Origin of the sequence: Nostocoides japonicum T1-X7 (genome assembly GCF_001046855.1) — a bacterium.
GTDB classification, from domain to species: Bacteria; Actinomycetota; Actinomycetes; order Actinomycetales; family Dermatophilaceae; genus Nostocoides; species Nostocoides japonicum.
Window position 1 is genome coordinate 1,012,286 of the sequence record NZ_HF570958.1, and the last position, 42,836, is coordinate 1,055,121.

Here is a 42,836-nt window from a genome sequence, read left to right on the forward strand (position 1 = left end):
GCGCGGCGCCTGCGGACACCTACCTGCGGGGGGACCTGATCGTCGCCGCGGCACATCGCGCCGGTGCCGACGCCGTGCATCCCGGCTACGGATTCCTCTCCGAGAGCGCGGAGTTCGCTCGCACAGTGCGCGACGCCGGACTCGTGTGGATCGGCCCGGACCCCGAGGCCATCGCCGTCATGGGCAGCAAGGTCGCCTCGAAGGCGCGGATGGCGGACGCGGGTGTGCCGGTCCTCGAGCGGCTCGACCCGGGGACCGTCGAGGAGAGCGACCTCCCCATCCTCGTCAAGGCGTCCTCGGGAGGCGGCGGGCGGGGTATGCGGATCGTCCGTCGCCTCGCCGAGCTCCCCGGGGCCGTCGAGTCCGCCTCCCGGGAGGCGGCGAGCGCCTTCGGGGACCCGACGGTGTTCTGCGAGCGCTACCTCGAGTCGGGCCACCACGTCGAGGTGCAGATCCTTGCCGACGCCCACGGCACGGTCTGGGCCCTCGGCGAGCGCGAGTGCTCGCTCCAGCGCCGTCATCAGAAGGTCATCGAGGAGGCGCCGTCACCTCTCGTCGAGCGGATCGGCGGCGATCTGCGCGAGCGGATCCTCGGCGCCGGGCGGGAGGCCGCCCGGGCCGTCGGGTACCGCGGCGCGGGGACCGTCGAGTTCCTCGCCTCCGCGACCGGTGACTTCTGGTTCCTCGAGATGAACACCCGCCTGCAGGTCGAGCACCCCGTCACCGAGTGCGTCACCGGCCTCGACCTCGTCGGCCTCCAGCTCGACGTGGCCGAGGGCAGACCGCTCGCCGGCCCCGAACCGGCGATGACGGGGTATGCCGTCGAGGCCCGCCTCTACGCCGAGGACCCCGCGGCCGACTGGCGGCCCCAGACCGGCACGGTCGTCACGCTGGAGGTCCCCGACGTCGTCGCCCGCTTCGACCGACCGTCGCGGCCGGGGATCCGCCTGGACTCCGGTGTCGAGGCGGGCAGCGTCGTCGGAACCCACTACGACGCGATGCTCGCGAAGGTCGTCTCCAGCGCCCCGACGCGCGAGGCGGCGCTCGGCGGGCTCGCCGCTGCGCTGCGCCGGACGCGGGTCCACGGCGTGACGACGAACCGCGACCTGCTCGTCGCGAGCCTCCTCCATCCCGAGGTGCTCGCCGGCGCGGCCGACACCGGCTTCTACGACGCCCACCCGCCCGGCGAGCTCACCGCCGGCGCCCGGGTCGACCCCGGCCTCGCCGCGCTCGTCGCCGCGCTCGCGGACAGCGCCCACGATCGGCCGGGTCCGCTCGCCGCGGTCGCCAGCGGCTTCCGCAACGTTCCCGTCGGCTATCGGAGCAGGAGGTATGCCGTGGAGGACGAGGAGATCGACGTCCGCTACCGCTTCGGGCGTGATGGGCTCGAGGTCGAGACGCCGCCCACCGGAGTGACCCGGGTCGACGTCGTCGAGCGGTCCGCCGACCGGGTCGTCCTCGAGCTCGACAGGGTGCAGCGCAGCTGGGACGTCGTCCGGTTCACCGTCGGCGACGAGGTGCGGGTCGCCCTCGACGGCGCGTCCGGCTCGCTCGAGCTGCGACGGGTGCCCCGCTTCGTCGACCCCTCGACGAGGGTTGCGGCCGGTGCCCTCGTGGCGCCGATGCCCGGGTCGGTCGCGCGCCTGGCCGTCGAGCTCGGCGACGTCGTGTCCGCCGGTCAGCCGCTGCTCTGGCTCGAGGCGATGAAGATGGAGCATGCGATCCTCTCACCCGCGGGAGGCACCGTGACCGAGCTCTCCGTCGCCGTCGGTCAACAGGTGGCCCAGGGCGAGGGTCTCGCGGTCGTCGCGGCGACAGAAGGGAACGGCGATGGCTGACCGACCGGACACGTCGAGGAGCGGCCCGCGCGTGGCGGTCGAGACCGCCGACGGGGTCGCGCGGATCGCGCTGGACTCACCGCACAACCGGAACGCGCTGTCCGAACGGCTCGTCCGTGAGCTGCACGAGGCGATCGCCGCCGCGGAGGCGGACGAGAGCGTGCGCGTCATCGTGCTCACCCACACGGGCTCCACCTTCTGTGCCGGTGCGGATCTCGGTGAGGCCTCGTCCGGATCGGGCAGCGACGGGGCCCGGGCTCGAGCTGACCAGCTCGTCGACCTCCTCGACCGCATCGTGGGCTGCGCCCTCCCCGTCGTCGGGCGCATCGACGGTCACGTCCGGGCCGGCGGCATGGGCCTGGTCACCGCGTGCGACATCGCCCTCGCCGGCCCCCGCTCGACCTTCGCGCTCACCGAGTCGCGCCTCGGTCTCGCCGCGTCCGTCGTCTCCTTGACGGTGCTGCCCCGGCTGTCCGATCGGGACGCCTATCGACTCCTGCTCACCGGGGAGACCGTCGACGCGACGGAGGCGGCGCGGATCGGTCTGGTCACCGAGGCCGCTGCCGACGTCGACGATGCGCTCGCCGCGCTCCTCGCCGCGCTCCGGCGGTGCTCGCCCCAGGGGTTGCGGGAGACGAAAGCGCTGCTGACACACGGCATGCGAGCGGGAATCGCGGCGAACCGGGACCGGGTCGCCGCGCAGTCGGCACGCCTCTTCGAGTCCGAGGAGGCGCGCGAGGGGATGACCGCCTTCCTCGAGCGCCGACCGCCCCGGTGGGCGGCCGAGGGCTCACCGTGACCGTCGGGACCGAGCCCAAGCAGGACCGCAGCCGGGCCACCCGTCGGCGGCTGCTCGACACGACGGTCCGGTGCCTCGCGACCCATGGGTGGGAGTCGGCGACGGTCGGCCTCATCGCCGCCGAGACGGGCATCAGCCGCGGCGCCGTGCAGCACCACTTCCCGACGCGCGAGGCGCTCATCGTCGCCGCCCTGCGGCACATGTTCGACGAGCGGATGGCGCTCCTCGACGCGATCGCGGAACCCGACCCCGGCCACGCGGGGGCGGAGCGCGTCCACGCCATCGTGTCCCAGATCGTCGATCTCATGGGCGGCGAGCTGTTCAAGGCCGCCCTCCAGGTGTGGACCGCCGCCGCGGCCGACGCCGACCTGCGGACCACCGTCGTCCCTCTCGAGCGCCACTTCGGCCGGGCCGCCCACGCGCGGGTCGTGCGGCTCCTCGGCGTCGACGACTCGGACCCACAGCTGCGCGGGCTCGTCCAGGCGACCCTCGACCTCGCACGCGGGCTCGCCCTCGCCGACGTCCTCACCGACGACTCCCGCCGCCGGGCCTGGGTCGTGCGGGCCTGGTCCGACCGCCTCGCCGACGCGCTCGAACCCAGCTGAGGCCACGGGGTCCGCCGCGTGCTCCCGATGCCGGGTGCGCGACAATTCCAGATAGGACGGACGTCGGCTCGCCCAAGGAGCCGACGGCCCCGGAGGTGCCCACTGCGGCACGGCCGATGGAACGCACGAGGTGAGGACGACACGCCATGGACGCCACGTCGCTGGAGAGGTTCGGTCGCCGCCTCCGCGTCGCGATGATCGGCGGTGGACTGGGCTCCTACATCGGGGAGACGCATCGCATCGCGCTGCGGTGCGACGGACTCTGGGAGCTCGTGGCCGGTGCGTTCTCCCGTGACTACTCCGTGTGCCAGGCGACGGGCCGTCGGCTGCTCCTCGACCCCGAACGCGTCTATCGCGACCACCGGGCGCTCGTCGAGGGCGAGTCCCGCCGGGCGGACCGGGTCGACGCGGTCATCGTGGCGACGCGGCCGGCCACGCATGCCGAGATCATCGTCGCGGTGCTCGACGCCGGCTTCCACGTGATCAGCGAGAAGCCCCTGACGAGCACCCTCGAGGAGTCGGTCGCGGTGGCGGCGGCCCTCGCGCGCTCCGGCAAGCGACTCATGCTGACCCACTGCTACAGCGGCTATCCCATGATCCGCATGGCCCGGGAGATGGTCGAGCGAGGAGATCTCGGCCGGATCACCGCCGTCGACACCGAGTTCGCCAGCGGTGCCTACGCCGGCGGCACCCCGGAGGGCGCCTGGCGGGTCGGCTCCGCCGAGGCGGGCGACGCGGGGATGCTCGTCGACCTCGGGACCCACGCCCTCCAGCTGGCCACCTACGTGACGGGTGCGCGCGTCAGCGAGGTGTCGGCCCGGCTCGACCGCCTCGCGCCCGAGCACGAGGTCTACGACAACGCGTTCCTCGATCTCGGCTTCGAGGGCGGCGCGGTCGGCCGATGCTGGAGCACCTATCAGGCGGCCGGCGCTGTGCACGGGCTCCGCATCGCCGTCTACGGCGACCGCGGCTCGATCGCCTGGGACCACGAGCGGGCCGAGGTGCTGTGGTGGCGTCCGGTCGACGGCCCCGAGACGCTTCTGACGAAGGCCGGCCCGATGGCGACCGCCGGCGCGCTGGCGGCGAGCCGATTCACCGCCGGACACCCCGACGGCTACGGGCTGGCCTTCGCCAACCTCTACCGGGACTTCGCCGAGGCCCTCATGGAGGAGGCGATCGGCGAGGACCCGGCACCGTTCCTCGCGCGGCTTCCCGGTGTGGAGGACGGCATCCACACGCTCGAGGTGATCGACGGCGCCCTGCGGTCGCACGCCGCGGGCCACGCGCCGGTCCCGCTGCCCGCCGGCCCGGGCTCCCGGCATTCGGTGGGAGCCTGACCATGCAACGGATCGCCCTCGTCGGAGCCGGCTTCATCGGCACCGTCCACGCCGCGAACCTCGCGGCGCATCCCGGCGTGCAGTTCGACCTCGTCTACGACGTCGACGAGCACCGCGCCGGCGACGTCGCTCGACGACACGGCGCGGTGGCCGTCACGGACGTCGAGCAGATCTACGACCCGGATCGGGTCGACGCGGTGCTCGTCGCCTCCTCGACCGACACCCACGCCGAGCACCTGCGCCGTGCCGCCGACGCCGGGGTCGCCGTCCTCTGCGAGAAGCCGATCGACCGGGAGCTCGACCGGGCCGCGGACACCGTCGCATACGTCCGGGCTCGCCAGGTGCCCGCCATGATGGCCTTCAACCGGCGCTTCGACCGCGACTACGCCGAGCTCAAGGCCACCGTCGACAGCGGTGCGGTCGGGGAGGTGGCGCTCATCCAGCTCACCTCGCGCGGGCCCGAGCTGCCGCCCCTGGACTACCTGCGGGTCTCCGGAGGGCAGATGCGCGACCAGGCCGTGCACTTCTTCGACCTCGCCCGGTGGATCTCCGGAGCCGACGTCGTCGCGGTCTTCGCCACCGGGTCCGCCCTCGCCGAGCCACGCATCGCCGAGTTCGGCGACACCGACATCGCCGCCGTCACGCTGCGCCTGGCGACCGGGGCGCTGGTCCAGATCGACACCTCGAGGCGCACCGGATACGGCTACGACGAACGGATCGAGGTTCTCGGAAGCAACGGCATGGTCGAGGCCCACCGTCACCGCGCCGGTGCGGTCATCCGCTACACGATCGGCCGGGCCATCGAGAAGGGCATGCACCCGGGGTGGTTCGAGCGCATCAAGCCCACCTATGCCGCCACCCTCGACCACTTCGTCGACGCCCTCGACACGGGCGAGCCGCCGAGCCCCTCCCTGGACGACGGCCTCCGAGCCCAGGCCATCGCCGAGGCCGCGGCCCGCTCGCTCACCAGCGGCCGCAGCGAACCGGTCCAGTACCCGGGTGCCTAGGGTTCAGAGAGTGAAGATCCCGTAGCCGAACCCGTCGGCCGCGACGTGTCCGTCGGACACCGTCACTCCCGAGACCTCGACCGGAGCCGGCTCGGCATCGCGCAGCGCCGCGACGTCGACGTGGGCCGGCTCCCGGCGCGGGTTGACGACGACGAGGTGGGTGCCGCCCCGGACGTAGGCGAACGGGTAGTCGCGCGTGAGCACCTCCGTGCTCGCGAGCGGGCCGAGCGCCGGGGTGCTGCGTCGCAGGTGGATGAGCCGACGGACCAGGGTGAGCACCGAGTTCGGGTCGTCGCGCTGGGCCGCGACGGTGGGCCGGTCGGGCGCGGGGTCCTGCGGCAGGTAGAGGCGGTCCGGCGGCGCCGTCGAGAAGCCGGCGTTGGCGCCGGAGTCCCACTGCATGGGAGTGCGGCAGCCGGCGCGGTTGTAGCCCGGGTTGCACACGCTCCCCTCGTGGTCGGGCAGGCCCGGCAGGTACCGCATACCGATCTCGTCCCCGTAGTAGATCGACGGGACGCTCGCCCACGTGAGGAGGAAGGCGTATGCCGCGCCGAGCTGCTCGGCGGTGCGGTCGCCGCAGCACAGGCGGGAGAAGTCGTGGTCGGCCGTCGCGAGGACGACGAGCCGGTCGCCGCCGCTCGCCCCGCGATGCTCGTCCCAGATCCGTAGGAACCGTCCGAGGGATCCGGGGCCGTCCCGCCCGTCGGCCTCGAAGAAGCAGTGCTCGTGGTCGGGCAGCCAGAAGAGGCTCCCGGCACCGCCGTTGTTGAACAGCGCGCTGTGCGCCGGATGGATGACGAGGAAGAAGTCGCCGTCGAACCCGGACCGGACGCCGATGTCGGCCGGGGCGGGGTAGTCGCTCTCCGGGAGGAGGACGGCATCGGGGTATGCGACGTCGAGCCACTCGTGGAGCTCGCGCCACAGGCGGGCGGTCTGGCTCTTGTCGGGGTCGTCCTTGACGAGCGAATACGCCATGTCGACGCGGAATCCCGCGATACCGCGGTCGAGCCAGAACGCCATGATGTCCTTGAGCGCCTGCCGGTTCGCCTGCGGCCCCGGGCCGTCGACGCGCTGGCGCCACGGCTCGTCCGCCCGGAGCCTGGCATACCCGAAGTTGAGGGCGGGCTGCTCGTCGAAGAAGTTCTTCAGGTAGTAGCCGGGCCGCCGCCCCGGGGACGGCACGAAGCCCGGGCCGGGCCGGTCGGACCAGATGTACCGGTCGTCGGTCGGGTCGTCGGCCGCCCGCCGGAACCACGCGTGCTCGACCGACGTGTGGCCGGCGACGAGGTCGAGGATGACGCGGATCCCGCGCTCGCGGGCGGCCTCGACGAAGGTGACCATGTCCTCGTTCGTGCCGTAGCGCGGAGCGATCCGCAGGTAGTCCGAGACGTCGTAGCCGGCGTCGCGGAACGGCGAGGCGAAGCACGGGTTGAACCACACCGTGTTGACGCCGAGCCACTGGAGGTGGTCCAGGTGCGCCATGGCCCCCGGCAGGTCGCCGATGCCGTCGCCGTCGGAGTCGGCGAACGACTGCGGGTAGATCTCGTAGACGACGGCGTCCGCCAGCCACGGTGCGGGCATGGGTGCTCCTTCGCGGTGCATCGGGTCTCGGCGAACGCCAGTCTGTCAGGGGCGGCTGCGGTGCCGGGTAGGCCCGTCGTCGGCGATCCGGCCGTCAGTGGTCCCGGACGGCCGTCGCGACCTCTCGGCGTGAGCGGACCCCGAGCTTCGCCAAGGCCCGGGAGACGTGCCCCTCGGCGGTGCGCACCGAGATGACGAGGGTCTCGGCGATCTCCCGGTCGGTGAGGCCCTTCGCGACGAGGGCCGCGACCTCGTGCTCACGGGGGGTGAGCCGCGCCTGCCGTGGCGAGCCCGAGCGGTGCGGCGCGGCGTCGAGGGCCTCCTCGATCGCCCGCGCGGGCGAGAGCCGGCGTCCCTGCCACCAGGCGCTCGTCCGGCAGGCCGTGAGGGACGCGGCGAGCTCCTCGAGGTCGGTCAGCTGCGGGTGGCCCCGCAGGTAGGTCGTCGTGAGGGCGACGGCGGTGTATGCCGTGCCGACCGCCGCGCCGGCGAGGACCTCCGCGAGCTCCCGCTCGCCCCGGCGCGCGGCGAGGAGCGCGGCGACCTGGAGGGCGTCCGGGTTCTCCGGCCGGTGGGGGAAGCTCCGCGAGATGCGCAGGGCGCTCTCCAGGAGCGTCGTGGCCGCGTCGTCGTCACCCCGGCCCAGGGCGTCGAGGGCGCGGAGATGGTGGGCGAAGGCGAGGTAGTACTCCTCGTCGTGGCGCCGGCTCAGGTGCTCGATGTCGGCGAGCGTCGAGAGCACGCGGTCGTCGTCGCCGGTGCCGAGCCCGGCATAGACGATGAGCTGGCGCAGCTGGAAGTCGAGGGGGCGCGGTCGGTCCTCGATCGTCGGGAGGTCCGCGAGGAGGGTGTCGAGCGCCTGCTCGTGCTCGCCCTGGATGATGAGGCCGAAGGCGCGGACGAAGGTCTGGGCGCCGGGCCGCACGACCGCGGGCGGCAGCGTGGACTCCAGCCGGGCGGCCTCCTGGGTGCTCGCCCCCGCCCCGACGAGGTCGCCCTTGGCGAGCCGCAGCGTCGCGTCGTTGCGCAGGGCGCGGGCCCTCAGCTCGCTCGTCGTGTCGACGTGCCGGAGGATGCGACCCAGCCAGTAGAGGCCCTCGTCGACGTGGCCCGCCGTCCACCACAGCTGGCTCGTCGGCATGAGCGCGAGGTCGTAGAGCAGCTCGGTGAGCTCGGCCCGCTCCAGGCAGGTGTCGATCGCCTGACGGAGGTTCGGCAGGTCCGACTCGGCACGCGACAGCAGGAGCGACTGGCCCGGGCCGACCCAGCTCTCCTCCACGCCCCGCGCCACCCCGGCATACCAGCGGGCGTGGGCCGCGGCGACGGCGTCCCGTGGAGGGCCGTCGTCCTGGTCTCGGCCGAGGGAGCGCAACGGGTCGGGAAGCGAGTACCGCATCCGTCCGTGGACGGGCTCGCCGACGAGGACGGACTTGTCGGTCAGCGCCTGGACGAGGTCGAGCACGGGCGCCGAACCGGTGTCGAGCCCGGCGTCGTCGCATACCGCCTCGAGGGCATCGAGGTCGAAGGAGCCGGCGAACCGGGACACCATCGCCCACAGGCGCCGCTCCGCCGGCGAGCAGAGCCCGAAGCTCCACCGGGCGGAGTCCCGCATGCTGCGCAGCCGCGGCGGGAGGTGAGCCGTCGGCGCGGAGAGGAGGGCGAGCGGATCGGCGAGGCGGTCGGCGATCTGCTCCAGGGTGAGCGCGCGCAGGCGAGCGGCGGCGAGCTCGATCGCCTGGGGTATGCCGCCGACCCGGGTGCAGATGTCGCGGACGACCGGCAGCGTCGTCTCGTCGGCCCGGAACGTGGGGTCGGCGGTCCGCGCCCGGTCGAGGAACAGGACGACCGCGTCGCCGTCGACCGTCCCGGTGCCGGCCGGGCTCGTGACGGCGAGCGAGTGGAGGTCGACGACCGCCTCGCCGGGAAGGCCGAGGAGGTGCCGGCTCGTCGTGAGCACGGCGACCCGAGGGCAGCGCCGTGCCAGCTCCTCGACGACCCGGACCACACCGTCCGCCACGTGCTCGCACGTGTCGAGGACGAGGACGAGCGACTGGCCGCCGAGGTGCTCGCAGACCAGCTGGAGGGGGTCCTTGGTCGTCGGGTTCACCCCGAGCGTCGAGGCCAGGAGGGCGGGGACCAGCTCGCTCTGGGACACCTCGCCGAGCTGGACGACCGCCGTTCGCGAGCGGGTGCCCGGCTCGAGCCGTCCGACGGACTCCATGGCGAGGCGGGTCTTGCCGATGCCGCCCGGCCCGTGGACGGTGACGAGCGCGCCGGGGCGCAGCAGCCGGCGCACGGCGGACAGCTCCACCTCGCGGCCGACGAAGCGCGTGGCCGGCCGCCGCCACGGCTGCTCCGGGAGAGGCACTGACGACGAACCCACTCTCATCGACGCCCTTCGACATCCCGACGGACCCAGCCTGCGCGTGGCACGACGACCCTACCCCGGCGCGGGGGAGGGGTCCGTTCGCTCCTCGACGTGGGTCGTCCGCGGTACGGGCGGGATACGTACGTACCGGGATGCGACTACGCGACTCCGGTACCGCCCCTGGTGTCCACCGACGATCACTGGTGGGGTGGGTGACTCACCGGGCGGCTCGTCCGGCCCCAGCCACGTCGTCGGGAGGGATCGCGGATGGCCGGCTCCAACGGCCGGACGGCATCGTGCGGCCGCTCGGACGGACCTGCGGGGCGGACCCCCGGTGCCGGCACGGAACGGCGCCGGGACGTCTCCACGCGAAGGGCGTATGCCGTCGCCGTGGCGGCCGTCCTCCTCGTCGTCGCCGTGTGCGTCGGCGTCTCCACCGCGTCGGGCGACCCGTTGCCCGATCCCATCGGGCCCTGCCTCGGCAGCGACTGCCCCGACACGTGGGGACCTCCCGGTCCGGGGAGCGTCATCGGGCACGACGCGGCCGTCAACGTCTTCGTCGGCCACGACTTCTCGGTCACCGGAGGCGCGGCCGAGCTCGAGGGGCGGCTCGTCGTCCTCGGCGACGCGGACGTCGATCGCTCCATCGCCGGCGGGTACAACATCGGGGTCGTCGGGGCAGGCTCCCTCGTCGCGCCACCCGTCGGCGAGGACCACGCGATCATCGGCGGCTCGCTGACCGTCGGGTCGGGCACGCACGTCGAGATCGGCGGGGGAGATCCCGCGGAGTGGGGCAACCTCGCCTACGGCACGACCCTCTCCGGCACCGTCAACCTCTCCGGACCCGGCACGACGCGGCAGGACCCCGCCGCGGTCGAGCCGTACACCGGCATACCCGATGCCCTCGGCGAGATCTCCCGGTGCGCGGCGAGCAACCCGACGACCGGCACGGTGTCCGCGGAGTTCGGCACGACCGTCTTCCAGGGCGACGGCTCGAGCGCCGTGCAGGTCTTCACCGTCGACGGCTCGCTGCCCGGCGACGGGGGTGTGGACTTCCGCGGCATCCCGGACGGCGCGACCGTCATCGTCAACATCGTCGGCGCGACCGCGGACCTCGGCGTCAACTACCTCAACCTCGCCGCCGAGGACGGGCTGCGGCTGCTCTGGAACGTCCCCGATGCGACGGCGACGTCGATCTACGGGTATGCCGCGCTGCCGGGCTCCATCCTCGTCGCCAACCCGGCCGGCACGACCCGGATTGCCCTGCCGAGCACGAACGGGCGGGTGCTCATCGCGGGCAACCTCGAGCACGGCTACTCCGAGGGGTCCGGTGGCGGGGAGATGCACAACTACCCCTTCCTCGGTGACATCCCGTGCGCGACGACGAGCACCACGACGACGAGCACCACGACCACGGTGACGCCGACGACGACGACGTCGCCGACTCCGACGACGGTGACCCCGACTACGACGACGACGTCGCCGACTCCGACGACGGTGACGCCGACCACGACGACGACGTCGCCGACGCCGACGACGGTGACGCCGACCACGACGACAGTGGCTCCCACGACGAGTTCGTCGACGACATCGTCGACGTCGACGACAGGTGCCGTGATCGTGCCGACGGGTGGCTCGTCCTCCGGGGGCGGCGCCACGGAGGCGACCGGCGGGTCGTCAGGCGGGTCCTCCGGAGGACTGGCGTTCACCGGTGCGCGGATCGGCGGCCCCGCGCTCCTCGTCCTGCTCCTCGTCGGTGGCGGCCTGGTGCTCGTCCGCCTCGGCCGCGGCGGCCTGCACTCCTGAGCCCCCGGGGGTGCAGGCCGCCGCTCAGCGAGCCGGCGCCGGGGTGGGGGACGAGACCGCCTCCCGGCCTCGCCGCAGCCGCTTGTCGACCTCGATGACGACGGGCACGACGCACGCGAGGGCGAGACAGGTGAGCCACTGAGCGCCGCTCAGGCCCGCCGTTCCCAGCGCCTGCTGGAGGAAGCCGAGCTCGACGGCGGCCACGGTCAGCAATGTCGGCACCGCGAGGACGCGGAGCGCGCCGAGCACGGGTGCGTCGATCCCGCTCGCCGGATCCCGGCGCAGGACGAGGCCGGACAGCACGGTCCGCAAGGACATGACGACGAAGGCCATCGTCGTCGCCGTGCTCGGGCCGCCCTCGAGACCCGGGGCCACGAGGAGTGCGCAGAGGGTGACCGCGCGAGGACGAACCTCGGCCACGGTGAGGCCGGTCGTGGGGTCGGTGTCCAACGCGCCCGCGACGGACTCGACCGATCGGGTATGCCAGGCGGCATCCACACTCATCGTCGTCCCTTCGGGTCGAGGCCGTATCCGGCGGCTGGGGCAGCGCAGGCTGGTCAGCCGACGGAGGGGCTCGTCCCCGAGGGACGCCACGGCATACGGATCGGGATGAGGACGAACAGCGACACGAGGAGGTAGCCGAACACCGCGACGATGGGGAGGAAGAGGCCGAGGACGATCATCACGAGATAGCCGGCCATGCTCGGGGTGAGCCGCTCGGTGAGCAGGTCGAGGTCCTCGTCGCCGGCGTCGTCGGCGGTCAGGTGCGCGGATCTCGCATACCGCCAGAGTCCCGACAGCAGGACCGAGGTGAGGAGCAGGACGACGCCGTAGACCGTCACGGCCACCCGCTCGGCGTTGCCCTGCTTGATGAACTCGGCGAGGACCCGCGTCGGGAAGGGCAGGAGGGACACGATGAGGAGCAGCAGCATGTTGAGCCGGAGGAGGGTGCTGTTCGTGCGGGCCAGCCGCTCGGTGATCGCGTGGTGGCCGAACCAGACGGCGGCGACGGTCGAGAAGCTGACGATGTACGCGAGGTAGGAGGGCCACTCGTCGAGGAACCCTTCGAGAAGGTTCCGACCGGCGCTCAGGGGGAGGCTGAGGTCGAGGACGAGGAGGGTGATCGCGATCGCGAAAACTCCGTCGCTGAAGGCCTCCAACCGGCCCGTCCCGTAGTCGCGTGGCGCGGGTCCACTCGATGGCTCGGTCACCGTCCCACCTCCGTCCGAAGATCCTGGCCGACACGATCGTGGACCGTCTGGGGCCGTGATCGTCGACGCCCGTGCCGCCGAGGACGTCACGGCGCCGAAGTCACGTACTCCTCGCGTGTACCTGCGTATCCGTCGGTCCTCGCGGCCGGCCTTCCACGGCGCCTCGCCGGACTACCGTCGGGGCGTGACCGGACGACTGGACCTGACGGCACGTCAGGCGGATCCGGCGGCACTGTGGCGCGTCGACCTGTTCCTGTTCACCGGGGTGGCGACCGTGCTCGTCATCCGCACCTTCCTCAGTCTGACCGGCTACCCGCAGGTCGGCGGCGCGACCCTCCACATCGCGCACGTCCTCTGGGGCGGGCTGCTCATGGCGCTCTCGATCCTCGCCATCGCAGTCTTCCCCGGGGACCAGTGGCGCTGGCGGGCGGCCTTCGTCGGCGGCATCGGGTTCGGGTTCTTCATCGACGAGGTCGGCAAGTTCGTCACCAAGGACGTCGACTACTTCTTCAAGCCGGCTGTCGCCATCATGTATGCGACGTTCGTCGCCCTCTACGTCGGCGTGCGCATCGTCCTGACCCTGCGCCCGATGACCGACCGGCGACGCCTCGCCCTCGCGGCGTCGGCTCTCGTCGACGAGGCGACGGGGGTCCTGCAGCTCACGGCGAGGGACCGGGCCCTGGCCGTCCTCGACGGCATCGCCGTGTCCAGCCCGGAGCGACCGGCCGCCGACCTCGTGCGCGACCTCCTCGACTCGGACGTGCCGGCCGGCAGAGGTGTCGAGGCCCGCCTGCTCACAGCCGTCGATCGGATCCGGCGCCGGATCCTCGCCACCCTCTCGACCGGGGCAGCGATCCGGATCGTCCTCGCCCTGTCGGCGGTGCAGGCGGTCTGGCTGCTCGGCGAGGTCGTCGTCTCGGTCGCCCGGCATCCGCAGACGAGCCGCGCACACGCCACCCTCGACACCGGGCTGCCGGCGACCGTCACGGCGATCCTCCTCGTGACCGGCGTCGTCCTGCTGCTCACCGGGCATCGCGAGAGCGGGCTCACCGCGCTGGAGTGGAACCACATCGTCAACCTGCTCTTCGTCCAGGTCGCCGTCTTCAACCGCGAGCAGTTCCTCGGCCTCCTGGGGTTCGCCGGGTCGGCCGTCGCGCTCATCGTCATCCGGGTGGCCCGCGACGAGGTCCGCCTGTCCGAGGGAGCGCCCGGGGCCTGAGCGCTCGTCAGGCCCCGGCGGCCGGTGTCGGGTAGAGCAGGTCGAGTGCGTGGCTCCGGGCGAGTTCCACGGCGGCGGCCACCGCGCCCTTGGCGACGACGTCCGCTCCCAGCTGGGACACGACGATCCGGGGACTCTCGAAGTCGAGGCTCGTGGCCAGCAGCTCGCGCGCGGTGTCGACGACCAGGCCCATCCCCGACGAGACTCCACCGCAGATGACGACGATCTCAGGGTCGTACATGCTGTGGAGGACGCGGACGACCCGAGCCAGGACCGTGCCGACCTGCGTGGCGATGCGCATCGCGTCCGGGTCGCCCTGGGCGGCGAGCTCGAGGACGGTGCCGCCCTCGAGGGCCTCGGGCCGGAGGGCGGCGAGGGCCCCGCGAGGATCGAGATCGCCGTCGCGGATCGCCTCGCGTGCCCACTCCTTGGCCCGGTGACCAAGGCCGACCGCACCCCCGACCCCGTCGACGTGGTCGAGGGCGCGCATCTCGCCGACACCGCCGTGTGCGCCCCAGAGGAGCCGGCCGTCGACGACGACGCCGGATCCGAGACGGCCTCCCGCGAGGAGGGCGACGTAGTTCTCGCAACCGGCCGCGGCGCCCGCGACCCCCTCGGCGATGGCGGCGAGTGAGGCGTCGTTCTCCACGCGCACCAACGGGGCCCGGTCCGCGAGGGCATCGACGAGGTCGGGGTTCATCCGTTGCCAGAACCCGTCGCGCTGGATGGGAGAGACGCCGAACCGGTCGACGGGTGCGGGAACCCCGACGCAGATGGCGAGTGCGTCGCCGGCGTCGCGACCGGCTCGCCGGATGAGGTCGTCGATGGCCACGCCGACGGCTGCGCGTCGCTCCTCGGCGGTGTCGTGCTCGATGCCCAGCTCGGTGTGCACCCGCGCCAGGACGGTGCCGCGCAGGTCGGCCGCCATGCCGTCGAGGTGGACGTGGCCGGCGTCGATCCCGATGACGATGCCCGCGTCGGCGTGGAAGGCGAAGCGGCGGGCCGGCCGGCCCTTGCGGTAGTCGCCGACCGCCCGTGCGTTGGGCAGCTCGGTGAGCAGCCCGAGGCGCGCGAGGGTGTCGAGTGCCTCGATGGTCGTCGACCTCGTGAGACGCACGGCGGACATCGCGTCAGTCGCCGTGAACTCGCCGGCCCCCCACGCATACGTCAACACCGTGTCGAGGCTCGCCGGGCGGGGCGCCGACGCGCGCTGGGCCGTCTGCATGGGTATTGACCTTCCTCTCCGGCTCTGGCACCATCGTCGCACCTGATTGATTTGATGACTAAATAAATGTGTCGAAGATAAGAGCTGAAGCCATCCCGTCGCGTGGTGGCATGCCGTCGAAGGAGACAGCACATGCAGCATCCCGCCCGGGGCAGTGTCACGAGGCGATCGCTCCTTGTGGGGATCGGGGCGGCCGGGGTGGGGGTCACCCTCGCGGGCTGCTCGGCGGGGTCGCGTGGGGGCTCCTCGTCCGCGACGACGATCTCCTTCTACCTCTCCAAGCCCGAGGTCATCCCGTACTTCCAGAAGCTCATCGCGAAGTACCACAGGGAGCAGGACAAGGTCCGTGTCGTCATGGACTCCTCCTCCAACGTCCCGGCGGACTTCGTCCGCAACCAACCGCCGGACCTCGGATGCTGGAACTACAACTTCTCCGTGGCGGAGTTCGTCAACCACGGCGCCCTCATGGATCTCGGCAGGACGCCTCAGGCGCAGTCCATCAACCCCGACCTGTGGCCCCTCATGAAGCAGACGGCCGACTACCCGGGGCGGACCTCGGCGATCCCCTACTCGGTGATGGCTGCGTCGGTCATCTACAACCGCGACATCTTCGCCAAGCACGAGATCACCGTGCCGACGACGTGGACCGGGCTGACGGCCGCCTGCGAGAAGCTCAGGAGCGCAGGTGTCACCCCGTTCTTCAACACCTATGCCGACACGTGGACGATCGCACAGGGCCCGTTCGACTACTCGATCGGCGGGATGCTCGACGTGCCGGGGTTCTTCGCGGACATGAAGGACGAGGGGACGAAGGTGGGGAAGGGCTCGGCGGTCTCCTTCGAGAAGGACTTCGCCGAGCCCATGGAGCACATGGTCGAGCTCGACAAGTACGCGAACAAGGACGCCGCGAGCCGCAAGTACGGCGACGGCAACACGGCATTCGCGCAGGGCAAGGGGGCTATGTACATGCAGGGCCCTTGGGCGCTCAGCCAGATCGCGCTGACGAACCCGAAGATGAGCCTCGGCACCTTCCCTCTGCCGGTCACCGACGACCCGAAGGACCTCAAGGTCCGCGTCAACGTCGACCTCGCGCTGTGGATCCCCGAGGCCTCCTCGAAGAAGGAGGCCGCGCTCGACTTCATGGCCTGGCTCATGCAGCCGCGCATCAACGACACCTACAACGACGACAACGACGGGTTCGGGTCCCGGCGCGACGCGCCGCCACCGAGCAACCCGACGCTCGCCGGTATGCGGAAGTTCTACAGCTCCGGCGCGTTCTATCTCGGCCCGTCCCAGCTCATCCCCGGATCGATCCCCGTGGCCAACTACGCCCAGGCCATGATGCTCGGCTCGAGCCCCTCCTCCCAGCTGCGCACGCTCGACAACGACTGGGCGCGCTACTCCATCCGCGTCTCCTGATCTCCCGACTGGAAGCGAGCCCAGCCATGGCCACAGCCACAGCTCCCCCGACCACGTCGCGTCGCGCGCACCGACGCCGGGTCGACCCGGTCTTCTACGCCTTCCTCGTGCCCACCCTCGTGCTGTTCACCCTCGCGATCACCCTGCCGGCCGTCATGGGCATCGTCCTCAGCTTCACCAACTCCGTGGGCTTTGGGACCTTCACGTTCGTCGGCCTGACCAACTACGTCGCGGTGTTCTCCGACCCCGCGCTCCTGCACGCCTACCTGTTCACCCTGTTCTTCGCCTGCATCACGACGGTCGTCGTCAACGTCATCGCCTTCCTCCTCTCGATCGCCCTGACGGCGAAGATCCGGGCCAAGGTGGCGCTGCGCTCGATCTTCGTGCTGCCCATGGTGATCGCGGGCATCGTCATCGCCTACGTGTTCAGCTATCTCTTCGCGAACAGCCTGCCGGCGCTCGCTCAGTCGGTCGGGTTCGGGCCGCTGGAGCAGTCGATCCTCGCGAACCCGCACCTCGCGTGGATCGCGATCGTCACCGTCGCCGCTTGGCAGGCGATCCCGGGCGCCCTGCTCATCTATATCGCCGGTGTCCTGTCGATCCCCGGGGACGTCTACGAGGCGGCCTCGCTGGACGGTGCCACCGGCTGGCGCCAAGTCGTCTCGATCACGATGCCGTTGACGGCCGGCTACATCCTCATCAACGTCATCATCAGCTTCAAGGGCTTCATGAACGTGTACGACGTCATCGTCGGGTTGACCAACGGCGGCCCGGGCACGGCGACGACGAGCGTCGCGATGTCGATCTTCAACGGGTTCGGCAACGGCGACTACGCATACCAGATGGCGAACGCGACGATCTTCTTCCTCATCGGCGTCGTCATCGCCCTCCTCCAGATGCGCTTGAACCGTGGAAAGGCGGCCTTCTGATGACGACCCCGGTCGCCGTCGGCATCGACCCGGCGGACAAGGCGATCCCCGCACCGGCGGCGAAGGGCCGCGGACGACGGCAGCGGCTCGGCACGAACTGGACGATCACCATCGTCCTGGCCGTCTGCTCGCTCAGCGTGCTCGTGCCTCTCTACGTCACGATCTCGATGGCCTTCAAGACGACGAAGCAGGCGGTCGACGGCAACGCGTTCTCGCTCCCGCTGCCGGTCAGCCTCTCCGGCTTCCGCGAGGCCTGGACGCTGACGGACTTCCCGCGCAGCTTCGTGATCTCCGTCGGGGTGGCGGCCGTCACAGTGACCGGCACGATCATCCTCGCGACGCTCGCCTCGTATGCCATCTCCCACAACTGGGAGCACCGCCTGTTCCGCTACTCCTTCTTCTACCTGCTGGCCGCGATGTTCCTGCCGTTCCCGGTCGTCGCCCTGTCCCAGGTGAAGCTCACCGGCATGGTGCACCTCGACAACCCGATCGGCGTCGCCATCCTCCACGTCATGTTCCAGCTGTCCTTCAGCGTCATGCTCTTCACCGCATTCCTCCGCTCCATCCCCGGCGAGCTCGAGGAGAGCGCGCGGATGGACGGCGCGACGACCGGAATCGTGTTCTGGCGGCTCATCTTCCCGCTCCTCGCGCCCATGAGCGCGACGGTCGGCATCTTCGCCTTCCTCGCCTCGTGGAACGACTACATGATGCCGGTCCTCATCACGTCCAACCCCAAGCTGCAGACGCTCCCGGTGCTACAGCAGATCTTCCAGACCCAGTTCTCCAACAACTACAACGTCTCGTTCGCGTCGTATCTCATGGCCATGGCCCCGTCGATCATCGTCTACCTCATCACCCAGCGGTGGGTCATCTCCGGCCTGACCCAGGGCGCCATCAAGTAGCGCGCCGGCCGCTCACGACGCGTCCCCGACGACGAAAGGAAGCAGTCCTCGTGTCGCATTCGACTGTCGAGACCACGGCCGCTCGTACCGACGACGCGAGCGCGGGCTCGTGGTGGCGTCAGGCGGTCGTCTACCAGATCTACCCCCGCAGCTTCGCGGACGCGAACGCCGACGGGCTGGGCGACCTGCGCGGCATCCTCTCCCACGTCGACTACCTCGCCGAGCTCGGCATCGACGCCGTGTGGCTGAGTCCCTTCTACCCGTCGGCGCTCGCCGACGGCGGCTACGACGTCGCCGACTACCGTGACGTCGACCCCCGCCTCGGAACCCTCGACGACTTCGACGACCTCGTGACCGCCCTGCATACCCGCGGCCTGAGGATCGTCGTCGACATCGTGCCGAACCACACCTCGGACCTGCACCCCTGGTTCCGGGAGGCGCTAGCGGGCGGTCGGGGGTCGGGGGCCCGGGACCGGTACATCTTCCGGGAGGGGACCGGGCCGGACGGCTCAGAGCCGCCGACGGACTGGCAGTCGTTCTTCGGCGGGTCGGCGTGGGAACGCGTCGAGGACGGGCAGTGGTACCTCCACAACTTCGCCGTCGAGCAGCCGGACCTCAACTGGTCCCATCCGCAGGTGCGCGCCGACTTCCTTGCGACACTGCGCTTCTGGTCGGATCGCGGGGTCGACGGGTTCCGCATCGACGTGGCGCACATGCTGACGAAGGATCTCGGGGACCCCCTGCCGACCTGGGCCGAGCTGCAGGCGCGACCGATCGACGGAAGCCACCCGATGATCGACCGCGACGACGTCCACGACGTCTATGCCGAATGGCGGTCGGTCTTCGACTCCTACGACCCGCCGCGCACGGCCGTGGCGGAGGCCTGGGTTCATCCGTCACGGGTTCCGCTGTACGCCCGGCCGGAGAGCCTCGGACAGTCGTTCAACTTCGACCTGCTGCTCGCCGAGTTCGACGCCGGGCAGTTCCGGACCGTCGTCACCGACAACCTCGAGCTCGCGACCCGATCGGGCTCCTCCAGCACGTGGGTGCTGTCCAACCACGACGTGGTGCGTCATCCGACCCGCTACGGCCTGCCCGCCCGTACCTCCACGGCGCAGACGCCGGCTCTGGAGTGGCTGCGCAGCGGAGGCATCGAGCCCGCACTGGACCGGGACCGGGGGCTGCGACGGGCCCGAGCCGCCTCGCTCCTCGTCCTTGCCCTCCCCGGCTCGACGTATCTCTACCAGGGGGAGGAGCTCGGTCTCCACGAGGTCGCCGAGATCCCCGACGAGGTGCGCCAGGACCCTGCATACGTGCGTACCAAGGGCGCCCAGATCGGACGCGACGGATGCCGGGTGCCCCTGCCGTGGAGCGCGCACGCGCCGGCCTTCGGGTTCGGCGCGGGGGGCGCGCATCTACCGCAGCCGGACTGGTATGCCGCGTGCGCCGTCGACGTCGAGTCCGCCGACCCGGGGTCCACCCTGTCGATGTATCGTCGCGCGCTCGCTCTCCGGCACCAGCTGCAGACAAAGGAGCAGCTCACCTGGATCGAGACCGGCCGGCCTGATGTCCTCCACTTCGAGCGAGCGAACGGGTGGCACGTGCTGACCACCTTCGGCACCGACCCGTATCCCTTCCCGGGCAGCGCGCTTCTCGTGTCGAGCTCGCCGTTCGCGGGTGACGTCGTCCCGGGGGAGACGACGGTGTGGTTCCGACGCGGCGCCCTGCCGTCCTCTCAGGACGGGTGAGCCGGGCCCACGCTCGCATTCCCGGTGACGCCGGTATCGCGACCGGACCGGTCACAACAGGGCAGCGACCTTACGGGCCGTCTCCTTGGCGGATCCCGGATTCTGACCGGTGACGAGATTGCCGTCGACGACGGCGTAGGAGACGAAGGGCAGCTTGGCCTTCTCGTAGAGCGCGCCGCGCTCCTTGGCTCGCTGCTCGGCGTTGTAGGGCACGAGCTTGTCGACTCGGGCGAGAACCTCCTCCTGCCAGGCGAATCCGGTGAGCCTCCTGCCGGCGATGAGATAGCTGCCATCGGAGAGCCGGGTGTCGAGCAGCCCGCAGTAGCCGTGGCATACCGAGGACACGATGGCGCCCCGCTCGAAGATCTCGCGCGTGATGCGTTGCAGGCCTTCGCTGTCGGGGAAGTCGTACATGACGGCGTGACCGCCGGTGAAGTAGATCGCGTCGTAGTCGGCGGAGTCGACCTGGTCGGGGCTGAGTGTGCTCTCCAACAGCGCCATCTTGGCCGGGTCGGCTCGCCAGTCCTTGGCGGTCCGGTCGTAGCTGGGGAACTTCAGCGATCGGGGCTCCAGCGGGACATGACCGCCGGCGGGGCTGACCAGGGTCTGCTCGAAGCCGTGATCGTCGAACACCTCCCACGCATGGGTGAGCTCGGAGAGCCACAGTCCGGTCGGATGGCCCGGGTCGTCGTAGTGGCCGACGTTGGTGAGGACAGTGAGAACGCGTCTGGTCATGCCTGATTCCCCTCACTCCTGCTCGTGCAGGGCGGACCTCAGCGCGTCGATCGCGAGGTGCCGAGCGACGGTGGCAGCCTTCGTGTCGCGCAGGCTGTCCAGGAGCAGGAAGTCGTGGACCATCCCGGCGACCCGGACGGAGGTGACGTCGACGCCGGCTTCGCGGAGCCGGTTGGCATACTGCTCGCCCTCGTCGCGGAGGACGTCGGCCTCGTCGGTGATGACCAGGGTGGTCGGCAGCCCTCGGAGATCCTCCAGCGGCGCTCGCAGGGGCGAGGCGTACTTCTCGGCGCGCTGGGACTCGTCGGTGGTGTAGGCGTCCCAGAACCACTTCATGCCCTCACGCGTGAGGTAGTAGCCCTCGGCGAACTGGAGATAGGAGGGGGTGTCGAAGTCGGCGTCGGTGACGGGGTAGAGGAGGACCTGCGCCGTGAGGTCGATGCCGCCGCGGTCCTTGTTCATGAGGGCGAAGACGGCGGACATGCAACCGCCGACCGACTCCCCGGTCACCGCGACCCTCGAGGTGTCGAGACCGTGGTCGGCACCGTGCTCGGCAACCCACTGCCCGACCGCGTAGTTCTGCTCGACCTGGGTGGGGTAGCCCTTCTCCGGCGCGCGGTCGTAGACGGGGAAGACGCCCGCTGCGTCGGCGCCGACGACGAGCTCGCGGAAGAGCCGGTCGTGGGTGTGCTCGTCACCGAAGACCCACCCGGCGCCGTGGATGTAGAACACGACGGGCAGCAGGCCTTCGGTCCCTCTCGGACGGATGATGCGGGTGCGGACGATGCCCCAGTCGCCGGCGTCCACATCGACCCATTCCTCGTCGACGTCGGGGCGGTCCACGCCCTCGCCACTCTGCAGGTCGGCGAGGATCTGGCGGCCCTGCTCGGGCGGAACCTCGTAGATGCGCGGGTGCGGGTCGGTCAGCTCGCACAGCTGCTTGGCCTCCGGCTCGAGGTAGGGCGTGATGGGTTGGGGCAGGTCGGTCATCGTGGCCTCCAGGGCTGCACAGGGGGTTTCGAGTGTGCGCACCGTCGATGTGTGCATTGCTCACATCGACGGTAGCGCGACGCGTGCGTGGCGTCAACGCGAGGACTCGTGTCCGCTCAGCCGTTGGGTCGGGCGGCGAATACCGCGATGAACGAGGAGCGCGCCTGCGCGGCGACGTCGTCCATCGACGAGCCGATGAGCTTGCCGTCGAGATAGAGGCACGCCATGCCGTGGACCAGGCCCCAGCCCCCCAACGCGAGATCGATCGGGTCGGAGTCGGGGAACACGCCGGCGACGGCCGCTGCGAGCAACTCGTGCACCTCGGCGGCCGCCCGTACCCGCTCGTCGTTCTCGTCGTCGCATTCACTGCCGAACATGAGCCGGAACAGCGCCGGTCGTCGCAGGGCGAACTCGACATAGGTCACGCCGAGCTCTGCGAGTTCGCTCACCGTCGTGGGGAGCTCGCGGTTCCGGGTCAGGTCGGCCAACAGGTCGCGGAGGCCTTGGGCTGCCAGCGCCGACTCCAGCGCCTCGCGGTCGGCGAAGTGGCGGTAGGGGGCTGTGGCCGATACCCCGGTCTCGCGGGCGACGGCGCGCAGCGAGAACGGCTCGCCACGCTCGAGCATGCCCATGGCCGTGGCCAGCAGGGCCGCCCGGAGGTCACCGTGGTGATAGCCGCGCTTCGCTGTGGCCGACATCGCCCTGCTCCACCTCCCCTCGCGCCGTCACGGCTGTCCGACCTCAAGCATCGCCTCTTCGGCGTCGTGTGCGGAGGGGAAACGCCGATGGTGCGTCGCGCCAGCACGCGGCGTCGCGGTCGTGTGGGTGTGCCACGATGTTGACAGTGCTTACATATCAGGTTACCGTCATGTGAGCAACGCATACATCTGACGGAGGAGCTGCGATGACCCGGTCCGACATCAACCCGGCGAAGGACGTGGTCGAGGTCGACCTCGGGGGCCGCACGGTCACCGTGCCCAAGGGCGGCCTGTTCGACCGGTACCGCATGGACACCGACCTCGACGAGGTCGCCAAGGATCCGCGGGTACGGAGCGTCGACTTCTTCCGGACGCTGCCCAAGACCGAGGTCCGGTCACCCATCGGCCCGACCAGGACGCCGAACTTCTACTATGCGATGTCGAAGGCCCAGGTGACCTACCTCGCCCCGACGAGGGCGTTGCGCTCGCGACTGCCCCGCGAGCTCGATCCGCTGCAGATCGCCCCCGGTGTCGGCGTGTTCTCGGTCGTCTTCTTCCGATACGACGTATGCGACATCGACTTCTACACCGAGGCGACCGTCGGCATCGCGGTCCGACCGGCACGCCACGGACGGCTCGGCACGGCCGACCTCCTCTCCACGCTGTCGAACGACTCGATGCACGCCTACGTGCTGTCGTTGCCGGTGAACACCGAGATCGCGCAGGTTCGCGGTCACGACGGCTACGGCTTCCCCAAGTGGGTGACCGACATCGACGTCGACATCGACGACCGAAGGACGTCGGCACGGGTCGCGGGCGACGACGGCGGCACCGACATCGCCCTCGACGTGGACACGCCGAGGCAGAAGCGGATTCCCAGCGGCGCACGGGTCTCGACGCTGACGTCGTACACCCAGCTCGGCGGCGGCTGGAATGCGACGCTGAGCCAGACCAACACCCTGGCTGTCGGCAGCAGGCTGTTGCCGCGCGACATATCACTGGAGCTCGGGTCCGGCCGGATGAGCGACGACGTGCGCTCGCTCAAGCCGATCAGGCCGCTGCGGCTCGACGTCTTCACCGAGTGTCAGAACGCGCTGCACATCCCCGTGCCCGTCTCCTTCCCGTCCGACTGACCCCCCACCGCAGGTATGCCGTCGCCGAGACCCGAGCTGTAGCCGGCTCCTGCGGTCCATACGGCTCTCGATGCACAGGTGCGCGGTGGCCAAGCCCCTGTCGCAGCGGCAGTTCCTGTCGCAGCAGCGACCGGAGTCACGTCCCCTTGTCCGAGGCGCGCCCCGCAGCTGAGTTCCGAGATAGTCGACCGGACCCTCCCCATGGATCGACGGGCACGCTGCGGACACGGCGCCCGTTGCCGTCCATGACGGCCCCGACCCGCTTGACGTATGCGAGAGTCACGGCGCGGTCGGTGAAGGTCAGCTGCGGCAGCGTCCGGGCGAGGAGGACCTCCAGCTGCTGCAGGTCCTCGATCGCCCGAAGTCGCACCGTGATGACGAGATTGGCCGGGCCCGTCACGGCGGCGCAGAGCCGCAGCTCGGGCAAGGTCACGAGCACGCGGGCAGCGGCCTGGAGTCCGTCGGGCCGGACCGTGGCCCAGCACGTCGCGGTGACCGGCCAGCCGACCAGTTGGTCGGCGACCTCACACCGCACCAGCACCGAGCGGCTGCGCAGCAGTTGGGCGGTCCGCCGACGGGCCGTGGCAGGGCTGCAGCCGGCGCTCAGGGCAAGGTCAGTGGCCGACCGGCGGCCGTCCTCGCCGAGGCTGCGGATCAGCATCCGATCGACGTCGCTGGAGACCGCGCTCTCGGCTCCGTCGACGTAGGCCACCGCATGGGCGGCCATGCTGGTCTGCTGTCCTCGGCTGAGCGCATCCAGACGCCACTGCGAACCCTCGGCGAAGGTCTGCGTGGCGATGTAGGTGCGCGTCCCGCGGACGCCCGGGAGCTGACCGACGCGGGTCATGACGAACTTCGCCAGCGTCCGCAGGTCCTCGGTCATGACCGTCACATACAGACCGCGCCCGCCGGCCAGCACCTCGATCGAGGAGCACTGTGCCTCCTCGACGAGGGCATCGGCGACGGGCTGCAAGGCACCGGACTCACACTCCACTTCCACCCAGGCCAGGCACTGATGCCGCCACAACGTCGGTCCGGGTTGGCCCATCACCCAGGCCAAGCCTGCACCGACCAGACGTTCCCATCGTCGTGCGGTGGTCACGGCGCTCACGCCGAGCACCGCACCGATCGCGTTCCAGGGGGCCCGCGGGGCGATCTGCAAGGCATGGATCAGCGCCAGGTCGTACTCGTCGATGGTGAGCGGATCTTTCATTCCTAGCCTGCCTTATGACGTTTTCTTGCAGTTCTCGCCGTCGCTCCAACGCATGGTGTCACGCTTCCCGCCCATACAGCAACGCCAAGAACCAGCCCTCGAAGGAGACTGTCGATGACGATCCACCAGAGCGCCCAAGCCATCCAGGAGGAGCTGGTCGCGCTACGGCGTGAACTGCACCAGGACCCAGAGATCGGCTTGATGCTGCCCCGCACCCAGGCGAAGGTGCTCGCGGCGCTGGACGGCTTGCCGCTGGACATCACGGTCGGCTCGTCCCTGACCTCGATCACGGCCGTCCTCCGCGGCAGTCGGCGCGGGCCCTCGGTCTTGCTGCGGGGAGACATGGATGCGCTACCTGTCACCGAGAGGACCGGCCTGGACTACGCATCTCGGACCACTGGCGTCATGCACGCCTGCGGGCATGACCTCAACACCTCGATGTTGGTCGGGGCAGCGCATCTGCTCGCGGCGCGTCGGGAATCCCTGGCCGGCGACGTGATCTTCATGTTCCAGCCCGGGGAGGAGGGTTGCGACGGCGGAGCCGCCATGGTCGCCGAGGGGGTGTTGGACGCGGCTGGGAACAGGCCGGTGAGCGCCTTCGCGCTGCACGCATTCTCCGCGTCCCTGCCGTTCGGTCGGTTCTCTGCTCGCCCGGGCGTCGCCTTCGCATCCTCGGACGAACTGACGGTCACGGTCCGCGGCGTCGGTGGACACGGCTCGACCCCGCATCGCGCCAAGGACCCCATCCCCGCCGCCTGCACGATGGTCGACCAGCTTCAGACGATGGTCACCCGATCATTCGATCCTTTCGACCCGGTGATCCTGACTGTCGGCACGTTCCACGCCGGTACTCGAAGCACCGTCATTCCAGACGTCGCCGAGTTCCAGGCGACGATCAGGACCTTCTCGCACCATTCACGTGCGCAGATCAAGGAGCGGGCGGTGCGACTCGTCCATTCGGTGGCGGGCGGTCACGACCTCGAGGCCGAGGTCCGTTACGACGAGGGCTATCCGGTGACCATCAATCACCCGATCGAGGCCGACTTCGCCGCGAACGTCGTGGCCGAGGTCTTCGGACCGGACCGCTTCCAGCAGCTCCAGGCGCCACTGACCGGATCCGAGGACTTCTCTCGCGTGCTGAGCGAAGTGCCCGGCTGCTTCGTGATGCTCGGCGCCTGTCCGCCCGGTGTCGATCACGACACCGCCGCCTTCAATCACTCCAGCCTCGCGGTCTACGACGATCGCGTCCTGTCCGACGGCGCCGCGCTGTATGCCGAGCTGGCCGTCCGCAGGCTCGCGCGTGAGACCTGCTGACCGCACCGCTCGGTCACCCAGATCCAGATCGGACCAATCACCCCCACCGGTTCCTTGCCGTGTAACCGGAGCCACCCTGCAGAGTCAAAGGAGACCGCTATGACCTCGTCCGTCCAAGACCAGACAACCCGCCCTCCGGGCGGATTCTTCGGCCACCCCAAAGGGCTCTCCACGCTCTTCTTCACCGAGACGTGGGAACGGTTCTCGTACTACGGAATGAAGGCGATCCTTCTCTACTACATGTACGACCAGGCTGCGTCGGGCGGACTCGGCATCGATCAGGGCCTGGCCAAGTCCATCGTGGCCGTGTACGGCGCGGCGCTGTACATGTCCTCGATCCTGGGCGGCTGGATCGCCGACCGATTCCTCGGATCACGCCGCTCGATCCTGTATGGCGGCATCTTGATCATGCTCGCCCATCTCACCCTGGCGATTCCCGGCGGCGCCGCCTTCCTCTATGCCTCGATGGTGTTGCTCGTCATCGGGACGGGCATGCTCAAGCCGAACGTCACGAACTTGGTGGGTGGCCTGTACGCCGAGGACGACACCCGCCGCGACGCCGGCTTCAGCATCTTCTACATGGGCATCAACCTGGGAGCCTTCCTCGCGCCCCTGGTGATCGGCACGATCGGGCAGAGCTACAACTACCATCTCGGCTTCAGCCTCGCTGCCGCCGGCATGGCAGCCGGCCTCACCCAGTACTGGCTGAGGCGTCGGACCCTCGGGGACGTCGGGCTGGCTCCCACCAACCCGATGACGGAGACGGAGCGCGGACAGGCCGTCCTCCGGATCGGCATCGGTGTCGTCCTACTCGTCGCCTGCGCCGCGTTCCTGGTCGTGACCGGCGAGTTCACCGCCTCGTTGGTCGTCAACGCCGTCAGTCTGCTGGCATTCATCGTGCCGGTGGCCTACTTCGTCGTCATGTTCACGAGCAAGAAGGTCTCCGCCGTCGAGCGCAGCCGACTGGTCGCCTACATCCCGCTCTTCATCGGGGCGGTGCTGTTCTGGTTCGTCGAGGAGCAGCAGTTCACCGTCTGGGCCCAGTTCGCCGATCAGCAGACCGATCTCGACGCATTCGGTTTCCACATCCCGTCCTCGTGGGTCCAAGTCATCAGCGCGATGGACGTCATCATCTTCGCCCCGCTGCTGGCGCTGCTGTGGACCAAGCTCAAGCACCGGCAGCCGAGCACGCCACAGAAGTTCACCATCGGTCTGTTCCTCAGCGGCCTGAGCTTCCTCATCATGGCCCTGGTCTGCGTGCTGCAAGGCCCGGACGGCAAGGCCAACCCGCTCTGGCTGCTGCTGAGCCTCACGGTCCTGACGATCGGCGAACTGTGCCTGTCTCCGGTGGGACTGTCCGCCACGACCAAGCTCGCCCCAGCCGCGTTCGTCGCGCAGACCGTCGGCCTGTTCCTCGCCGCCGACGCGGCGGGGCAGGGCCTCATCGCGCAGGTCGCGCCGCTCTACAACCGGCACAGCGCTCCCGTCTACTTCGGAGTGATCGGCGGCTTCGTCTTGGTCGCCGCCGCAATCCTGGGCCTGCTGTCTCCTGCCATCAAGCGCAAGATGCACGGCGTCAGCTGAACCTCCGAGCGCCGTCCAGTGGCCTCTGAACCAGGCAGAGCACAGTCGCGGTGACAGGAGCCGTCGTCGCGTCCTGGTGACAGGAGCCGTCGTCGCGTCTCCCGCTCCTTCGTCGCGGGGATGCGCTCCTCCTCCCGGCATCCCGTCCCCCGACACGAAAAGCGGCGGATGGATCGACTCCGTCGATCCATCCGCCGCTTCCATGTGTCGGGGTGACAGGATTTGAACCTGCGACCTCTTCGTCCCGAACGAAGCGCGCTACCAAGCTGCGCCACACCCCGTGGCTCGCCGTCCGGCATACCGGAGCAGCGAAGCAAGAGAATAGCCGACCTCGTCCGCGCGCCCGAAATCGGTGCTGGCGCGCGGCTCAGGCGGCGGCGACGAGGGTGAGCAGGGTGGCCTCGGGGCGGCAGGCGAACCGGATGGGGGCGTAGCGGGAGGTGCCGAGGCCCGCGGAGACGTGGAGGTAGGCGGCGTCCGAGGGCGCTGCCGACGATGGCTGGGCCGCCTGCGAGCGCCCGACGGCCGCACGCCACCCGGATGCCCCGCCGGAGCCCGCTCCCGGCCACCACCGCGACAGGCCCTTGACCCGGGCGCGGTCGAGGTCACAGTTGGTCACCAGGGCGCCGTAGAGGGGGACGGCGACCTGTCCGCCGTGGGTGTGCCCGGCGATGACGAACCCCGCCCCGTCGGCCGTCACGGCGTCGAGGACGCGCTGGTAGGGAGCGTGGACGACCCCGACGGTGAGGGCGGCGTCCGGCGATGCGGGAGCCGCGACCTCGGCATACCGGTCGAGACCGATGTGGGGGTCGTTCGTGCCGACGAAGTCGAGTCGCTGACCGCCGAGGGACAGCGTCGCGCGGGCATTGTCCAGGTCCACCCATCCGCCGCAGGAGAGTCCGGCGACGAGCTCGTCGACGGGGAGTCGCGGTCGGTGGGTCTCGATGTCGCCGGTGCTGCGCCAGAGGTACCCGAGGGGGTTGCGCCAGGTGGGTGCGTAGTAGTCGTTCGACCCGAGGACGAAGATCCCGGGCCGTTCGAGGAGCGGCTCGAGGGCCCGCAGGAGGGGCGGAACGGCCTCCATGTGCGAGAGGTTGTCGCCGGTGTCGACGACGAGGTCCGGCTCGAGCGCGGCGAGCTCGCGGATCCACGCGATCTTGCGCTCCTGGTCGGGTACAAGGTGGATGTCGGTCACCTGCAGGATCCGGATCGGACGCGCTCCGGCCGGGAGCACCGGCACGGTCACCTCGCGCAGCGTGAACCAGTTCCGCTCGACGAGATATGCGTATGCCAGTGCCCCGGCTCCCGCCGCGACCGCACCGGCTGCTGTCGTCGCGGTCGCGCGAAGCGGAGAAGGCATGCCGACATTGTCGCTGGTCGTGGCCCAGTCCTCGCGCGCCGGGGTCGGCCGTGCGATGGGAGGATGTCGGCCATGAGCGAGACGAGCCTCAAGGAGCAGGTGCAGCACGATCTCCACGACGCGATGCGGGCCCACGACGCGGTGCGCGCGGGCACGCTGCGGATGGCGCTCACCGCCATCACGACCGAGGAGGTGGCCGGCACCGAGGCGCGCGAGCTCTCGGACGCCGAGGTGCTCAAGGTGCTCGCCAAGGAGGCCAAGAAGCGCAAGGAGGCCTCCACGGCATACACCGGCGCGGGGCGACCGGAGCTGGCCGAGCGGGAGGATGCCGAGCTCGCCGTCCTCGAGGGCTATCTGCCCGCCCAGCTCGACGACGCCGAGCTCGAGCGGATCGTCGAGGAGGCGATCGCCGCGACCGGTGCGAGCGGTATGCGGGACATGGGCCGGGTCATGAAGGCCGCCCAGGCCGTCGTCGCCGGTCGTGCCGACGGGGGACGCGTGTCGGCCATCGTCAAGGCGCTCCTCAGCGCGGGCTGACCCGGGCACGCGAGACCGCCGCCTCCGATGCGCTGGAGGCGGCGGTCTCGCGCGTCATGCGACGTCAGCCGTGGTGGGTCTTCGTCGGCTTCGGCTTCGGCTTCGACTTCTTGGGTTTCTCGGACTTCTTCGACGTCGAGGACGAGGACGGCTTCTTCTTCGTCTTCTGCGTCGCCGGCGGCTTGGGCGGTTTGGGCACGTAGCCGGTCGAGATGTAGTAGCCGACGGACGAGCCGCGCAGCGCCGAGCCGGACGGTGTCGTGCCGGCCACCGTCCCGGCCGGGTAGGTGCTGTACGACTGGCCGGCGTTGTAGGCGTCGAAGCCGGCGTCCTCGATGGCTGCCTTGGCCGCAGACGTGGACATCCCCACGACGTACGGGATCTTGACGTAGTCGCCGTTCGTGACCTTCGAGGACGCCTTCGGGAACTGCTCGACCGGCATGCCCTTCGAGGCCCTCGTCATGATCGACTGCCAGAGCGGGGCCGCAATGTCGGCGCCGAAGACGTTGCCCCGGTAGATCCCGCCGATTCGCTTGCCAGCCATGCTGAAGGGTGTACTCGGCACTCCGTTGCCGGTGCCGATTCCGGTTCCCACCCAGACCGCCGTCGCCAGCTGCGGCGTGATGCCGGCGAACCAGGTCTGGACGTGGGAGTCCGTCGTGCCCGTCTTGCCGGCCGACGGCCGGCCGGGAACGCCGAGTCCGGTGGCGGTTCCACCCGGCATCGTGAGCGGGGCCTTGAGGAGCTGGGCCACGCCGGCGGCGACGTCCTTGTCGAGGACGCGCTTGCACGGGTTCGCCCCGAGGGGGAGCTTCTTGCCGGTGCTGTCGGTGATCGACACGACCGGCGTCGGCTGGCAGTAGATGCCTCCCGAGGCGATCGTGGCGTAACCGGACGCCACCGTCATCGGGGAGATGGTGCCGGCACCGAGCGCCATCGTGGGGTACTTCGGAAGCGCCGCCCCGTTGCCCATGTGCAGCCCCATCTTCGTCATCGTGTCGATGACGTGGCAGACGCCGAGCTTCATGGTGAGCGAGGCGAAGGCGCTGTTGACGGAGGCGCCGGTCGCGGTCCACAGCGACATGGGACCACCGCCCCAGTTGGAGTCGTTGCGGACCGGCCAGGTCTGCCAGTCCTTGCAGCTGTCGCTGTTGTCCGAACGCGAGTAGTAGGCGGGCCTGCTGGGACCGGCCGCCTTGGCATACACCGAGCCGTTCACCGGTATGCCGTTGGACAGGGCGTCGGCGAGGATGTACATCTTCGCTGTCGACCCGATCTGGAAGCCGTAGGTCGAGCCGCCGTACTTGGCGTCGACGTTCCAGTTCTGCTGCGTGTAGGCCTTGCCCTTCTGGTTCCCCACGGGGAACTTCGAGGTCTGGCCCATGGCGAGGACCTTGCCCGTGCCGGGCTGGATGATCGTGGCCGCGGCCCCGACGCCCGACGGGTCGCCGGCCCACACCTTCTTGCGGAGCGTCTTGGTGATGTAGTCGCTCAGCGAGGGGTCGAGGGTCGTCTGGATCGTCAGGCCCTTGGTGTTGAGGTTCTTCAGTCGCTCAGCGGGGTCGGCGCCGAGCACCTTCTGCTGCTGGAGCCACGCGATGATGTAGGTGCAGAAGTACGGCTCCGACGACCGCTGGCAGGTGTTCTGGGCCGGCTTGACCTTGAGCATGCTCTTGACCGGCACCTTCTTGGCGGCGGTCGCCTGCTGGGCGGTGATGACGCCGAGCTGGGCCATCCGGTCGAGGACGACGTCACGGCGCGCCTGGGCGGCCTTGGGGTAGTGCACGGGATCGGTGACCCCTGGCTGCTGGACGAGCCCGGCGAGCAGCGCGGCCTGGTTGTAGTTGAGCTTCGCCGCAGACGTCGAGAAGTAGTGCTCCGCGGCGGCTTCGACGCCGTAGGCGAGGTCACCGTAGTAGGCGAGGTTGAGGTAGCCCTCGAGGATCTGGTCCTTGGTCAGGGTCTGCTCGAGCTTGACGGCGTACTTGAGCTCCTGGAGCTTGCGAGAGATGCCTTCGATCCCGCTCCGGGCGACCGCTGCCTGGGCGGCCTCCTGGTCGTCGTTCTGGAGGGCGTTCTCCTGGAGCGTCATCTTGACGTACTGCTGGGTGAGGGTCGACGCGCCCTGCTTGTCGCCCTGGACCGTCGAGACGAGGGCGCGGGACAGGCCTCGGACGTCGACGCCGCCGTGCTCGTAGAACCTGCTGTCCTCGATGGCGATCTGCGCCTTCTGCATGATCGGCGCGATCCGCTTGAGGGGGACGATGATCCGGTTCTCGGAGTAGGGCGTCGCGATGACGCCGCCCTTGGCGTCGAGGATGCGGGACTGCTGGTTGAGCGGGCTCTGGGTCAGATCACCGGGCAGCTCGTTGAAGAGCGAGACGCCGCCCTTGACCGTGCTGCCCGTCGCTCCGACCGCCGGGATGGCCAGGCCGGCCGCGAGCACCCCGGCGACGACGGCGAGCACGACGAACGCTGCGAGGAGGCGCAGGACGTTGCCGACGGCCGCCATCTTCCCGATCATGCCCACGAGGGTAACCCGGGGCACTGTGCCGGGCCGAAACGTCGACCTGATATGGCCGCGGGTGTCCCGCCAGGCCGCCCGTGACCGAGGGTTGTCCGAAATAGCCCGTAACGGCGGAATGACTAGTCACTGGGGGCCAGTCTGAAAACGGCCCCGATGTGCCATGGGAGTTTCTTTAACAAGTCTTTACTGTTCTCAACGTTGGACTTCATCGGTGGGGATGAGGCCAAGAGGCCCATTGGGAGGAACGGATGGCCGGCTACGTCGGTGCCACGCGCGATGCGTGGGCAAGGGATTGGACCAGCAGGGGCGTGTGTGCGGGGAAGGATCCCGACGCGCTCTTCGTTCGAGGCAAGGCGCAGCGTGCTGCCAAGGTGATCTGCAAGTCGTGCCCGGTCGTGGCCGAGTGCTTGGCGGACGCCCTCGACAACCGCACCGAGTTCGGGGTCTGGGGAGGCATGACCGAACGTGAGCGCCGGGCGCTGCTGCGCCGACGCCCCGACGTCGTGTCGTGGGAGGCCGAGATCATGGCCCTCCGCGACCAGACGCAGCAGCAGAAGCTGGCCGGCTGATCCGGTTCTCGACCTCCGCCGGGCCCTCGGGCCCGGCGGAGTCGTGTGTCCTCAGGTGCCCGTAGGGCGACCCGCGAGTGCGGCGCCGATGGCCCGCAGCCCGTCGAGGTCGTGGATGTCGCGGGACTGCGCTGCGACCTCCGACAGCGGTATGCCGGGGTGCCCGGCCCGGAACCGCCGGGTCGCCGCCGCGTGCCGGGAGGCGGTGCGGGCGATCTCCTCGTGCAGGCGCAACAGGTCGGTCGTCGTCCGGGCGCCCGTGCCGGCGTCCTCGAGTGCCTCGATCGCTGCGGCCGCCCGGGCCGCCGACAACCCGCTCGCCGCGACGCGCTGCATCCGGTTGACGACGACGCCGGCGAGCGGCATACCCTCCTCGTCCAGCCGGTCGATGAAGTAGGACGCCTCGCGGAGCGCGTCCCGCTCGGGCGCCGCGACGACGACGAATGCCGTCGCGTCCTCCTTGAGGAGGGCATACGTCTGGTCGGCGCGCTCGCGGAACCCCCCGAACATCGTGTCGAGCGCCGCGACGAAGGTCTGGACGTCGTGGAGCATCTGGCCGCCGAGGACCTTCGACAGGGTGCGGGTCGCGAGCTCGACGCCGGCGGAGAACACCTTGAGGTATGCCCTGCCGCCGGCTCTCGCGGGCGCGGCGAGCAGGCGGATGAACCGTCCGTCGAGGAACGACCCGAGCCGCTTCGGCGCGTCGAGGAAGTCCAGCGCGTTCCGGGACGGCGGGGTGTCGACGACGACGAGGTCCCACGTGCCGTCGCGGTCGGCCTCGGCGCGCAGCTGGCCGAGCTTCTCCATCGCCATGTACTCCTGGGTGCCCGCGAAGGAGCTCGACACCGCCTGGTAGAAGGGGTTCGCGAGGATCTGGGCGGCCTTCTCGGGCGTCGCGTGCTGCTCGACGACGTCGTCGAACGTCCGCTTCATGTCGAGCATCATCGCGTCGAGCCGGCCACCGGCGGACTCGTCGACGCCGCGGACGGGGCGGGGGGTGTTGTCGAGTGCCTCGAGGCCGAGGGACTGCGCGAGCCGACGGGCCGGGTCGATCGTGAGGACGACGACGCAGCGTCCCTGCTCGGCGGCCCGCAGGCCGAGCGCGGCCGCGGTCGTCGTCTTGCCGACTCCGCCCGAGCCGCAGCAGACGACGATGCCGACGTCGTCGCGGGCGAGCAGGTCGTCGACGTCCAGGGTGGTGGCGGCCGCGCTCGTCGACCCGCCGGTCGCGGTGCCTCGGTCGCCGTTCCGACCCGACGGCATCTCAGCCGACCCCCTGGGCGCGGAGGGCGTCGGCGAGGGTGCCGAGCCCGCCGCCCTCGATGCCGTCGGGCAGCCACGGCAGCCGGATGACCGGGAGGCCTTGGGCCTTGACGACCGCCGCCTGCTCCTGCTCGATCTCGACCCGCTCCGCGATGGCCAGCGCTTCGGTGAGCAGGCCCCCGATCATCGCGTCGCCGACGCGCACCCCGACCGAGGTGAGGTCGTCGCGGAGGGCCGAGCTCATCGCATACCGCCGCTCCTCGTCCTCCGTCGCGACGGCCCGGAGCCGCTCGAAGGGCAGGACGGGGTCGGTGACCTCGTTGACGACGATGGCTCCGAGGGGGACCTCGATCGCGCGGATCTCCGCCAGCGCGTCGACCGTCTCCTGGACCGGCATCTCCTCGAGGAGGGTCACGACGTGCACCACCGTCCTCGCGCTGTGCAGCAGCCGCGTGATGGAGTCCGCCTGACCGCGGATCGGGCCGACCTTGGCCACGTCGGCCACCTCGGCGTTGACGTTGAGGAACCGGGTGATCCGGCCCGTCGGGGGTGCGTCGAGGACGACCGCGTCCCACACGAGGTCACCCTTGCCGCGCTTGTGTCCCGTCGTGCGACCGACCGCCTCGTAGACCTTGCCGATGAGCAGGACGTCTCGAACGCCGGGAGCGATCGTCGTCGCGAAGTCGATGGCGCCGACCCGCTCGAGGACCGAACCGGCCCGCCCGAGGCGGTAGAAGGTCTGGAGGTACTCCATGAGCGCGGCCTTTGCGTCGACGGCGAGTCCCCACACCTCGCCGCCCGACCGATGGCTGAGGATGCGGACCTCCTCGGTCCCGATCGGGGCGACGTCGAACGTCTGGGCGATGCCCTGGCGGCCCTCGACCTCGGCGAGCAGCACCCGATGTCCTTGCTCGGCCATGGCGATCGCCATCGCTGAGGCGACCGTCGTCTTGCCCGTTCCCCCCTTGCCGGTCACGATGTGGAGCCGGGCACCCCCGAAGGACCTCGTGGGGTTGGCCGCCATGCCGCCCAACCTACCGTCGCGCCCAGGCGGAGTCGGTCAGAAGGGCGGCGGCTCGGCCCAGGCCCGCGCCCGCTCCTCGGCCTCGGCCCGCGCGGCCTCCGCGGCGAGGTACTGCTCGACGTGGACGATGGTCTCGGCCCACATGTCCTCGAGCCAGGAGAACGGCTCCTCCTGGTCCCCGCCGGACCCGGCCGGACGGTATGCGGTCTCCTCGGGCTCCCAGCCGGACCTTGGCTCCGCACGCGAAGGTGGGAGGGCCCGCCCGTCGGCACGGCCGAGCAGGTCGACGGGCAGGGAGGTGCGGACGCGACCGGTGGGGTCGGTGACCTCCAGCGTGCCGTCCGGCAGGAGCCGGGCGTGCCAGCCAGGGCGCTGCTTGATCCGGTGGTGGCGACGGCACAGACACACGAGGTTTCCCGCCGCTGTCGGTCCCGCGGGCCAGGGGCGAACGTGGTCGAGGTCGCAGAACCGTGCACTGACCGCGCAGTCCGGGAAACGGCACCGTCCGTCCCGAGCGCGGACCAGAGCCGCCAGCGCCTCCGTCGGCCGATAGGCGTCGGTCTCCAGCACGGGAGGTCGCCGTCGCCGACGACGCCGTCCCCGGCGGTCCGTGCGCTCCCCGCCCGGGCTGTCGGCCGGCTCCCCTCTTCGGTCACCCGTGCCACGGACTCCGCGGCCAGCAGGACGCTCGACCTCTCGAGGCGGGCTGAGGCGGGCCCCGGTCACGGGGTCGCATCCCACGAGGGAGGCCCGGCACCTGACCCGGGCCAGCAGGTCCCGCAGCCACCCCAGCGGCACGAAGCTCGTCCCGGGTGTCCCGTAGCCGATGACCGGAACCATCGCGTCGGCCGGTAGCTCGCTCTCGGACCGGGCCGAGGCGCTCGTCCGGGTCTGGTCCGTCCCGACGTCGGCGGGGGTGGCCCCATGGCCCGGATCCGAGGCTCCGGCAGTCGCGCCCACCTTCGCAATGGCCGTCGGGTGGGCGGTCTCGGCGTCTGCGGAGGAGCTCTCCTGGTCCGTTGTCGAGTCAGCGCCAGTCGTGCCTGCCGTTGCCGCGGTCGTCGGGTGGACGACCTCGGTATCGGCCGGGGATCTCCCCTGGTCCGCTGTCGAGTCCGCGGCGGTCGTGCCCACCTTCACCGAGACCGACGACTGGACCGGCCCGGCCGCCGCTGGTGCGGTGGCCCCGACCGTCGCACCATGGGCCTCAACGGCGTCGTTGACTGAGTCGTGCTGATCCGTCACTGCCTGCTCGGGGTGCGCCTCGACGTCCGAGCGCGACTCGGTGTCCGACGATTGCGGGTCGCCCTGCGGCGGTGGCTCGGCGCTGGCCTCGGCCGCTGCTCGGGTGTCCGAGGGTGTCTCGGCGTCCGAGCACGACTCGGCGTCCGAGGATGGCTCGGCGACAGCCTGCGACCGTGGTTCCGCCTGCGATGGTGCCTCTGCTTCGGCCTCGCCGGTCGCCTCGGTCGCTGCTCGGGTGTCCGAGGGTGTCTCGGCGTCCGAGCGGGATTCGGTGTCCGACGATTGCGGGTCGGCCTGCGATGGTGCTTCTGCTTCTGACTCGGCCTCGGCGGCATCGGAGAGGGCGGCCAGCAGGTCGTCCACGAGGTCCTGCGGCACCGCCAGCTGAACCTCGTACGATCCGCGGGTCCGACCGAGGATGAGGTCGATCATGGCGTCGGCGCGGGCCTGCTCGAGCGTGGGGTTGCGTCCCTCGTCCACGTAGTCGCGGGCCACAACGTCGACGGCGGCCCAGGCCTCTCGGGATCGCTCGATCGGCAGGTTCGCCTCCCACCGGTCCACCCCGAGGTAGTCCGTGATCCGCCGCAGCGACCGCTCGGCCCTGGCGCGCGCCGCGCGCTGACGTACGAGCGCCGGGTCGATCGCCGACAGCTCGCGCACCACTCGGCGCCGCAACGGCCCGGCCGTCTCCCGCCCGAGCCGTGGTGCCAGCGTCTCCGCCACCCGATGAGCCACCTCGTCGGGCGCGTCACAGAGCTCCGCAGCGATCACGGAAGCCCGCCATCCGTCGAGCCGGCCATCCGCCATCGCCTCGAGCACCGGCCCGAGACAGGTGGCCATCCGCACCGCGTCCGAGACGCGCGTCGAGGCGGCCTGCTCGCTGACGCCCAGCGGCCCGGCCACCAACGACGACGCGTCCAGGCGCGAGCAGCCCAGCCTGCGCGGCAGCTCCTCGATCGTGCCGTCCTCGTACTCCTGCGTCTCGAAGGCGGCCACTCGCGCCACGGCGTACGCCTGCACCGCGCCGATCGCGTTCATCGTCGCCTGGGACTGCGCGACGAGCTCGACCCACTCCTCCAGCGACTCCGCGGGCGCGTCGGGGCCCCGGAGCCGGGCGAACAACTCGCCGATCTCCGTGACTCCGGTCGCCATATCGAACATGAGTCCATAATACTGGGCGAGCCAAGAATGCACAAGCGTTCGAGTAGGGGGAAGATCGAGTGGGTGCAGCGCAATGCGCAGCGGGTGGCTCGACCGAGCGCATGCCTCTTGACCATCCGGGAACCGGCACGTCAACCAACCGGGGATTCGACCCGTCAACCCCAACGGGGACCTGGTCATTGACCAACCGGGGAACCGGCTCGTCGGCCAGCCGAGCGCACGGCCCATCCGTTCGAGCCGAGCACACGGCCCGTCGACCAACCGAGGAACAGCGGGCCAGCCCGCCACAGCCGTACCGCTCGTGACCGCCGGACGGGCTACCCGCCCGGAACGAGCGACTCGATGGCCTCGACGACGACGGTGTATGCCGGGGTCAGGGGGTCGATGAGGGCGAAATGGTCCGCCTCGCCGACGGCCACGAGGCGACACGCGGCATCGTCGGAGGTCCGCGAGGCGAGGTAGGCCTCGGAGACGGAGAGGGGAACGTTCATGTCGTCGGCTCCGTGAACGAGCACGGAGGGGACGACGAGCCGCTGACGAGCCGGGTCGGCGTCCACCGGTATGCCGTCGGCTGGATCCGCGGCGGGGTCACCCTTCGACTCGTGGCCGTGGGCGCCGGCCTCGTCGCGCGGGGTGGACTCATGACGCCGGGGGAGACCGACGAGCGCGCGGACCGCCTGGTCGCCGAGCGACTGCCGGTCGGCGAGGACGAGATCGAGGACTCCGGCGAGCGGCACGACGCCCGCGAGCCCGTCGACCCGGGCTCTGACGCCCGTGATGCCGGCGGTGCCCGCGGTGCCCGTGATGCCCGCGGTGGCGGTGGTCGGGCTGCTCGCGCACCAGGCGACGAGATGGCCGCCGGCGGAATGCCCCACGGCGACGACCGGCGAGGGAAGGGAGGGGTCCGCCACGATGGCGGTCAGAGCATCCGCGACGGCGTCGCCGGTGCCGGGCCACCCGCCACCGGGCATCCCGACGCGCGGGTACTCGACGGAAGCGACGTGGAAGCCGTCGCGAGCGAGGGCCCCGGCGAGCGAACGGAGATGGGTCCGGTCGTAGGCGGCCTTCCAGAAGCCGCCGTGGACGAGCGCGACGGTCACGGCGCGCGCCGGCGGTACGTCCCCCGTGTCGGCAGGTGTGGGCTTTCCGTGGCCGGGGGAGCCGGATGACCACGACAACCCCGCACCTGCCGAGGAGATGTCGGTGCGGCCCGGCGAGTCGGCGGCGGCGCGACCTGCCGAGGAGGAGAGGTCGTGCGCGGACCCGGCACGCGGCTCCCAGACCTCGTAGATCCCGGTCTCCCCCTCGGCATACCGCACGACCCGGTCCGGCTCGGGTCCGACCCGTTCGAGCACCGGGACGGCGTCCTGACCACGCGTATCGGAAGTGGGGGAGGGGGGACTGGAGGACGGCCCGGCGCCAATCGGCATACCCCTGATTGTGGCCCCCCGACCCACCTCCGTAAGGTGACTCGCATGACGAAGTGGGAGTATGCGACGGTGCCGCTCATCGTCCACGCGACGAAGCAGATCCTCGACCAGTGGGGAGAGGACGGCTGGGAGCTGGTCCAGGTCGTGACCGGGCCCGACGGCAACAGCCTCGTGGCATACCTCAAGCGAGAGAGGGCCTGACATGAGCGCCGTGGAGGACCGCCTGTCCGAGCTGGGGCTCAGCGTCCCCGACGTCGCCGCGCCGGTGGCCGCCTACGTGCCCGCCCTCCAGGACGGGCGGCTCGTCCACACGAGCGGGCAGCTGCCGATGGTCAGCGGCCAGCTCGTCCAGACCGGCAAGGTCGGCGACGGCCACGGGCTCGTGCCACCGGACGACGCGAAGGCCCTCGCGCAGACGTGCGCGCTCAACGCCATCGCGGCGGTGAAGTCGGTCGTCGGTGACCTCGACCGCGTCGAGCGGGTCGTCAAGGTCGTCGGGTTCGTCGCGAGCGACCCCTCGTTCACGGGGCAGCCGGGTGTCGTCAACGGCGCGAGCGAGCTGCTCGGGAAGGCGTTCGGCGAGGCGGGCACCCACGCGCGGTCCGCCGTCGGCGTCGCCGTCCTGCCTCTCGACGCCCCCGTCGAGGTGGAGATCGTCGTCGCCGTCCGCGACTGAGGCCCTCTGGTGATCCGGCGCTTCCCGATGGTCGAGGCGTCGCCGCTCAGCGGACGCGCCGGCGCGCGGAGCCCGAGCGACCCCTCGCCACCCCGGCTCGCCGCCACCGTCATGTGCGTGCGCGACGGGGACCGGGGCGTCGAGGTGTTCATGCTCCACCGGGTGCCGACGATGGTGTTCGCGCCCTCGATGCACGTGTTCCCGGGCGGCGGGGTCGACGCTGAGGACAGCCGTGCGGATCTGCCGTGGAGCGGGCCGCCGGTGGACGAGTGGGCTCGGCGGATGCGCACCGACGAGCCGACCGCCCGGATGCTCATCGCCGCAGCCGTCCGGGAGGTCTTCGAGGAGACCGGGGTCCTCCTCGGTGGGCCGTCCCGACTCGATGAGCCGTGGGCCGCGGCTCGGTCCGCGCTCGTCGCGCACGAGACGTCGCTCGCCGACGTCCTCATCGCCGGGGGCGAGGTGCTCCGCTCGGACCTGTTGGGTTACCGAGCCCATTGGACGACACCGGAGTTCGAGCCGCGCCGCTACGACACCCGGTTCTTCGCCGCCCTCGTGCCCGACGGACAGGTCGCGGACGGCGGGTCGAGCGAGGCACAGTCCGCGACCTGGGTGCGGCCCGCCGACCTGCTCGACGCGTATGCCGCGGGCGCGGCGCTCCTTCTCCCGCCGACCGTCGTGTGCCTCGAGCAGGTGGCCGCCGCAGGCTCAGCCGCCGACTTCGTCCGGGAGGAGCCCCCGGTCCACGAGGTCATCCCGTGGCTGGAGGAGTCGGCGGACGGCCTCGCGATCGTCATGGACCTGCCGTGAGAGCCGTCGGCACCCGGCGCTCGCGCCCGACCGGCGCCGGGCCAACCGCGGCGGCCCGACCAAGCGGACGGAGAAGCTGCATCGTGACGGAGGAGTTGCTCCGTCCGACTGCAACTTCTCCGTCCGGATGACCGAGGAGCCCCGAGGTGGTCCGATGAGCAGCGGTGACGGTATGCCGTGGGCCGGTGGCGTCGTCACGGAGCGTGCGACGTGCATCCTCGCACCGAATCCGGGCCCGATGACCCTCGACGGCACGAACACATGGGTGCTGCTCGAGCCGGGCGCGACCGAGGCCGTCGTCATCGACCCCGGCCCGCTCGACGACGGCCACCTGGCCCGGGTCCTCGAGGTGGTCACCGCGCGCGGGGCGCGGGTGACCCAGACGATCCTCACCCACGGGCACCTCGACCACAGCGAGGCGGGGCCGAGGTTCGCCGAGCTGACGGGGTCGCGGCTGCGGGCGCTGGGCCGCGGCCACGACGACCTCGGCGACGGGGACGTCGTGCGCGACGGTGGGCTGGAGCTGCGCGTCGTTGCGACCCCGGGGCATACGGCCGACTCGCTGTCGTTCGCCCTGCCGGGGGACCACGCGCTCCTCACCGGGGACACCGTCCTCGGCCGCGGGACGACGGTCGTCGCGCACCCGGACGGTGAGCTCGCGGCATACCTCGACTCGCTCGAGCGGATCCGGCGCCTCACGGGCGACGGCGACGTCGCGACGATCCTGCCCGGGCACGGACCGGTCGTGCCGGACGCGGCCGCGATGGTCGCCTTCTACGTGCGGCACCGCCACGAGCGGCTCGACCAGGTGCGCCAGGCGCTCGCCGACGGAGCGGCCGGGGCCGACGATCCCGTCGAGGACGTCGTCGAGCGCGTGTATGCCGACGTGCCGCGCGAGGTGTGGCCCGCGGCCCGGCTGTCGGTCCGGGCCCAGCTGGCCTACCTCGGCATACCCCTCGCCCCGACGCCGTAGGGCTGCGCTACCCCGCGGCGGACGGGGGGTTACTTCGCGCGGCGCTTGAGGCGGTCGACGTCCTGGAGGAGGACGGCCCGGGCCTCGAGCTTGAGCCAGCCGCGGGTCGCGAAGTCGGCGAGAGCCTTGTTCACCGTCTCCCGGGACGCGCCGACGAGCTGGGCGAGCTCCTCCTGGGTGAGGTCGTGCGACACCATGATCCCGTCCTCGGTCTGGCGGCCGAAGCGCTTGGCGAGGTCGAGGAGAGCCTTGGCGACCCGCCCCGGCACGTCGGTGAAGACGAGGTCGGCGAGGCTCTCGTTCGTGCGGCGCAGCCGGCGCGCGAGGGCCGCGAGGAGGGTGAGGGCGACGCGGGGGCGCGAGGTGAGGAACTCCTGCAGCTGCTCGTGACCGAGGCCGAGGAGCTGGGTCTCGGCGATCGCCGTCGCAGTCGCCGTCCGCGGACCGGGGTCGAACAGGCTCAGCTCCCCGAACATCTCGCCCGGCCCGAGGATCGCCAGGAGGTTCTCCCGGCCGTCGGGGCTCGTCCGGCCGAGCTTGATCTTGCCCTCGGCGATGACGTAGAGGCGGTCGCCGCGGTCCCCCTCGTGGAAGAGGACGTCGCCGCGCTCCATGTGCGTGCGTGTCATCGAGGACATGAGGGTCTCGGCGGACTCGTCGTCCACCCCGGCGAACAGAGGCGCGCGCCTCACCACGTCGTGGTCCACGGGGCACAGTCTGGCACAACGGCTCTCATCGTCCGGAGGGGTGGCGGTGGCCTGCGGCCCGCTGTCGGCGGCGGGACATAGGCTTGCGCCGTGCCCGCAGCCCGCACCGCCCCGAGGTCCCGCTCGCGGAGCGCGCCTCATGAGGAGTCTGCGCTCGCGAGGACCCGTCGCGCGCGGCGGATGTACCGGATCCTGCGCGACTACTACCCGTATGCCCATTGCGAGCTCGACTTCGAGACCCCCCTCCAGCTGCTCGTCGCAACCGTCCTGTCGGCACAGACGACCGACGTCACCGTCAACAAGGTCACGCCGACGCTCTTCGCGCGGTACCCGACCGCGGAGGCGCTCGCGGGGGCCGACCGGGAGGCGATGGAGGCGCTCCTCAAGCCGACCGGGTTCTTCCGGGCCAAGACGAACTCGGTCATCAACCTCGCCGCGGCCCTCGTCGAGCGCTACGACGGCGAGGTGCCGCCGCGGATGAAGGATCTCGTCACCCTCCCGGGAGTGGGCCGCAAGACGGCGAACGTCGTGCTCGGCAACGCCTTCGGCATACCGGGCATCACCGTCGACACCCACTTCGGGCGGCTGGTCCGCCGGTTCGGCTGGACGGAGGAGACCGACCCGGTCAAGGTCGAGCAGATCGTCGGCGCCCTCATCCCCCGCAAGGAGTGGACGATGCTGTCGCACGTCCTCATCTTCCACGGCCGGCGGATCTGCCACGCCCGCCGGCCGGCCTGCGGTGCCTGTCCGGTGGCGGACCTCTGCCCGTCGTACGGCGAGGGCGAGACCGACCCCGTCAAGGCGAGGAAGCTGCTGAAGTTCGAGCTGTCGTCGGGGGGCTCGTGACGGTGCGGCCGGCGTGGCTCGATCACGTCGCCGCCGTCGTCGACGAC

General features: G+C 70.9%; 37 protein-coding genes and 1 tRNA gene. 21 read left to right on the plus strand and 17 right to left on the minus strand.

What is annotated here, in order from left to right:
• The 5 genes from BN12_RS04670 to BN12_RS04690 all read left to right on the plus strand — a co-directional run.
• Nucleotides 1–1,838, plus strand: a 1,838-nt coding sequence (locus BN12_RS04670) for an ATP-binding protein (protein ID WP_053079952.1), incomplete at its 5' end; no start/stop codon positions are given.
• Between the two features lie 31 nt (nucleotides 1,839–1,869).
• On the plus strand, nucleotides 1,870–2,637 hold the full coding sequence (locus BN12_RS04675) for an enoyl-CoA hydratase family protein (protein ID WP_235432302.1): 768 nt from the start codon (nucleotides 1,870–1,872) through the stop codon (nucleotides 2,635–2,637).
• Nucleotides 2,634–3,242 (plus strand): TetR/AcrR family transcriptional regulator, encoded by a 609-nt coding sequence (locus BN12_RS04680; protein WP_048556004.1) that lies wholly within the window; start codon nucleotides 2,634–2,636, stop codon nucleotides 3,240–3,242. The genes BN12_RS04675 and BN12_RS04680 overlap by 4 nt, the downstream gene beginning before the upstream one ends.
• A gap of 146 nt (nucleotides 3,243–3,388) precedes the next feature.
• Entirely contained in the window at nucleotides 3,389–4,579 is a 1,191-nt protein-coding gene (locus tag BN12_RS04685; protein WP_048550479.1) for a Gfo/Idh/MocA family protein, read from the plus strand.
• A gap of 2 nt (nucleotides 4,580–4,581) precedes the next feature.
• A complete protein-coding gene (locus BN12_RS04690; protein WP_048550481.1) occupies nucleotides 4,582–5,586 on the plus strand; it encodes a Gfo/Idh/MocA family protein in 1,005 nt (334 codons plus the stop codon).
• Nucleotides 5,587–5,589: 3 nt separating this feature from the next.
• On the opposite strand, the gene BN12_RS04695 is transcribed toward BN12_RS04690, so the two are convergent.
• Both BN12_RS04695 and BN12_RS04700 read right to left on the minus strand, forming a co-directional pair.
• On the minus strand, nucleotides 5,590–7,167 hold the full coding sequence (locus tag BN12_RS04695) for an alpha-amylase family glycosyl hydrolase (protein ID WP_200901146.1): 1,578 nt from the start codon (nucleotides 7,165–7,167) through the stop codon (nucleotides 5,590–5,592).
• A gap of 94 nt (nucleotides 7,168–7,261) precedes the next feature.
• Nucleotides 7,262–9,535 carry an ATP-binding protein gene (locus BN12_RS04700; protein ID WP_048550483.1) on the minus strand — a complete coding sequence of 758 codons (2,274 nt, stop codon included), beginning with the start codon at nucleotides 9,533–9,535 and terminating at the stop codon, nucleotides 7,262–7,264.
• A 267-nt stretch (nucleotides 9,536–9,802) separates the two neighbouring features.
• Here BN12_RS04700 and BN12_RS04705 point away from each other — a divergent pair, with 267 nt between their 5' ends.
• Nucleotides 9,803–11,341: a choice-of-anchor A family protein gene (locus BN12_RS04705; RefSeq protein WP_048550485.1), complete on the plus strand. Its 1,539-nt coding sequence runs from the start codon at nucleotides 9,803–9,805 to the stop codon at nucleotides 11,339–11,341.
• 24 nt (nucleotides 11,342–11,365) lie between these two features.
• Here the strand turns inward: BN12_RS04705 and BN12_RS04710 are convergent, their stop codons facing one another.
• Together BN12_RS04710 and BN12_RS04715 are read right to left on the minus strand one after the other, a co-directional pair.
• Nucleotides 11,366–11,845: a cation transporting ATPase C-terminal domain-containing protein gene (locus BN12_RS04710; RefSeq protein WP_083454419.1), complete on the minus strand. Its 480-nt coding sequence runs from the start codon at nucleotides 11,843–11,845 to the stop codon at nucleotides 11,366–11,368.
• A 53-nt stretch (nucleotides 11,846–11,898) separates the two neighbouring features.
• Entirely contained in the window at nucleotides 11,899–12,552 is a 654-nt protein-coding gene (locus tag BN12_RS04715) for a TMEM175 family protein (RefSeq protein WP_162233037.1), read from the minus strand.
• A 184-nt stretch (nucleotides 12,553–12,736) separates the two neighbouring features.
• Here BN12_RS04715 and BN12_RS04720 point away from each other — a divergent pair, with 184 nt between their 5' ends.
• Nucleotides 12,737–13,771 carry a hypothetical protein gene (locus tag BN12_RS04720; RefSeq protein WP_157635348.1) on the plus strand — a complete coding sequence of 345 codons (1,035 nt, stop codon included), beginning with the start codon at nucleotides 12,737–12,739 and terminating at the stop codon, nucleotides 13,769–13,771.
• Between the two features lie 7 nt (nucleotides 13,772–13,778).
• On the opposite strand, the gene BN12_RS04725 is transcribed toward BN12_RS04720, so the two are convergent.
• On the minus strand, nucleotides 13,779–14,996 hold the full coding sequence (locus BN12_RS04725) for an ROK family protein (RefSeq protein ID WP_048550492.1): 1,218 nt from the start codon (nucleotides 14,994–14,996) through the stop codon (nucleotides 13,779–13,781).
• 132 nt (nucleotides 14,997–15,128) lie between these two features.
• Between BN12_RS04725 and BN12_RS04730 the strand changes: the two genes are divergently transcribed.
• The 4 genes from BN12_RS04730 to BN12_RS04745 are packed head-to-tail and all read left to right on the plus strand — an operon-like array spanning nucleotide 15,129 to nucleotide 19,994.
• A complete protein-coding gene (locus tag BN12_RS04730) occupies nucleotides 15,129–16,415 on the plus strand; it encodes an ABC transporter substrate-binding protein (protein ID WP_048550493.1) in 1,287 nt (428 codons plus the stop codon).
• 26 nt (nucleotides 16,416–16,441) lie between these two features.
• Complete coding sequence (locus BN12_RS04735) at nucleotides 16,442–17,344, plus strand: carbohydrate ABC transporter permease (protein WP_048550495.1); 903 nt, start codon at nucleotides 16,442–16,444, stop codon at nucleotides 17,342–17,344.
• A complete protein-coding gene (locus BN12_RS04740; protein ID WP_083454421.1) occupies nucleotides 17,344–18,246 on the plus strand; it encodes a carbohydrate ABC transporter permease in 903 nt (300 codons plus the stop codon). Before BN12_RS04735 ends, BN12_RS04740 begins: the two co-directional genes overlap by 1 nt.
• A 50-nt stretch (nucleotides 18,247–18,296) precedes the next feature.
• Entirely contained in the window at nucleotides 18,297–19,994 is a 1,698-nt protein-coding gene (locus BN12_RS04745) for a glycoside hydrolase family 13 protein (protein ID WP_048550497.1), read from the plus strand.
• 51 nt (nucleotides 19,995–20,045) lie between these two features.
• Here BN12_RS04745 and BN12_RS04750 read toward each other — a convergent pair whose 3' ends face one another.
• The 3 genes from BN12_RS04750 to BN12_RS04760 all read right to left on the minus strand — a co-directional run bounded on the left by BN12_RS04750 (nucleotide 20,046) and on the right by BN12_RS04760 (nucleotide 22,417).
• Nucleotides 20,046–20,729 carry a type 1 glutamine amidotransferase domain-containing protein gene (locus BN12_RS04750; protein WP_048550499.1) on the minus strand — a complete coding sequence of 228 codons (684 nt, stop codon included), beginning with the start codon at nucleotides 20,727–20,729 and terminating at the stop codon, nucleotides 20,046–20,048.
• A gap of 12 nt (nucleotides 20,730–20,741) precedes the next feature.
• A complete protein-coding gene (locus BN12_RS04755) occupies nucleotides 20,742–21,719 on the minus strand; it encodes an alpha/beta hydrolase (protein WP_048550501.1) in 978 nt (325 codons plus the stop codon).
• Between the two features lie 116 nt (nucleotides 21,720–21,835).
• The gene (locus tag BN12_RS04760; RefSeq protein WP_048550503.1) at nucleotides 21,836–22,417 is read right to left on the minus strand and encodes a TetR/AcrR family transcriptional regulator; all 582 of its coding nucleotides are present in this window, start codon (nucleotides 22,415–22,417) and stop codon (nucleotides 21,836–21,838) included.
• Between the two features lie 206 nt (nucleotides 22,418–22,623).
• Here BN12_RS04760 and BN12_RS04765 point away from each other — a divergent pair, with 206 nt between their 5' ends.
• Nucleotides 22,624–23,550, plus strand: a complete 927-nt coding sequence (locus BN12_RS04765) for an acetoacetate decarboxylase family protein (RefSeq protein ID WP_048550505.1) — start codon at nucleotides 22,624–22,626, stop codon at nucleotides 23,548–23,550.
• Between the two features lie 136 nt (nucleotides 23,551–23,686).
• Here the strand turns inward: BN12_RS04765 and BN12_RS04770 are convergent, their stop codons facing one another.
• Nucleotides 23,687–24,763, minus strand: a complete 1,077-nt coding sequence (locus tag BN12_RS04770; protein WP_048550507.1) for an Lrp/AsnC family transcriptional regulator — start codon at nucleotides 24,761–24,763, stop codon at nucleotides 23,687–23,689.
• Nucleotides 24,764–24,877: 114 nt separating this feature from the next.
• On the opposite strand from BN12_RS04770, the gene BN12_RS04775 reads away from it, so the two are divergent.
• Together BN12_RS04775 and BN12_RS04780 are read left to right on the plus strand one after the other, a co-directional pair.
• A complete protein-coding gene (locus BN12_RS04775) occupies nucleotides 24,878–26,077 on the plus strand; it encodes a M20 metallopeptidase family protein (protein WP_048550509.1) in 1,200 nt (399 codons plus the stop codon).
• A 99-nt stretch (nucleotides 26,078–26,176) separates the two neighbouring features.
• Nucleotides 26,177–27,661 (plus strand): peptide MFS transporter, encoded by a 1,485-nt coding sequence (locus BN12_RS04780; protein ID WP_048550511.1) that lies wholly within the window; start codon nucleotides 26,177–26,179, stop codon nucleotides 27,659–27,661.
• A 207-nt stretch (nucleotides 27,662–27,868) separates the two neighbouring features.
• On the opposite strand, the gene BN12_RS04785 is transcribed toward BN12_RS04780, so the two are convergent.
• Nucleotides 27,869–27,942 (minus strand) — tRNA-Pro (locus BN12_RS04785).
• An 86-nt stretch (nucleotides 27,943–28,028) separates the two neighbouring features.
• On the minus strand, nucleotides 28,029–29,021 hold the full coding sequence (locus BN12_RS04790) for a metallophosphoesterase (protein ID WP_048550513.1): 993 nt from the start codon (nucleotides 29,019–29,021) through the stop codon (nucleotides 28,029–28,031).
• 72 nt (nucleotides 29,022–29,093) lie between these two features.
• On the opposite strand from BN12_RS04790, the gene BN12_RS04795 reads away from it, so the two are divergent.
• Nucleotides 29,094–29,558 (plus strand): GatB/YqeY domain-containing protein, encoded by a 465-nt coding sequence (locus BN12_RS04795; protein WP_048550515.1) that lies wholly within the window; start codon nucleotides 29,094–29,096, stop codon nucleotides 29,556–29,558.
• Nucleotides 29,559–29,622: 64 nt separating this feature from the next.
• Here BN12_RS04795 and BN12_RS04800 read toward each other — a convergent pair whose 3' ends face one another.
• Nucleotides 29,623–32,082, minus strand: a complete 2,460-nt coding sequence (locus BN12_RS04800) for a transglycosylase domain-containing protein (RefSeq protein ID WP_157635349.1) — start codon at nucleotides 32,080–32,082, stop codon at nucleotides 29,623–29,625.
• Nucleotides 32,083–32,333: 251 nt separating this feature from the next.
• On the opposite strand from BN12_RS04800, the gene BN12_RS04805 reads away from it, so the two are divergent.
• On the plus strand, nucleotides 32,334–32,654 hold the full coding sequence (locus tag BN12_RS04805) for a WhiB family transcriptional regulator (protein ID WP_048550517.1): 321 nt from the start codon (nucleotides 32,334–32,336) through the stop codon (nucleotides 32,652–32,654).
• Between the two features lie 51 nt (nucleotides 32,655–32,705).
• Here the strand turns inward: BN12_RS04805 and BN12_RS04810 are convergent, their stop codons facing one another.
• From BN12_RS04810 to BN12_RS04825, 4 genes are all read right to left on the minus strand, one after another.
• Nucleotides 32,706–33,917 carry an ArsA family ATPase gene (locus BN12_RS04810; RefSeq protein WP_083454422.1) on the minus strand — a complete coding sequence of 404 codons (1,212 nt, stop codon included), beginning with the start codon at nucleotides 33,915–33,917 and terminating at the stop codon, nucleotides 32,706–32,708.
• Nucleotide 33,918: 1 nt separating this feature from the next.
• Complete coding sequence (locus BN12_RS04815; protein WP_048550519.1) at nucleotides 33,919–34,941, minus strand: ArsA-related P-loop ATPase; 1,023 nt, start codon at nucleotides 34,939–34,941, stop codon at nucleotides 33,919–33,921.
• Between the two features lie 36 nt (nucleotides 34,942–34,977).
• A complete protein-coding gene (locus tag BN12_RS04820; RefSeq protein WP_048550521.1) occupies nucleotides 34,978–37,347 on the minus strand; it encodes an HNH endonuclease signature motif containing protein in 2,370 nt (789 codons plus the stop codon).
• Between the two features lie 317 nt (nucleotides 37,348–37,664).
• On the minus strand, nucleotides 37,665–38,702 hold the full coding sequence (locus BN12_RS04825; RefSeq protein ID WP_048550523.1) for an alpha/beta hydrolase family protein: 1,038 nt from the start codon (nucleotides 38,700–38,702) through the stop codon (nucleotides 37,665–37,667).
• Between the two features lie 120 nt (nucleotides 38,703–38,822).
• Here BN12_RS04825 and BN12_RS24315 point away from each other — a divergent pair, with 120 nt between their 5' ends.
• From BN12_RS24315 to BN12_RS04840, 4 genes are all read left to right on the plus strand, one after another.
• Nucleotides 38,823–38,978: a DUF4177 domain-containing protein gene (locus BN12_RS24315; protein ID WP_157635350.1), complete on the plus strand. Its 156-nt coding sequence runs from the start codon at nucleotides 38,823–38,825 to the stop codon at nucleotides 38,976–38,978.
• A 1-nt stretch (nucleotide 38,979) separates the two neighbouring features.
• Entirely contained in the window at nucleotides 38,980–39,453 is a 474-nt protein-coding gene (locus BN12_RS04830; protein WP_048550525.1) for a RidA family protein, read from the plus strand.
• Nucleotides 39,454–39,462: 9 nt separating this feature from the next.
• Nucleotides 39,463–40,263, plus strand: a complete 801-nt coding sequence (locus tag BN12_RS04835; RefSeq protein WP_053079954.1) for an NUDIX hydrolase — start codon at nucleotides 39,463–39,465, stop codon at nucleotides 40,261–40,263.
• 154 nt (nucleotides 40,264–40,417) lie between these two features.
• Nucleotides 40,418–41,236: an MBL fold metallo-hydrolase gene (locus BN12_RS04840; RefSeq protein ID WP_235432303.1), complete on the plus strand. Its 819-nt coding sequence runs from the start codon at nucleotides 40,418–40,420 to the stop codon at nucleotides 41,234–41,236.
• Nucleotides 41,237–41,265: 29 nt separating this feature from the next.
• On the opposite strand, the gene BN12_RS04845 is transcribed toward BN12_RS04840, so the two are convergent.
• The gene (locus BN12_RS04845; RefSeq protein WP_048550529.1) at nucleotides 41,266–41,943 is read right to left on the minus strand and encodes a Crp/Fnr family transcriptional regulator; all 678 of its coding nucleotides are present in this window, start codon (nucleotides 41,941–41,943) and stop codon (nucleotides 41,266–41,268) included.
• A gap of 180 nt (nucleotides 41,944–42,123) precedes the next feature.
• Between BN12_RS04845 and nth the strand changes: the two genes are divergently transcribed.
• Nucleotides 42,124–42,789 carry an endonuclease III gene (gene nth, locus BN12_RS04850; RefSeq protein ID WP_157635351.1) on the plus strand — a complete coding sequence of 222 codons (666 nt, stop codon included), beginning with the start codon at nucleotides 42,124–42,126 and terminating at the stop codon, nucleotides 42,787–42,789.
• Nucleotides 42,790–42,836 lie beyond the last annotated feature (47 nt).

Excerpts from the sequence above, each read along its gene's own strand:
- BN12_RS04685 (WP_048550479.1), top strand. The coding sequence starts at position 3,389 with ATGGACGCCACGTCGCTGGAGAGGTTCGGTCGCCGCCTCCGCGTCGCG.
- BN12_RS04690 (WP_048550481.1), top strand. The coding sequence starts at position 4,582 with ATGCAACGGATCGCCCTCGTCGGAGCCGGCTTCATCGGCACCGTCCAC.
- BN12_RS04695 (WP_200901146.1), bottom strand. The coding sequence starts at position 7,167 with ATGCCCGCACCGTGGCTGGCGGACGCCGTCGTCTACGAGATCTACCCG.
- BN12_RS04705 (WP_048550485.1), top strand. The coding sequence starts at position 9,803 with ATGGCCGGCTCCAACGGCCGGACGGCATCGTGCGGCCGCTCGGACGGA.
- BN12_RS04710 (WP_083454419.1), bottom strand. The coding sequence starts at position 11,845 with ATGAGTGTGGATGCCGCCTGGCATACCCGATCGGTCGAGTCCGTCGCG.
- BN12_RS04725 (WP_048550492.1), bottom strand. The coding sequence starts at position 14,996 with ATGCAGACGGCCCAGCGCGCGTCGGCGCCCCGCCCGGCGAGCCTCGAC.
- BN12_RS04730 (WP_048550493.1), top strand. The coding sequence starts at position 15,129 with ATGCAGCATCCCGCCCGGGGCAGTGTCACGAGGCGATCGCTCCTTGTG.
- BN12_RS04735 (WP_048550495.1), top strand. The coding sequence starts at position 16,442 with ATGGCCACAGCCACAGCTCCCCCGACCACGTCGCGTCGCGCGCACCGA.
- BN12_RS04740 (WP_083454421.1), top strand. The coding sequence starts at position 17,344 with ATGACGACCCCGGTCGCCGTCGGCATCGACCCGGCGGACAAGGCGATC.
- BN12_RS04750 (WP_048550499.1), bottom strand. The coding sequence starts at position 20,729 with ATGACCAGACGCGTTCTCACTGTCCTCACCAACGTCGGCCACTACGAC.
- BN12_RS04755 (WP_048550501.1), bottom strand. The coding sequence starts at position 21,719 with ATGACCGACCTGCCCCAACCCATCACGCCCTACCTCGAGCCGGAGGCC.
- BN12_RS04760 (WP_048550503.1), bottom strand. The coding sequence starts at position 22,417 with ATGTCGGCCACAGCGAAGCGCGGCTATCACCACGGTGACCTCCGGGCG.
- BN12_RS04765 (WP_048550505.1), top strand. The coding sequence starts at position 22,624 with ATGACCCGGTCCGACATCAACCCGGCGAAGGACGTGGTCGAGGTCGAC.
- BN12_RS04770 (WP_048550507.1), bottom strand. The coding sequence starts at position 24,763 with ATGAAAGATCCGCTCACCATCGACGAGTACGACCTGGCGCTGATCCAT.
- BN12_RS04775 (WP_048550509.1), top strand. The coding sequence starts at position 24,878 with ATGACGATCCACCAGAGCGCCCAAGCCATCCAGGAGGAGCTGGTCGCG.
- BN12_RS04780 (WP_048550511.1), top strand. The coding sequence starts at position 26,177 with ATGACCTCGTCCGTCCAAGACCAGACAACCCGCCCTCCGGGCGGATTC.
- BN12_RS04790 (WP_048550513.1), bottom strand. The coding sequence starts at position 29,021 with ATGCCTTCTCCGCTTCGCGCGACCGCGACGACAGCAGCCGGTGCGGTC.
- BN12_RS04795 (WP_048550515.1), top strand. The coding sequence starts at position 29,094 with ATGAGCGAGACGAGCCTCAAGGAGCAGGTGCAGCACGATCTCCACGAC.
- BN12_RS04800 (WP_157635349.1), bottom strand. The coding sequence starts at position 32,082 with ATGATCGGGAAGATGGCGGCCGTCGGCAACGTCCTGCGCCTCCTCGCA.
- BN12_RS04805 (WP_048550517.1), top strand. The coding sequence starts at position 32,334 with ATGGCCGGCTACGTCGGTGCCACGCGCGATGCGTGGGCAAGGGATTGG.
- BN12_RS04810 (WP_083454422.1), bottom strand. The coding sequence starts at position 33,917 with ATGCCGTCGGGTCGGAACGGCGACCGAGGCACCGCGACCGGCGGGTCG.
- BN12_RS04815 (WP_048550519.1), bottom strand. The coding sequence starts at position 34,941 with ATGGCGGCCAACCCCACGAGGTCCTTCGGGGGTGCCCGGCTCCACATC.
- BN12_RS04820 (WP_048550521.1), bottom strand. The coding sequence starts at position 37,347 with ATGTTCGATATGGCGACCGGAGTCACGGAGATCGGCGAGTTGTTCGCC.
- BN12_RS24315 (WP_157635350.1), top strand. The coding sequence starts at position 38,823 with ATGACGAAGTGGGAGTATGCGACGGTGCCGCTCATCGTCCACGCGACG.
- BN12_RS04830 (WP_048550525.1), top strand. The coding sequence starts at position 38,980 with ATGAGCGCCGTGGAGGACCGCCTGTCCGAGCTGGGGCTCAGCGTCCCC.
- BN12_RS04840 (WP_235432303.1), top strand. The coding sequence starts at position 40,418 with ATGAGCAGCGGTGACGGTATGCCGTGGGCCGGTGGCGTCGTCACGGAG.
- nth (WP_157635351.1), top strand. The coding sequence starts at position 42,124 with ATGTACCGGATCCTGCGCGACTACTACCCGTATGCCCATTGCGAGCTC.